At 65.3% G+C, this 54836-nt stretch carries 59 protein-coding genes (2 of these 59 running past the window's edge); 26 read left to right on the top strand and 33 right to left on the bottom strand.

The window, feature by feature from the left end:
• Positions 1-914 carry the final stretch of an aminopeptidase N gene (gene pepN, locus V8J55_RS01010; RefSeq protein ID WP_336443987.1) on the top strand. The gene continues 1678 nt to the left of window position 1, outside the view, so 914 of the gene's 2592 nt are visible here — the last part of the coding sequence; the start codon falls outside the window, past its left edge; it ends in the stop codon at positions 912-914.
• Position 915: 1 nt separating this feature from the next.
• On the opposite strand, the gene V8J55_RS01005 is transcribed toward pepN, so the two are convergent.
• The 5 genes from V8J55_RS01005 to V8J55_RS00985 form a co-directional block, all read right to left on the bottom strand.
• Positions 916-1236, bottom strand: a complete 321-nt coding sequence (locus V8J55_RS01005) for a DMT family transporter (RefSeq protein ID WP_037512937.1) — start codon at positions 1234-1236, stop codon at positions 916-918.
• A 135-nt stretch (positions 1237-1371) separates the two neighbouring features.
• Positions 1372-1971 carry an ABC-type transport auxiliary lipoprotein family protein gene (locus V8J55_RS01000; protein WP_336443986.1) on the bottom strand — a complete coding sequence of 200 codons (600 nt, stop codon included), beginning with the start codon at positions 1969-1971 and terminating at the stop codon, positions 1372-1374.
• An 8-nt stretch (positions 1972-1979) separates the two neighbouring features.
• Positions 1980-2921, bottom strand: a complete 942-nt coding sequence (locus V8J55_RS00995) for an MlaD family protein (RefSeq protein WP_037512940.1) — start codon at positions 2919-2921, stop codon at positions 1980-1982.
• A 9-nt stretch (positions 2922-2930) separates the two neighbouring features.
• Positions 2931-3785, bottom strand: coding sequence for an ABC transporter ATP-binding protein (locus V8J55_RS00990; protein WP_336443985.1), 855 nt, complete (start codon positions 3783-3785; stop codon positions 2931-2933).
• Positions 3785-4891 carry an ABC transporter permease gene (locus V8J55_RS00985; RefSeq protein ID WP_336445683.1) on the bottom strand — a complete coding sequence of 369 codons (1107 nt, stop codon included), beginning with the start codon at positions 4889-4891 and terminating at the stop codon, positions 3785-3787. The genes V8J55_RS00990 and V8J55_RS00985 overlap by 1 nt, the downstream gene beginning before the upstream one ends.
• A 100-nt stretch (positions 4892-4991) precedes the next feature.
• On the opposite strand from V8J55_RS00985, the gene V8J55_RS00980 reads away from it, so the two are divergent.
• Positions 4992-5711, top strand: a complete 720-nt coding sequence (locus V8J55_RS00980; RefSeq protein WP_336443984.1) for an HAD family hydrolase — start codon at positions 4992-4994, stop codon at positions 5709-5711.
• A 98-nt stretch (positions 5712-5809) separates the two neighbouring features.
• On the opposite strand, the gene V8J55_RS00975 is transcribed toward V8J55_RS00980, so the two are convergent.
• The 6 genes from V8J55_RS00975 to lgt form a co-directional block, all read right to left on the bottom strand.
• Entirely contained in the window at positions 5810-7102 is a 1293-nt protein-coding gene (locus tag V8J55_RS00975) for a cystathionine gamma-synthase family protein (protein ID WP_336443983.1), read from the bottom strand.
• Positions 7103-7172: 70 nt separating this feature from the next.
• The gene (locus tag V8J55_RS00970; RefSeq protein ID WP_336443982.1) at positions 7173-8579 is read right to left on the bottom strand and encodes an SLC13 family permease; all 1407 of its coding nucleotides are present in this window, start codon (positions 8577-8579) and stop codon (positions 7173-7175) included.
• A 7-nt stretch (positions 8580-8586) separates the two neighbouring features.
• Positions 8587-9354 carry a peptidoglycan editing factor PgeF gene (gene pgeF / locus V8J55_RS00965; RefSeq protein ID WP_336443981.1) on the bottom strand — a complete coding sequence of 256 codons (768 nt, stop codon included), beginning with the start codon at positions 9352-9354 and terminating at the stop codon, positions 8587-8589.
• A complete protein-coding gene (locus V8J55_RS00960) occupies positions 9351-9869 on the bottom strand; it encodes a GNAT family N-acetyltransferase (RefSeq protein ID WP_336443980.1) in 519 nt (172 codons plus the stop codon). Before V8J55_RS00960 ends, pgeF begins: the two co-directional genes overlap by 4 nt.
• Complete coding sequence (locus V8J55_RS00955) at positions 9866-10873, bottom strand: class I SAM-dependent methyltransferase (protein WP_443030805.1); 1008 nt, start codon at positions 10871-10873, stop codon at positions 9866-9868. Before V8J55_RS00955 ends, V8J55_RS00960 begins: the two co-directional genes overlap by 4 nt.
• 52 nt (positions 10874-10925) lie before the next feature.
• On the bottom strand, positions 10926-11801 hold the full coding sequence (gene lgt / locus V8J55_RS00950) for a prolipoprotein diacylglyceryl transferase (RefSeq protein WP_336443978.1): 876 nt from the start codon (positions 11799-11801) through the stop codon (positions 10926-10928).
• 77 nt (positions 11802-11878) lie between these two features.
• Here lgt and V8J55_RS00945 point away from each other — a divergent pair, with 77 nt between their 5' ends.
• From V8J55_RS00945 to V8J55_RS00925, 5 genes are all read left to right on the top strand, one after another.
• Entirely contained in the window at positions 11879-13585 is a 1707-nt protein-coding gene (locus V8J55_RS00945) for a class I adenylate-forming enzyme family protein (protein WP_336443977.1), read from the top strand.
• A 30-nt stretch (positions 13586-13615) separates the two neighbouring features.
• Complete coding sequence (locus V8J55_RS00940; RefSeq protein WP_336443976.1) at positions 13616-14467, top strand: cytochrome b/b6 domain-containing protein; 852 nt, start codon at positions 13616-13618, stop codon at positions 14465-14467.
• Positions 14464-15243, top strand: a complete 780-nt coding sequence (locus V8J55_RS00935; RefSeq protein ID WP_336443975.1) for a molybdopterin-dependent oxidoreductase — start codon at positions 14464-14466, stop codon at positions 15241-15243. Before V8J55_RS00940 ends, V8J55_RS00935 begins: the two co-directional genes overlap by 4 nt.
• A gap of 42 nt (positions 15244-15285) precedes the next feature.
• Entirely contained in the window at positions 15286-16533 is a 1248-nt protein-coding gene (locus V8J55_RS00930) for a cyclopropane-fatty-acyl-phospholipid synthase family protein (protein ID WP_336443974.1), read from the top strand.
• Between the two features lie 74 nt (positions 16534-16607).
• Positions 16608-17219 (top strand): hypothetical protein, encoded by a 612-nt coding sequence (locus V8J55_RS00925; protein WP_336443973.1) that lies wholly within the window; start codon positions 16608-16610, stop codon positions 17217-17219.
• 6 nt (positions 17220-17225) lie between these two features.
• Here the strand turns inward: V8J55_RS00925 and V8J55_RS00920 are convergent, their stop codons facing one another.
• Positions 17226-17663: a DUF1801 domain-containing protein gene (locus tag V8J55_RS00920; protein ID WP_336443972.1), complete on the bottom strand. Its 438-nt coding sequence runs from the start codon at positions 17661-17663 to the stop codon at positions 17226-17228.
• A gap of 189 nt (positions 17664-17852) precedes the next feature.
• Between V8J55_RS00920 and V8J55_RS00915 the strand changes: the two genes are divergently transcribed.
• A complete protein-coding gene (locus tag V8J55_RS00915; RefSeq protein ID WP_037512981.1) occupies positions 17853-18260 on the top strand; it encodes a DoxX family protein in 408 nt (135 codons plus the stop codon).
• A 20-nt stretch (positions 18261-18280) separates the two neighbouring features.
• Here V8J55_RS00915 and V8J55_RS00910 read toward each other — a convergent pair whose 3' ends face one another.
• The gene (locus V8J55_RS00910; RefSeq protein ID WP_336443971.1) at positions 18281-19246 is read right to left on the bottom strand and encodes a helix-turn-helix transcriptional regulator; all 966 of its coding nucleotides are present in this window, start codon (positions 19244-19246) and stop codon (positions 18281-18283) included.
• A gap of 133 nt (positions 19247-19379) precedes the next feature.
• On the opposite strand from V8J55_RS00910, the gene V8J55_RS00905 reads away from it, so the two are divergent.
• The 5 genes from V8J55_RS00905 (at position 19380) to V8J55_RS00885 (ending at position 24676) form a co-directional block, all read left to right on the top strand.
• Positions 19380-19880, top strand: a complete 501-nt coding sequence (locus V8J55_RS00905) for a hypothetical protein (RefSeq protein ID WP_336443970.1) — start codon at positions 19380-19382, stop codon at positions 19878-19880.
• A 195-nt stretch (positions 19881-20075) separates the two neighbouring features.
• Positions 20076-21293, top strand: coding sequence for an argininosuccinate synthase (locus V8J55_RS00900; protein WP_336443969.1), 1218 nt, complete (start codon positions 20076-20078; stop codon positions 21291-21293).
• 112 nt (positions 21294-21405) lie between these two features.
• On the top strand, positions 21406-22413 hold the full coding sequence (locus V8J55_RS00895) for a threonine aldolase family protein (protein ID WP_336443968.1): 1008 nt from the start codon (positions 21406-21408) through the stop codon (positions 22411-22413).
• Positions 22414-22463: 50 nt separating this feature from the next.
• Positions 22464-23372, top strand: a complete 909-nt coding sequence (locus tag V8J55_RS00890) for a DMT family transporter (protein WP_336445682.1) — start codon at positions 22464-22466, stop codon at positions 23370-23372.
• A gap of 35 nt (positions 23373-23407) precedes the next feature.
• On the top strand, positions 23408-24676 hold the full coding sequence (locus tag V8J55_RS00885) for an alpha/beta hydrolase family protein (RefSeq protein WP_336443967.1): 1269 nt from the start codon (positions 23408-23410) through the stop codon (positions 24674-24676).
• Between the two features lie 123 nt (positions 24677-24799).
• Here the strand turns inward: V8J55_RS00885 and murA are convergent, their stop codons facing one another.
• Complete coding sequence (gene murA, locus V8J55_RS00880) at positions 24800-26086, bottom strand: UDP-N-acetylglucosamine 1-carboxyvinyltransferase (protein WP_336443966.1); 1287 nt, start codon at positions 26084-26086, stop codon at positions 24800-24802.
• A 43-nt stretch (positions 26087-26129) separates the two neighbouring features.
• A complete protein-coding gene (locus V8J55_RS00875) occupies positions 26130-26591 on the bottom strand; it encodes a hypothetical protein (protein WP_037512997.1) in 462 nt (153 codons plus the stop codon).
• A gap of 211 nt (positions 26592-26802) precedes the next feature.
• On the opposite strand from V8J55_RS00875, the gene V8J55_RS00870 reads away from it, so the two are divergent.
• Positions 26803-27798 carry a DUF3011 domain-containing protein gene (locus V8J55_RS00870; RefSeq protein WP_336443965.1) on the top strand — a complete coding sequence of 332 codons (996 nt, stop codon included), beginning with the start codon at positions 26803-26805 and terminating at the stop codon, positions 27796-27798.
• 81 nt (positions 27799-27879) lie between these two features.
• Positions 27880-28800, top strand: coding sequence for a DMT family transporter (locus tag V8J55_RS00865; RefSeq protein WP_336443964.1), 921 nt, complete (start codon positions 27880-27882; stop codon positions 28798-28800).
• Here V8J55_RS00865 and V8J55_RS00860 read toward each other — a convergent pair.
• The gene (locus tag V8J55_RS00860; RefSeq protein ID WP_336443963.1) at positions 28797-29399 is read right to left on the bottom strand and encodes a 2-hydroxychromene-2-carboxylate isomerase; all 603 of its coding nucleotides are present in this window, start codon (positions 29397-29399) and stop codon (positions 28797-28799) included. The genes V8J55_RS00865 and V8J55_RS00860 overlap by 4 nt on opposite strands.
• The gene (locus V8J55_RS00855) at positions 29393-30124 is read right to left on the bottom strand and encodes an SDR family oxidoreductase (RefSeq protein WP_336443962.1); all 732 of its coding nucleotides are present in this window, start codon (positions 30122-30124) and stop codon (positions 29393-29395) included. The genes V8J55_RS00860 and V8J55_RS00855 overlap by 7 nt, the downstream gene beginning before the upstream one ends.
• Before the next feature lie 162 nt (positions 30125-30286).
• Here V8J55_RS00855 and V8J55_RS00850 point away from each other — a divergent pair, with 162 nt between their 5' ends.
• On the top strand, positions 30287-30778 hold the full coding sequence (locus V8J55_RS00850; RefSeq protein WP_336443961.1) for a winged helix-turn-helix transcriptional regulator: 492 nt from the start codon (positions 30287-30289) through the stop codon (positions 30776-30778).
• A gap of 1 nt (position 30779) precedes the next feature.
• Here V8J55_RS00850 and clpS read toward each other — a convergent pair whose 3' ends face one another.
• From clpS to V8J55_RS00835, 3 genes are all read right to left on the bottom strand, one after another.
• The gene (clpS, locus tag V8J55_RS00845; RefSeq protein WP_413052757.1) at positions 30780-31142 is read right to left on the bottom strand and encodes an ATP-dependent Clp protease adapter ClpS; all 363 of its coding nucleotides are present in this window, start codon (positions 31140-31142) and stop codon (positions 30780-30782) included.
• Positions 31143-31343: 201 nt separating this feature from the next.
• The gene (locus tag V8J55_RS00840) at positions 31344-32081 is read right to left on the bottom strand and encodes a phasin family protein (protein WP_037513012.1); all 738 of its coding nucleotides are present in this window, start codon (positions 32079-32081) and stop codon (positions 31344-31346) included.
• Positions 32082-32204: 123 nt separating this feature from the next.
• The gene (locus V8J55_RS00835) at positions 32205-33983 is read right to left on the bottom strand and encodes a PHA/PHB synthase family protein (RefSeq protein ID WP_336443960.1); all 1779 of its coding nucleotides are present in this window, start codon (positions 33981-33983) and stop codon (positions 32205-32207) included.
• A gap of 114 nt (positions 33984-34097) precedes the next feature.
• Here V8J55_RS00835 and V8J55_RS00830 point away from each other — a divergent pair, with 114 nt between their 5' ends.
• The 3 genes from V8J55_RS00830 (at position 34098) to V8J55_RS00820 (ending at position 36635) form a co-directional block, all read left to right on the top strand.
• Positions 34098-35312: an LL-diaminopimelate aminotransferase gene (locus V8J55_RS00830; RefSeq protein ID WP_037513018.1), complete on the top strand. Its 1215-nt coding sequence runs from the start codon at positions 34098-34100 to the stop codon at positions 35310-35312.
• Positions 35309-35794: a DUF2721 domain-containing protein gene (locus V8J55_RS00825; RefSeq protein WP_336443959.1), complete on the top strand. Its 486-nt coding sequence runs from the start codon at positions 35309-35311 to the stop codon at positions 35792-35794. The genes V8J55_RS00830 and V8J55_RS00825 overlap by 4 nt, the downstream gene beginning before the upstream one ends.
• Before the next feature lie 85 nt (positions 35795-35879).
• Positions 35880-36635 (top strand): class I SAM-dependent methyltransferase, encoded by a 756-nt coding sequence (locus tag V8J55_RS00820; RefSeq protein WP_336443958.1) that lies wholly within the window; start codon positions 35880-35882, stop codon positions 36633-36635.
• A gap of 109 nt (positions 36636-36744) precedes the next feature.
• Here V8J55_RS00820 and V8J55_RS00815 read toward each other — a convergent pair whose 3' ends face one another.
• Complete coding sequence (locus V8J55_RS00815) at positions 36745-38337, bottom strand: amidase (protein WP_336443957.1); 1593 nt, start codon at positions 38335-38337, stop codon at positions 36745-36747.
• 111 nt (positions 38338-38448) lie between these two features.
• On the opposite strand from V8J55_RS00815, the gene V8J55_RS00810 reads away from it, so the two are divergent.
• Complete coding sequence (locus V8J55_RS00810; protein ID WP_052187334.1) at positions 38449-39762, top strand: spinster family MFS transporter; 1314 nt, start codon at positions 38449-38451, stop codon at positions 39760-39762.
• Here V8J55_RS00810 and V8J55_RS00805 read toward each other — a convergent pair.
• The 3 genes from V8J55_RS00805 to V8J55_RS00795 are packed head-to-tail and all read right to left on the bottom strand — an operon-like array spanning position 39759 to position 40929.
• On the bottom strand, positions 39759-40349 hold the full coding sequence (locus V8J55_RS00805; protein WP_336443955.1) for an NADPH-dependent FMN reductase: 591 nt from the start codon (positions 40347-40349) through the stop codon (positions 39759-39761). The two genes, V8J55_RS00810 and V8J55_RS00805, sit on opposite strands and share 4 nt — an antisense overlap.
• A gap of 10 nt (positions 40350-40359) precedes the next feature.
• A complete protein-coding gene (locus V8J55_RS00800) occupies positions 40360-40467 on the bottom strand; it encodes a L,D-transpeptidase family protein (protein ID WP_443030778.1) in 108 nt (35 codons plus the stop codon).
• A 3-nt stretch (positions 40468-40470) separates the two neighbouring features.
• The gene (locus V8J55_RS00795) at positions 40471-40929 is read right to left on the bottom strand and encodes an Lrp/AsnC family transcriptional regulator (RefSeq protein WP_336443954.1); all 459 of its coding nucleotides are present in this window, start codon (positions 40927-40929) and stop codon (positions 40471-40473) included.
• Positions 40930-41046: 117 nt separating this feature from the next.
• Here V8J55_RS00795 and V8J55_RS00790 point away from each other — a divergent pair, with 117 nt between their 5' ends.
• Entirely contained in the window at positions 41047-42267 is a 1221-nt protein-coding gene (locus V8J55_RS00790; RefSeq protein ID WP_336443953.1) for a methionine gamma-lyase, read from the top strand.
• Between the two features lie 26 nt (positions 42268-42293).
• On the opposite strand, the gene V8J55_RS00785 is transcribed toward V8J55_RS00790, so the two are convergent.
• Positions 42294-43583 carry an adenylosuccinate synthase gene (locus V8J55_RS00785; RefSeq protein WP_336443952.1) on the bottom strand — a complete coding sequence of 430 codons (1290 nt, stop codon included), beginning with the start codon at positions 43581-43583 and terminating at the stop codon, positions 42294-42296.
• A 133-nt stretch (positions 43584-43716) separates the two neighbouring features.
• On the opposite strand from V8J55_RS00785, the gene V8J55_RS00780 reads away from it, so the two are divergent.
• On the top strand, positions 43717-44094 hold the full coding sequence (locus V8J55_RS00780) for a DOPA 4,5-dioxygenase family protein (protein WP_137893041.1): 378 nt from the start codon (positions 43717-43719) through the stop codon (positions 44092-44094).
• On the opposite strand, the gene V8J55_RS00775 is transcribed toward V8J55_RS00780, so the two are convergent.
• The 3 genes from V8J55_RS00775 to V8J55_RS00765 all read right to left on the bottom strand — a co-directional run bounded on the left by V8J55_RS00775 (position 44091) and on the right by V8J55_RS00765 (position 48171).
• Positions 44091-45203, bottom strand: a complete 1113-nt coding sequence (locus V8J55_RS00775; RefSeq protein ID WP_336443951.1) for an ATP phosphoribosyltransferase regulatory subunit — start codon at positions 45201-45203, stop codon at positions 44091-44093. The two genes, V8J55_RS00780 and V8J55_RS00775, sit on opposite strands and share 4 nt — an antisense overlap.
• A gap of 148 nt (positions 45204-45351) precedes the next feature.
• On the bottom strand, positions 45352-46938 hold the full coding sequence (gene serA / locus V8J55_RS00770; RefSeq protein ID WP_336443950.1) for a phosphoglycerate dehydrogenase: 1587 nt from the start codon (positions 46936-46938) through the stop codon (positions 45352-45354).
• Positions 46939-47043: 105 nt separating this feature from the next.
• Positions 47044-48171 carry a phosphoserine transaminase gene (locus V8J55_RS00765; protein WP_336443949.1) on the bottom strand — a complete coding sequence of 376 codons (1128 nt, stop codon included), beginning with the start codon at positions 48169-48171 and terminating at the stop codon, positions 47044-47046.
• A gap of 172 nt (positions 48172-48343) precedes the next feature.
• Between V8J55_RS00765 and V8J55_RS00760 the strand changes: the two genes are divergently transcribed.
• Positions 48344-49045, top strand: a complete 702-nt coding sequence (locus tag V8J55_RS00760; protein ID WP_336443948.1) for an extensin family protein — start codon at positions 48344-48346, stop codon at positions 49043-49045.
• A gap of 38 nt (positions 49046-49083) precedes the next feature.
• Complete coding sequence (locus V8J55_RS00755; RefSeq protein WP_336443947.1) at positions 49084-49959, top strand: LOG family protein; 876 nt, start codon at positions 49084-49086, stop codon at positions 49957-49959.
• Between the two features lie 85 nt (positions 49960-50044).
• Here the strand turns inward: V8J55_RS00755 and V8J55_RS00750 are convergent, their stop codons facing one another.
• Positions 50045-50479 carry a c-type cytochrome gene (locus tag V8J55_RS00750; protein WP_336443946.1) on the bottom strand — a complete coding sequence of 145 codons (435 nt, stop codon included), beginning with the start codon at positions 50477-50479 and terminating at the stop codon, positions 50045-50047.
• On the bottom strand, positions 50479-51132 hold the full coding sequence (locus tag V8J55_RS00745; protein ID WP_336443945.1) for a c-type cytochrome: 654 nt from the start codon (positions 51130-51132) through the stop codon (positions 50479-50481). Before V8J55_RS00745 ends, V8J55_RS00750 begins: the two co-directional genes overlap by 1 nt.
• A 181-nt stretch (positions 51133-51313) precedes the next feature.
• Here V8J55_RS00745 and V8J55_RS00740 point away from each other — a divergent pair, with 181 nt between their 5' ends.
• Entirely contained in the window at positions 51314-52207 is an 894-nt protein-coding gene (locus V8J55_RS00740) for a prephenate dehydratase (RefSeq protein WP_336443944.1), read from the top strand.
• Positions 52208-52216: 9 nt separating this feature from the next.
• Here the strand turns inward: V8J55_RS00740 and V8J55_RS00735 are convergent, their stop codons facing one another.
• Entirely contained in the window at positions 52217-52891 is a 675-nt protein-coding gene (locus tag V8J55_RS00735) for a CDP-alcohol phosphatidyltransferase family protein (protein ID WP_336443943.1), read from the bottom strand.
• 271 nt (positions 52892-53162) lie between these two features.
• Between V8J55_RS00735 and V8J55_RS00730 the strand changes: the two genes are divergently transcribed.
• Positions 53163-53789, top strand: coding sequence for a DUF805 domain-containing protein (locus V8J55_RS00730; protein ID WP_336443942.1), 627 nt, complete (start codon positions 53163-53165; stop codon positions 53787-53789).
• Positions 53790-53813: 24 nt separating this feature from the next.
• On the opposite strand, the gene V8J55_RS00725 is transcribed toward V8J55_RS00730, so the two are convergent.
• Both V8J55_RS00725 and polA read right to left on the bottom strand, forming a co-directional pair.
• On the bottom strand, positions 53814-54317 hold the full coding sequence (locus V8J55_RS00725) for a hypothetical protein (protein ID WP_336443941.1): 504 nt from the start codon (positions 54315-54317) through the stop codon (positions 53814-53816).
• Positions 54314-54836, bottom strand: partial view of a DNA polymerase I gene (polA, locus tag V8J55_RS00720; RefSeq protein ID WP_336443940.1) — the 3' end only. It continues 2288 nt past the right edge of the window; 523 of the gene's 2811 nt are visible here — the last part of the coding sequence; its start codon lies off the right edge, out of view; it ends in the stop codon at positions 54314-54316. The genes V8J55_RS00725 and polA overlap by 4 nt, the downstream gene beginning before the upstream one ends.

Here is a 54836-nt window from a genome sequence, read left to right as displayed (position 1 = left end):
TCGCGCGTTATGAAGCGTTGCAGCAGCTGATGCTCGATACGCTCGTCGCCGCGGTATCGGGCAAGACGGGCGATACTCGGGCGGTGATCGACGCGGTCGGCCAGACGCTCGCCGGCGCGGCAAACGACCCCGCCTTCGTCGCCGAAGCGGTGCTGCTGCCGAGCGAAGCCTTTATCGGCGACCAAATGGTCACCGTCGACCCCGATGCGATCCGCCGCGAGCGGCTCGCCTTGCAGGCAGCGATCGGCACCGCGCTCGAAACGAAATGGCGCGCGATCCTTGCCGGCAGCGCCCCGCCCGCGACCGACCTGTCGAGCAAGGCCAAGGGCGGCCGCCGCCTGCGCGGCGTCGCGCTCGCCTATCTCGCCGCGACGGGGGCGGGCGATGCCCCGGCGCTCGCGTTCGGCATCTTCTCCGACGCCGACGGCATGACCGAGCGGCAGGCGGCGCTCGCGACGCTCGCGCATGGCGACAGCGACGAGCGCGTGGCGGCGCTCGACATCTTCTATCAGCGCTATCGCGACAATCCGCTCGTGCTCGACAAATGGTTCCAGGTGCAGGCGTGGTCGATGCGCGCGGACACCGTCGATGCGGTGAAGGCGCTGGCGCAGCACCCTGACTTCACGCTCGCCAACCCCAACCGCGTGCGCTCGCTCTACGGCGCGCTGACGGGCAATCAGGCGGCGTTCCATCAGGCCGACGGGGCGGGGTACAGGCTGATCGCCGACCTCGTCATCGCGCTCGATCCGAAGAACCCGCAGACCGCGGCCAAGATGATCCCGCCGCTCGGCCGCTGGAAACGCTTCGACGAGGGGCGACAGGCACTGATGAAGGCGGAGCTCGAGCGTATCCTCGCGCAGCCCGGCCTGTCGCGCGACGTCACCGAGCAGGCTTCGAAAAGCCTGCTCGGCTAGATCAGGTCGTCGAAAACAGCTTGGTCCCGGCGACGCCGATGACGATCAGCGCCATGAAGCCGATCTGGACCGCGTTCACCTTCTCGCCGAACCAGAAAATGCCGCCGATGATGACGCCGACGGCGCCGAGGCCGGTCCAGATCGCATAGGCGGTCCCGGCCGAGATCCCGCGCATCGCGAACGCCAGCAGCGCCATGTTCAAAAAGCTGAGCGAGACCGGAACGACCGATGCCTGCCAGGTCCCGAGCGTCGCGGCCCATTTCAGGCTGAGCGCCCAGATGATTTCGGTAACAACGGCGATCGCGAGGATGACCCACGCCATGGCATAGTCCTTTCAAGTCGGCGGGCTCGAAAGGAAAGGGCGCAGCCGGAAACCCGGAAGAGGCTGCGCAGGAACAGGTGATGTGATGCGGCGCCCTCTAGGCGCAGCGGCACGAAATGGCAATGGGGAGGGGGACTAGCCGACCAGCCAGCCCGTGACCTCGACCGCGACCTTGTTCGCGGCGCGGGTCAGCGCCTCGCCGACGGGTTTGGCTTCGACCTTGCCGCCGATCGCCTCGCGCGCTTCGAAGCGGCGCTGCGTCACCGTCTTGCCGCCTGCCGACACCAGCATCGCCTGATAGACCACGACGACCTCGTTGGTGGCGGCGTCGACGCCGAATTCCATCAGCTGCCCCGCAAGCTGCTCGCCCGGCGCGGTCAGATATTGCCCTTCGTCGAGCACGACGCGCGTCGTGCGCGCCGACACGGTTTCGGAGACGAGCCGCTGGAACAGGCGCGACGGTGCCTCGACCCATTGCGCGTCCTTGACATAGGCGACGCTCGATCCGTCCTGCTGCACCGGGATGCGCGTCGTGCGCAGCTTTTGCGGGGCGGTCGGGATCAGGATCGTCAGCGTCGCGGCTTCGGTCGCGGTGCGCGCACCGCCGGCGGCGGGCGCGGCGTCGGCGTCGAGCGTCAGCAGGAAGGGCGGGGTCTTGCCGCCGAGCCCGATGCAGCCCGAGAGCGTCACAGCCGCGATGACGGCAACCAGCGGGGCGCGGAATCTTCGCATCATGGGCATCCTCATTTCTTGTAGTCGGGCAGCTGGCTGCCGCCGAGAACCGCGCCCGCGCCCTGCTGGTCGAGCTTGTCGGTCAGGCTGGACAGCGAGGCGGAGGTGCGGCGCAGATCGCGGATCAGCGCATTGGCTTCGGGAATCGTCGTTTCGCTGAATGTCTTGAGCCCGGGCCGCGCATCGGCGATCGCCCCTTCCAGCGTCGCCATCGATGCGTTGGCCGATTTCAGCGTGTCGCGCAGGTTCGCCATCGCCGGATCGACGTTGCGGTCGATCGTTCCTTGCGCCGATGCGGCCAGATTGCCGATCTGTTCGGCGGCCACGCCCGTCTGCTGGATCGCGATCCGCGTGTCGGCGAGCGCACGTTCGATCGCCGGGCCGTTGCGCGCGAGGATCGCGGTCGATGCCTCGACATTGTTGAGGATGCCGCGAAGGCTCGCCTGATTCTCGTCGTCGGCGAGTTCGGCCAGCCGCTCGGTCAGCGTCGACAGGCGCTGGAGCAATTGCGGCGCGGTGTTAAGCAGTTCGCCGAGGCCCCCGACGCGCGTCGGGATCACGGGCTTGCCCGCGGGGCCCTTGTCGGTGATCGGCGGCGCGCCCTTGACCGCGCCATCGAGCGAGATTTGCGACACGCCGGTAAAGCCGACGCCCTCGAGCGCGGCGGTCGTGCCTTGCAGCACGGGGACCCCCTCGTTCACTTCGATCCGGACGCGGACGAATTGCGGGTCCTCCGGCCACAGCGCGATTTCGCGGACCTGGCCTGCGGGAACGCCGGAGAATTGCACCGCGGCGCCTTTGTTCAAGCCGTCGACCGACTGTTTGAAGAATATATCATATTCGCGCTTGTCGCCGCCGCTGTCGTTCGCCAGCCAGACCACGAAAAAGGCGAGCGCCGCAGTAAAGAAGAGGACAAAAGCGCCGACGAGGACGTTGTTTGAGCGTGTTTCCATCAGCTGTTCCTATCGCCGCTTCGCGGTTTGGTTCCCGCTTGCCGCTGCACGGCCGCGTGGCCCGTTGAAATAATCCTGTATCCACGGATGCTCGGTGGCAAGCAGTTCCGGGATGGTGCCGACCGCGATCACCTTCTTCTCCGCCAATACCGCGACGCGGTCGCAGGTTGCATAAAGCGTGTCGAGGTCGTGGGTGATCAGGAAGACGGTCAGGCCCATCGTGTCGGCAAGCCCGCGCAGCAGTTCGTCGAACTTCGCGGCGCCGATCGGGTCGAGCCCCGCGGTCGGTTCGTCGAGAAAGAGCAGCGCCGGGTCGAGCGCGAGCGCGCGGGCAAGCCCGGCGCGCTTGACCATCCCGCCCGACAGTTCGGCCGGAAATTTGGGGCCGGCATCGGGGGGCAGGCCCACCATCGCGACCTTGTACGCGGCGATCTCGTCGAGCAGCCTTTGGTCGAGCCGCGGATAATATTCGCGCAGCGGAACCTGGATATTCTCGGCGACGCTCAGCGTCGAAAAGAGTGCGCCGCCCTGGAACATCACGCCCCAGCGTCGGCGCAAGTCGCGCGATTCCTCTTCATTGGCGATCGTGTCGAGTGTCTTGCCATAGACTTCGATCTCGCCCGCGGCCGGCGTCTGGAGGCCGATGATCGAACGCATCAGCACCGATTTGCCGGTGCCCGATCCGCCGACGACGCCGAGGATTTCGCCCGAGCGGACGGTGAGGTCGAGATCCTCATGGATCACCGCGTCGCCGAACTGGTTGCGGAGACCGCGAATGCAGATCGCCTCGTCGAACTTTTCGGGCCGCACCGCGTCGGCGGCGGCAAGCTCTTCCTTGATTTCCTGTTCGATCTCTTCGCTCATCAATTCCATCCCAGCGAAGAGAAGAAGACGGCGAACATCGCGTCCAGGACGATGACGAGGAAGATCGCGGCGACCACCGCCGATGTCGTGCGCTGGCCGACCTCCTCGGCATTCTGGCGCACCTGCATGCCTTCGTAACAGCCGGTGACGCCGATCAATATGCCGAACACCGGCGCCTTGATCAGCATGATGTAAAAATCGGTCATCGGAATGATTTCGCGCAGCCGCTGGATATAGGTGAGCGGCGGGATGTCGAGCCCGATCCAGACAAAGGCGCCGCCGCCCGCGATCGCGCACAGGCTGGCGTAGAAACCGAGCAGCGGCATGGTGATCGTCGACGCGGCGACGCGCGGCAGCACGATCGCTTCCATCGGCGACACCCCGATCGTGCGCATCGCGTCGATCTCTTCGGTCAGCTTCATCGTGCCGATCTGTGCTGCGAAGGCCGAGCCCGAGCGGCCCGCGACCATGATCGCGGTCATCAGCAGGCCAAGTTCGCGGATCGAGGCGCGGCCGACGAGGTTGATCGTGAACACCTCCAGCCCGAATTGTTCGAGCTGCACCGCGCCCTGCTGCGCGATGACGATCCCGATCAGGAAGCTCATCAGGCCAATGATGGGGAGGGCGTCGACACCCACGGCCTGAAAACGCATCACGACCGCATTCCAGCGGAGGCGGCGGCGCGCGCGAATCTGGATGCCCAGCGCGATGATCATCGCGCCGAAAAAACCAACGATACCCAGAAGTTCGTGCCAGATCGCAACGCTGGCGTTGCCGACCTGTTCGAGCATCCGCGCCCAGCCCGGGCGGCGATCGCGGTGGACGCGATATTCGCTCTTGTCGCTGGCGAGTGCCTCGAGCAGGCGCTGCGCTTCTTCGCTCGCGCCGACGACTTTCGAACCATGTTCCTTGGCGGTGCGCGTCACGATCCAGGCGCCGACGGTGTCGATGCGTTCGAGTGCCGAGAGATCAAGGGTCGCGATCGGACCCAGCGCATCGAGACGCGCGGGAACGTCACCCAGACGCGCGAGCGTCAGACGGCCGGTGAAGCGAACTTCGGCACCCTCGGCACCGTCGCTATGTTCGAAATCCGCCCTGGCAACCATCGTGCCGGACATTGTCTTATTTGCCCCACGACGGCAAGTGAATCCATGGTTTAGCTTGCCGGGTCTTGGCCGCCATGCCGGGTCACATTATGGGAGGGGGATGGAAGACCCGCTCGCCACGCCGATCCCCGATTATGCGCACCGCGTCGCGATGTACGACATGGACCGGACGATAACGCGTTCAGGGACTTACAGCGGTTTCCTCATGCATGTTGCGCAGCGGCGCCAGCAATGGCGGCTCTTGCTGTTGCCGCTGGTGGGACTTGCAGGGGCGGCCTATTCGCTGCGCCTGATCGACCGCTCGCGGCTGAAGGCGATCAACCTCAGGCTGCTTGTCGGCAAGCGCTTTCGTCGCACCGAAATCGCGCCGCTCGCCGAAAGCTATGCCGACAAGGTCGTCGCGCGCGGACTGCATCCTGCCGCGCTCGAGCAGATCGCCGCCGACCGCGAGGCGGGATATCGGCTGCTCCTCGCGACGGCGTCGTTCCACCTTTATGTCGATGCGATCGCGCGGCGGCTCGGGATCGACGATGTGCTCGCGACACAGCTCGACGAGCCCGATGGCGCCGACCATATCCACGCGCGGCTAGCCGGCGACAATTGCTATGGCGAGGCGAAGTTCGCGCGGATCGACGGCTGGATGGCCGCCAATGACATCACCCGCGACCGGGCGCATATCCGCGCTTATTCGGATCATGTCTCCGATCATCCGATGCTGCATTTTGCCGACGAGGCGGTGGCGACGACGCCGTCGCGCAAGCTGAAATTGCTCGCCCCGCAAATGGGCTGGCAGGTCGTCGACTGGCGTGCCCGGCGCTGACGAAAAACAGGACCGTGTCCCGGTCGGTTCGAAATGGCGCCGGCAGGTGATGGGCCCCCGCCTTCGCGGGGGCGCACAAGTTGTTTAACGGCGATAGTTCAAACCGCGTCCAATGCCTGCGCGAAGTCGGCGATCAGGTCGTCGGGATCTTCGATGCCGATCGACACGCGCACCAGATTGTCGGTGATGCCGAGCGCCTTCTTGCGCTCGTCGGGAACCGACAGATGCGTCATCGCGGCGGGATGGCTGGCGAGCGTCTCGGTGCCCCCGAGGCTGACCGCGAGCTTGGCGATCTTCAGCGCGTCGAGAAAACGGAAGCTCTCGGCCTCGCCGCCCTTGATGAACAGCGAGAAGGTCGACCCGGCGCCGGTGCAATGGCGGTCGAAGATGTCCTTCTGGCGCGCGTCCTGAATGAAGCCGAGATAGCCGAGCCCGTCGACCTTCGGATGATCGCGCAAGAAAGTGCAGACCTTCAGCGCATTCTCGCCCGCGCGGCTCATGCGCAGTTCGAGCGTTTCGAGGCTGCGCAGCAGCATCCACGCGGTGTTGGGGTCGCAGATCGTGCCGATCGTGTTGCGCATCGGGCGGATGATGTTGAGCAGGCGCTGGTCGCCCGACACCCCGCCCGCGACGAGGTCCGAATGGCCGCCGGCATATTTGGTGAGGCTGTAGACGACGAGTTCGGCGCCCTGGCGGATCGGCTTTTGCCACAGCGGGCCGAGGAAGGTGTTGTCGATCGCGATCGGCGGCTGCTGTTCGCCGGGGAAAGCGGCGTCGCGTGCGGCGCGCACCGCCTCGACATCGACGAGCGCGTTGGTCGGGTTCGCGGGGCTTTCGAGATAGACGAGCGCGACCTTGCCGCCCTTTTCAGTGGCGAGCGTCTGGGCGCGGGCGAGAATGGCGTCGATTTCCTCGCGCGTCGCGCCGGCGGGGAAATCGACGAAGCTGACCCCGAAGCGCGACAGGATGCGCGCGATCAGCGTTTCGGTCGCGGCGTAGAGCGGACCCGAGTGGACGATCACGTCATTCTGGCCGACGAGCGCGAGGAGCAGGGTCGCGATCGCCGACATGCCGCTCGAAAAGACGAGGCTGTCGTCGGCGCCGTCCCAGACCGCGAGGCGGTCCTCGAGGATTTCCTGGTTCGGGCCGTTGAAGCGCGAATAGACGAGGCCGTCGGCAGGTCCCTCGCGCTTGCCGGTGATATGCTCGAAGAAGCGCTTGCCCGCCGCCGCGCTTTCGAAGGCGAAGGTCGAGGTCAGGAAGATCGGCGGCTTCAGCGAGCCTTCGGAAAGCACGGGATCATAGCCGAGTCCCATCATCAGCGTGGCGGGGCTGAGGTCGCGATCGCCGATTTTCTTGGTGTTGTTCTTGGGTTTGCCGCGCATGGCCATGAGGATGCTCCTTGAGATGTTGGAGCGCTGTATAGCACGCAGGTTTCGTTCGAAACTATATTACGCGGGATCATCCGATCATCGCGATGGACCAGATCACCCCGATCAGCAGCGGAACGCCGATAATGTCGAGCGCGAACCCCGCCTTCAATATGCGCGGCAGCGCGATATGGCCCGTCGCCCACGCAAGCGCATTCGGACCGGTTCCCGACGGCAGCATGAAGCCCCAGCTCGCCGCCATCGCAACGGGAAGCGCAAGCAGGACCGGATCGACGCCGGTCGCCGCGATCAGCGCCGCGAGCACGGGCATGATCCCGCTCGCGGTCGCGACGTTGCTCGCGAACTCGGTGATCAGGATGGTGAGCGCGACGATGGTGGCGGCGAGGACGATCGTCGGCACGCTGCCGAGCGGTGCGAGCACCGCGCCGAGCCAGGCGGCGAGCCCGCTTGCGGTAATCGCGGCGGCGAGCGCGAGGCCGCCGCCGAACATCATAATGACGCCCCATGGCGCGCGGTCGGCTTCCTTCCAGAGCAGCAGCGGCCGCCCGGTGCCGTCGGGCAGGATGAAGAGCAACAGGCTGCCCGCAACGGCGATCGTGCCGTCGGTCAGCGCGCCCTTCGGCAGCATCGGTTCGAGCCAGGGCTGCGCGATCCACGCGACGAGCACGACTAGGAAGATCGGGACGACGCGGCGCTCGGCGGTCGACCAGATCGCCTGATTGCCGAGCGCGGCGGCGGCGGCCGTGCCGTCGAAGGGATGATCGGCAAGCCGCTGAACGCGCGCGAGAATTCCCATCGCGATCGGGGTCGACAGCAAGACGATGGGGACACCGTAGATCGCCCAGTCGAGAAAGGAGATGCGAAGTCCCAGCGCTTTTTCGATGAGTCCCGCTGCGATGGCGTTGGTCGGGCTGCCGACGAGTGTGCCGAGCCCGCCGATCGAGGCGGCAAAGGCGATGCCCATCATCACCGCGCCTGCGAAACCGCCGGTCTCGCCTTCCTGCACGCCGCCCGCACGCACGACGGCGAGCGCGATCGGGATCATAATCAGCGCGGTCGAGGTGTTCGAAATGAACATGCTGAGCAGCGCGGTCGCCGTCATAAAGGCAAAGAGCAGGCCGGTCGCGGTCGGCGCGGCACGTTTCAGAAGCGCGAGTGCGAGCCGCCGGTGCAGCCCGACGCGCTCGATCGCGAGCGCCAGAAAGGCGCCGCCGAGGATCAGGAACAGGATCGGCGAATAATATTCCTTCGCAATCGCATTCGCATCCATCACGCCAAAGGCGGGCACGGTGAGGAAGGGCATGAGTGCGGTGACGGTGAGCGGCAGCGCCTCGGTCATCCACCAGATCGCCATCAGCACGGTCAGCGCGGCGACGCGCCAGGCGGTGGTCTCCATCCCGGCGGGTGCCGGAGCCAAGAGCATGATGCAAAAGACGACGAGCCCGCCGATCAACCCCAACCAGCGCGTGCGCGTCATCGGCCCCTTATCCTCCCGCCAGTCCGATCACCGACAATTGCCTGCCATAGGTGTTTTCCCCTTTATGGCACGCGCGGCGATAGCTGAAATAATCGTCCGCCTCGGCATAGGTGTCCTGTCCGCCGATGGCAATTCGCGTCACGCCCGCCGCGGCGAGCCGCGCCGCGACATAGGCGGCGATGTCGAACATCGCATGGCCGGGCTTGCCAGCTGCGAAAAAGCGCTCGTTTGCGGGATCGTCGGCCACAAAGCGCTGCACGAAATTCTCGTCGACCTCATAGGAGGCGCGCGCGATGCAGGGGCCGATCGCGACCGCGATATTGGCACGGCTGGCGCCGAGGCTTTCCATCGCGTCCAGCGTCGCGTCGGTAATCCCGGCGAGTGCGCCCTTCCAGCCCGCATGCGCCGCGCCGACGACTCCGGCCTCGCGGTCGGCGAACAGCACCGGGACGCAGTCGGCGGTCAATATGCCGAGCAAGATACCGGGCGTCCGCGTCGCGAGCGCATCGGCCTCGGGCCGCGCGGCGAGGTCGGTGTCGGCATCGACGATCACGCAGCGATTGCCATGCACCTGGTAGAGCCCGGTCAGTACGGCGCCGGGAAGGGTCGCTGCCGCCACGCGCAGCCGGTTCTCGGCGATCAGCGCCGGATCGTCCCTCGAACCGAGGCCGCAGTTGAGCGAGGCGAGCTCGCCCGCCGACACGCCGCCACGCCGGCCGAAAAAGCCGTGCGCGACGCCCGCCAGCGTTGCCGCGCTTGCAAAGGGCGCGCTCACAGGTCGAGCCGGAAGATGCGGTCCTCGTCGATATGGTTGCCGACGCGGAAGGCGTTGCGGCCGACATCGACAAAGCCATAGCGGCGGTAAAAGGCCTGTGCGCGGGGGTTTTCGGTAAAGACCGAAAGGTAGAGGATCGACGCGCGTTCGCGCGCCCATGCGATACCCCAGTCGGTCAGCGCCGCGGCGATGCCTGTGCCCTTCGCGGCCTCCCCGACATAAAGCTGGTGGAGTTCGGTTGCGTCTTCGAGCGGCTGGCCTTCGGGCAGGTCGAAATCGATCGGCCCCATCTTGATGAAGCCCGTGATCGCGCCGGCGTCGTCGTGGGCGAGGGCGATCGCCCAGGCGGGGTCGGCGATTTGTGCGCGGAGGCGCTCGGGGGGATTCCAGCCGGCGAGGAAGGCCGCGAGGTCGGCGGGGTCGTAGATATGCCCGAACGTGTGGGTGAAGGAATTGCTCGCGAACAGGGTCAGTTCGCCGACATCTTCGTCGCGCGCGAGAGTGATGGTGGTCATGCTGCTGCCTTTGCCCCGAAACCTTCGGGTCGCGGCCAGCCGGGGGCGGAGGCAGCCATGACCTTGAACAATTCGCCCATCGCTTGCGGCGCGACAAGCCGGTCGCGCTGGCCCGCGATTTCGCTGGCGCGGGCGGGTGCGGCATTTGCCAGTGCTGTCGCCCGCGCGTCGATGCCGAGTGCCTGAAGCCATGCGCCCTGGCCGACCGGGCCGGCGATACCGACGCCGGCGCGCCTGGCTGCATCGGAAAGCGCGGTGAAGTCGACATGCGTCGTGAGGTCGGCCTCGCCCGGATCGGCGAAGGGATCGGTGAATTGATGCGCCTTCACCGCCTGCAGCGTGTCGCCCGCCGCGGGTCCCTGATAGCCATAGTCGATCACCAGCATCGCGCCGCCCTGCCGCGCGAGGCGGAAAGCGCAGCGCTGCATGACCGCCGCCGACACGGGCGCGGTCTCGACGATGCTTCCCACGCGGCCGGCCCGCAGCATCGCGGGGACGCTGTCGTCGGCAGGAACATCGCCCGGCATCGCGACCAGCTTTCCGTCGCTGCGTTCGACCATCCGCTCGCGCCAGCCGTCGATGGTGCGGATATATTGATGCACCGGCAGGGCGTCGAAAAATTCATTGGCGATGATGATCGCGGCGCCATCGTCGGGCAGGTCGTCGATATCGTCATGATGGATCGCGGCGGGCAGGCGCGCCAGCTGCGCCGCGCGGAGCGTCGGGCTCGTCTCGACCAGATGGACGCCCTGCGGCGTGCAGCCGAAGCGCGCCATCGCGCGCAGCGCGTCGGCAGCGAGCGTGCCGCGGCCGGGACCGAGCTCGATATAGCGAAACGCCGGGCTGCCCGCGCGCGACCACAGATCGGCGATCCAGACGCCGACCATCTCGCCGAACATCTGGCTGATTTCGGGCGCGGTGGTGAAATCGCCCGCGGCGCCGAGCGGGTCGCGGGTCGCATAATAATGGCTGTTCGCCGCGGCGATGAAATCGGCGACGGTCATCGGCCGTGCCGCCGCGATCTGGCTTATCAGCGCTTCGGGAGTCGGTGGTCCGTCACGCAACGCTGTCGAGTCCGGCGACCGGTTCGACCCGCTGGCGGCGGCCCTTCGCGGTGGCGACGAGCCAGAAACCGATCAGCAGCATCGGCACGGTCAGCGTCTGCCCCATCGTGAGCCCCCACGACAGCGTGCCGAGCTGAACGTCGGGCTCGCGCACGAACTCGACCGCAAAGCGGCTGAGGCCATAGATGATCGCCGCCATGCCGAACAGGAAGCCGGGCTTGTAGCGCGCATCGGTGCGCCAGAAGAAGAAGGCGAGGACCGCCATCATCAGCAGGCCTTCGAGGCCCGCTTCGTAAAGCTGGCTCGGGTGGCGCGGGTCCATCGTGCCGCTGCCCGGAAAGATGATCGCCCAGGGCACCGTCGTCGCGCGGCCCCACAGCTCGCCGTTCACGAAATTGGCGAGGCGGCCGAAGAAAAGCCCGAACGGGACGACGCACGCGACATAATCGCAGAAGCGCAGGAAACTGAGCTTTTCCTTGCGCGTCACATACCAGATCGCGATCAGCACGCCGATCACGCCGCCGTGGAGCGACATGCCGCCGTCCCATAGCTTGAAGATCTCGAGCGGCTTTTCGAGATAATTGCCGAGGTTGTAGAAGAGCACATAGCCGAGCCGGCCGCCGAGGATGATCCCGAGCATCGCATAGAAGATCATGTCGTCGGCGTGGCGCCGCGCCATCGGGGCGCCGGGCTGTGCGATCAGCTTCAAAAGATACCAGTAGCCGACGAAAATCCCGGCGAGATAGGCGAGGGCGTACCAGCGGATCGGCAGGCCGAAGACGCTGAACGCGATCTCGGAGTTTTCACCCATCAGATCGTGGAAGTTCACATATTGCGTTGCTTCGGCTAAGGTTGCAAAAAGAAACATATCGTCGCGCTGTCCTTCCCCAGGAGAGGCCTCCCCATAAGGGGTTAGGCGAGCGAGACCAAGAGGAGAGATAGAAGATGCCATCTGCGCTCGATTTGCGCCTGGAAGCCGCCTATAATCTGATCACCGGTCCGGGCGGACCGATCCAGCTCGGGACCGTCGAACGCTTCGGCCACCAGCTTCCCTTCATCTCCAACGCGCCGACCAATCTAGCCGACTATGTTGCATTTTTTGCCGCGCAGCATGGCGACGCGACCTTCCTCGTCGAAGGCGACGAGCGGCTGTCGTTCAAACAGGTTTATATGGCGGCGCGGCAGGTCGCGGCGGGGCTGGTCGAAGGCCATGGCGTCCAGCGCGGCGACCGCGTCGGGCTCGCGATGCGCAACGCCAATGCGTGGTGTGTTTCCTATATCGGCATTTTGATGGCGGGTGGCTGCGCGACCTTGCTCAACGGCTGGTGGCAGGGCGGCGAGCTTGCGGCGGGCATCCTCGACAGCGAAGCGAAGCTCGTCATCGCCGACGTCCAGCGCGCGGCGCGGCTCGAAGGAATCGAGCATGGCGCGAAGATCGTCACGCTCGACATCACCCAGCCGATCGATCAGGCGATCGCGCCGATCACCGGCGCGGGCGGCAGCGCGGCGACCGTGCTGCCAACGCTGACCGGGCAGGATCTGGCGACGATCCTCTTCACCTCGGGCTCGACGGGCCAGTCGAAGGGGGCCTATTCGCGCCACGAAGCCATATGTCAGGCGATCTTCAACTATGTCACGCAGACCGCGAGCATCGTCCATCTGCTGACCGAAGACGGGCAAATGTCGGACATCCAGCCGGCGACCTTGATCTGCACCCCGCTGTTCCACGTCACCGCCGAAGTCCCGGTCTTCCTGCAAAGCTTCGCATTGGGGCGCAAACTGGTGCTGATGCCCAAGTGGAACGCCGACGAGGCGATGCGCCTGATCCAGGACGAGCAATGCAATTATTTCGTCGGCGTCCCGCTGATGAGCTATGAAATCCTCGTCAGTCCGAACCGCAAGAATTACGACCTGTCGACGTGTAAGAGCTACGCCGGCGGCGGCGCGCCGCGCCCGCCCGAACATGTCCGCCGCCTTGCGGCCGAAATGGGCGAGGCGAAGCCGTTGCTCGGTTATGGCCTCACCGAAACCAACGCGGTCGGTTGCGGCATCATCAACGAAAATTACGTCGCCAAGCCGATGTCGACCGGCCCCGCGTCGAAGCCGCTCGTCGACCTCGCGATCCTCGACGACAATGGCGAGCCGGTCGCTGAGGGCGGCGTCGGCGAAGTCTGCATCCGTTCGGTGTGCAATTTCGAAGGCTATTGGAACAATGAGGCGGCAACGAAGGCGGCCTTCTTCGACAATGGTTATTTTCGGTCGGGCGACCTCGGCTATCTCGACGAGGACGGCTATCTGTTCATCGTCGATCGCAAGAAGGACATCATCATCCGCGGCGGCGAAAATATCAGCTGCCAGGAAGTCGAGGCCGCGATTTACGAACATGCCGAGGTTAATGAATGCGCGGTGTTCGGCCTTCCCGACGAGCGTCTCGGCGAGTGCGTCGGCGCGGTCGTGTGGATGAAGCCCGGCAGCAGCGTGACGGCGGAAGAGCTGGTTGCGTTCCTCAGCGCGCGGCTCGCGCCGTACAAGGTGCCGTGCCAGATCTGGATGTCGAACGACGCGCTGCCCAAGCTCGGCAGCGAAAAGATCGACAAGGTCAGCTTGCGGAGCCAGTATCGCGAGGAATATGCCGCGAAGGTGGTCGCGTAACCGGAAACAGCAAAGGAGCGAACCGGGATCATGGCCGAGGCTGAAAATCCCGTCGCTCCCCTCAAGCCCGCGCCGCCGGTGCGCGTCTATCGCCACCGGCTGCCGGCGCGCATCTGGCACTGGGTGAATGCCGTCACTCTGCTCATCCTGTTGATGAGCGGGCTGATGATCTTCAACGCGCATCCGCGGCTCTATTGGGGCGAATATGGTGCGAATTTCGACCGCGCCTGGCTGGTGATCGGTTCGACACCGGACAGCGGCTATTTGCGCATAGGCGATTATCGGATCGATACGACGGGCGTGCTCGGCCGCTGGACCGATGCAAAGGGTGCCGAAAAGACGTGGGCCTTTCCCGGCTGGGCGACGATCCCAACGAGCTACAGCCTTGCGGACGGGCGGCGCTGGCACCTGCTGTTTGCGTGGGTGCTCTCGATCGGGCTGACGCTCTATATGCTCTGGACGCTGGTCGGCGGACATTTGCGCAAGGATCTGCACATCCGCCGCGCCGAATGGTCGCCCCGGCATATCTGGCACGATGCGAAGGAGCATGCGCGGCTGCGCTTTCCGCGTGGGCAAGCGGCGGCGTGTTACGGCATCCTGCAGAAGTTGAGCTATATCGGGGTGATATTCATCCTGCTGCCGCTGATGATCGCAACCGGCCTCACCATGTCGCCCGGGATGAACGCTGCGTGGCCATGGTTGCTCGATGTCTTCGGCGGGCGGCAGTCGGCGCGCTCGATCCATTTCGTCGCCGCCTGGGCGCTCGTCCTCTTCTTCCTCGTCCATATCGCGATGGTGCTGCTCGCGGGGCCGGTCAACGAGCTACGCTCGATGGTCACCGGATGGTTCCGCCTGCCGCCCGAGCGGGAGGAACGCGCGTGAGCGAAATCATCCTGCCGCGCCGTCAACTCATTGCGCGCGCCGGCGGGCTCGTCGCGGCAGCGGGTGCGTTGCCGCTGCTTTCGGGCTGCGATGCGATCAACGACGCGCCCGCGGTGCGCAAGATCTTGTCGATGGGCGAGGAGATGAACCGCGCCAGCCAGCGCGCGCTGATCGACCGCAATGCGCTCGCGCGCGAGTTCGGCCGCGCCGACCTGTCGCCCTATTTTCGGCCCAACGGCACGCGCCTGCCCGCGGGGGCCGCCTATGCCGTGCACGCCGCGAGCGGCTTTGCCGACTGGCGCGTCAAGGTGACCGGGCTCGTCGCGCGGCCGCTGTCTTTGTCGCTGGCTGACATTCGCGCGATGCCGCAGCGCACGCAGATCACGCGCCACGACTGCGTCGAAGGGTGGAGCGCGATCGGGCAATGGACCGGCCCGCAACTGCGCGATATCCTCGCCGCTGCCGGCGTGAAGGACCGCGCGCGCTATATCGTCTTTCGCTGCGCCGACCGGCTCGGCGATACGCTCTATTATGAAAGCTGCGACATGGTCGATGCGCTGCACCCGCAGACGATCATGGCGTGGGCACTCAACGGCGCGGTGGTGCCGATCGCGAACGGCGCGCCGCTGCGCCTGCGCATCGAGCGCCAGCTCGGCTACAAGCACGCCAAATATGTGAATGCGATCGAGGCGGTCGCCAGCCTCGATCAGATCGGCGCGGGCAAGGGCGGTTATTGGGAAGACCGGATCGATTATGAATGGTATGCTGGAATCTGACGGCAACCATTTGACGCGACGAAGGTTTTTGGCGTTGCAGATATGTCGATCCTAGCTCCATTTCTTTCCCGCGTGGTGCGTCAGGGGCGGCTGACCGTTATTGCACCCGATGGCGCCGAGGAACATTTCGGCACGCCAGCCCCCGGATTTCCCGAGCTCACCCTTCGTTTCGCGAGCCGCGCCGGGATGCGCCGCATCATCCTCGACCCGCGGCTTGGCGCGGCCGAAGCCTTCATGGACGGCGACATGCGGATCGAGGGCGGCGACATCATGGACCTGATCGGCCTGATCCGCATGAACACGCCATGGGATCGCGGCGCGGCGCTCAAGGACAAGACGTGGCTCGGTCGACGCGCCGAATGGGTGAAGACGCGGATCGGTTCGATCAACCGCCAGCGCCGGTCGCGCGCCAACGTCAAGCACCACTACGACATTGGCAACGACCTCTATCGCCTCTTCCTCGACGACGACATGCAATATAGCTGCGCTTACTGGCCGCGGCCGGACATGACACTGGAGGAAGCGCAGGCTGCGAAAAAGGCGCATATCGCCGCCAAGCTCGCGCTTAAACCCGGCCAGCGCGTGCTCGACATCGGTTGCGGCTGGGGCGGGATGGCGATCACGCTGGCGAAGCTTGAGGCGGTCGAAGTGCTCGGTATCACCTTATCGGAGCAGCAACTTACGCTGGCCCGCCAGCGCGCCGAGGCGGCGGGGGTCGCCGACCGCGTCACATTCGAGCTGATCGACTATCGCGACCTTGCCGCGCGCGAGGCGGGGCGGTTCGACCGCATCGTTTCGGTCGGGATGTTCGAACATGTTGGCGCGCCGAATTTCGAGCGCTTCTTTCGCGCCGCCGCCAACCTGATGACCGCCGACGGGGTGATGCTGCTCCACACGATCGGGCGTTTCGGCAGGCCGGGGTCGACCGACGCCTTCACGCGCAAATATATCTTTCCCGGCGGCTATATCCCCGCGCTCAGCGAGACGCTGGCGGCGAGCGAGAAGAGCCGGCTGATCGCCACCGATATCGAGACGCTGCGGCTGCATTACGCGCTCACGCTGCGCCAATGGTATGCGCGCACGCTCGCGCACGAGGCCGAAATCACCGCCATGATGGGGACACGTTTCTTTCGCATGTGGACCTTCTACCTAGCGGGCGCGACGTCGGCCTTCGAAAGCGGCGGGATGGGCAATTACCAGATCCAGTTCGCGCGCAGCCGCCACGCGCTGCCCTTGACGCGCGATTATATCGCGGCGGCCGAGGAGGATTTTGGCGCACGCTGGGTGTGACATCAAACACAGTCGCCGCCGTCATAATCCCCCATGGGACCGGCCCGAAGGAGGGCGGAATGGCTGACGAAGACATGGGCGCCGGGCGTGACCGGATTGGGGTTCACCGGATCAGGAATTGTTGGGCGCTGCGCCGCGAAGGTCTGAAAGGCTTGTGGGTCGACGCGGAAGTCGCAGCGGGCGGCTCGCCGGCGCTGGTCCTGACCGGTTCGCGGCGCGGGCGCGCCGAAATTCCGCTCACCGATATTCGTCGACTCCGTGCGAGTCTCGACGAAGGCAAATTCCGCTGGCGCGATTCCTTTCGCTGCCTGATCTGGTGCGACGACGGGCGAAAGTTCGTGCTGGTCCCGAAATCCCTCGGGAACGTCGGCTATCGCGATCTCATCCTCGAAATCGCGCGAGGGATGAAGCGCGTCGGGCGGTTCGACCGGGTCGAGCGCGGGCAGCAAGTTTGGGAAGCCGTCCTATATTCGGTGTTCATGGTCGCGATGGCCCTGCTGATCGGCTACGCCGCTTACGACTCGCTGAAGATTTACGGCTCGACGAGGACGAGTGATATCGTCTTTGCCTGCATCACCGGGGGCTTCAGCCTATTGCTGCTTGTCGGTAGCGTCGCGATATGGGGAGACAAGAAGCGGCCTCGCCCAGTTCGCAGCTTCAAGGATTTGCGGGGCGTGCTGCCCTGATCGCCGTCAATCCGGATATCTTTCGTTCATCACGTCCCAGCTCAGCACGACGAGCTTTTCGAGAACCGCCAGGTCGACGTCGGCGAGCTTGTTGACGTAAAGACACGATTTGCCGTTCTTATATTTGCCGAGCTTGGCGAGCAGCGCGTCGGCCTCGGGTTGGCGATCGCTATAATGGCCCATCAGATAGAGCGTCATCGCCGCCTTGCGCGGGCTGAAGCCGGCGCGGCACATCGTCCCCGAACGGCCGCTGTCGTATAGATAGTCATAGCTGCCATAGCCGATGATCGACGGCCCCCACATTTTCGGATCGAGCCCCGTGACACGCCGGTGCATCGCATCGATCACCTCGGCCTCCTCGCGGCGCCGTGTATCGGGGACGGTCGCGATGAAATCGGCGACGGTCACGTCGGTGGCTTTGGTCTTGATCTCGGCTTTGCCCATGATCTCTCTCCCCGGCACGAGAATAGCGGTTTGGACAGGGAATTCCAATCAGTGGCACCGTGCGGGCTCTGTCGCGATACGGATTGCGGCGGCAATTTACTTGATTCAAAAAACCGTTATCACGTTCGCGCGTGGCGGCTCGCCATCTGATTTCACCCCATATCGCACAAGTTCGTCAGGAGAAGGTGGATGGCTCGCTTCCCGAATCTGAAGAAACTGGACAAGTTCGAGAATATATTCTTGCTCGGCTTTCGGCTGCTTGTCGGAATTTTTTTGATCTATGGAACGTGGGATAATATCTCCAGTGCCGCGCGGATGGCGGAGTTCGCAGCGTTTCTGAAATCGCACGGGTTCATGTTCCCGAAAATCATGGCACCCCTGTCGGTCTGGGCCCAATTTCTTTGCGGCGTGGCATTTTGTGCGGGCGTTCTTGTGCGTTGGGCGGGCCTTGTCTGTGCATTCAACTTCCTGGTCGCGATTGTCATGGTGGATGCTGCGGGAGGGATCCGGGCGAGCTTCCCGAGCGCGATGCTGATCGCCTTCGGGCTTTACATTGCGGCGCGCGGCGCGGGTTCGCTGGCGTTGCAGCGCAGCTAGGCCACTAACAGAAACGCCGATCAGCGGTGCCGCGCCGCGATCTGTTCGGCGAGTGCCGCAATACGGCGGCGGAAGCTCTCCGGCGCCGCCACCTCGACCTCGGCGCCGAGCGCGAGCATGTCGCGTGCGCCATGGTCGCTGTCCTCGACCTGCATCGTCATTTCGCGCCAGCCATCGGCGGCGGGTATGCCCGCACCCGCACCCGCGACCGCTTCGGCGCCGCGCGGCGACTGCGCGGCGAGCCGTTTGCAGCCGTCGGGCGAGGCACGGAGGGTCGCGGTCGTTCCGAACAGCTCGGCCTCGAACCGCGCCTGTTCAGCCTGCCACCAGCTTGCGAGATGGAAATCGGCGGGGCGCTCGAAGGGCGTGTCGCCCGCCACCAGGTCCTCGATATTCGCGATCCGGAAGATGCGGATCTTCCCGCCGCCGCGCGCTGCGAGATACCAGATGCCGGCTTTCAGCACGAGGCCGAGCGGATCGACCGTCCAGTCGCGCACGCCCTGCCAGCTTTCGTAGCGCATCGACAAACGCCGCTCGTCGAGTACCGCGCGCGCGATCGCGGGAAGGTGCGGCAAGGCTTCGCCGCTGCGATACCAGTCGACCGCGTCGAGGTGGAACCGCGCCGCCATCCGGTCGGCAAGCGCGCCGCCGCCGCCCGGGAGCGCGATGAGCAATTTGTTGCGCGCGGCGCTGGCTGCGGCGCCGATCCCCAGCTCCGCCGCCGGGCCGGGCAGGCCGATCATCGCCATCGCCTCGGCCTCGCCGGCCGACAGCCCGGTGAGGCGCGTGCGATAGCCGCCCAGCAGCTCGAACCCGCCGCCGGGTCCGCGATCGCCATAGACGGGCACCCCCGCCGCGGAGAGCGCGTCGATATCCCGGTAGATCGTACGTTCGGACACTTCGAACTCGGCGGCGAGATCGGCCGCGGTCAGCCGCCCGCGCAATTGCAGCAGCATCAGGATCGAAAGGAGGCGGCTCGCGCGCATTTTTTCGCTGTAGCAGAAAATAACTGACAGAAAATGTCAGGATAGGGTGCGTAGGGCAAATGCGTCACGAAGGGAGCAAGCCATGACCCACATCGAACGACGCACCATCATCGCCCTTTCCGCAGGAGCCCTTATGTCCACTATCGTCCCCGCCGTCGTTTCCGCCGCGATCAACCCCGCGCCCGTCGGCAAACCCGGCGATTTCGATTTCCTCACCGGCGAATGGCGCATCCACAACAAATTCCGCGAAGGCGAAAAGTGGATCGAATTTCCCGCCGAAGCGACCGTCGTCGGCATCCTCGGCGGCATCGCGAGCATCGAGGAACTGCGCATCCCGGCGCGCGGCTTTTCGGGCATGGGGCTCCGCCTGCTCGACGTCGAAAAGAAGATCTGGTCCGATCATTTCGTCAACGCCAAGTCGGGCGTCGTCGCGGTGCCGGGCGAGCTCGGCGTATTCGAGGAGGGCGTCGGAACCTTCCTGTCCGAAAGCGAGGGCGAAAAGGGGGCCGAACTCTATCGCGGCGTGTGGGACCGGATCACGCCGAAAAGCTGTCGCTGGTTCCAGGGCACTTCGCGCGACGGCGGCAAGACGTGGGACGACAACTGGTTCATGGACTGGACGCGGATTTCCTAGGTCGCCGTGCCCCCGTGTAGGCAGGGGCCCGTCTCCTATCGGTGGGGCCTCGGATCGGCGGTGATGTCGGCCGATAGCTTCGGTGATGGGCCCCTGCCTGCGCAGGGGCACAATGCGTGTTGGACAACATACATTGCGTGATCATGGCAGGACTGCTAGCCGCGCCCGCGTCTTTCCCTCGCCAAAGGTGCCATCATGTCCGAGTCCTTCAAGCGCGTCGTCCTCGCCTATTCGGGCGGCCTCGATACCAGCGTCATCCTGAAGTGGCTGCAGGTCACCTATGGCTGCGAGGTCGTGACCTTCACCGCCGACCTCGGGCAGGGCGAAGAGATCGAGCCGGCGCGCGCCAAGGCCGAGCTGATGGGCGTGAAGCCCGAGCATATCTATATCGACGATGTGCGCGAAGAATTCGTCCGCGACTTCGTCTTCCCGATGATGCGCGCCAACGCGCGCTACGAGGGCGATTACCTCCTCGGCACCTCGATCGCGCGCCCGCTGATTTCGAAGCGTCTCATCGAGATCGCCAAGGAAACCGGCGCCGACGCGGTTGCGCACGGTGCGACGGGCAAGGGCAATGATCAGGTCCGCTTCGAGCTGTCGGCCTATGCGCTCAACCCCGACATCAAGGTGATCGCGCCGTGGCGCGAATGGGATCTGACGAGCCGCACCGCGCTGATCGACTTCGCCGAAAAGAACCAGATTCCGGTGCCGAAGGACAAGCGCGGCGAAAGCCCGTTCTCGACCGACGCTAACCTCCTCCACACCTCGTCGGAGGGCAAGGTGCTCGAGGATCCGTGGGAAGAGACCCCCGACTATGTCTATTCGCGCACGGTGAACCCCGAGGATGCGCCCGACACTCCCGAATATATCACGATCGATTTCGAGCGCGGCGACGGCGTCGCGCTGAACGGGCAGGCGATGTCGCCCGCGACCTTGCTCGCGGCATTGAACGACCTCGGCCGCAAGCATGGCATCGGCCGCCTCGACCTCGTCGAGAACCGCTTCGTCGGCATGAAGTCGCGCGGCATGTACGAGACGCCGGGCGGCGAAATCTATGCGCGTGCGCACCGCGGCATCGAAAGCATCACGCTCGACCGCGGCGCGGCGCACCTCAAGGACGAGCTGATGCCGAAATATGCCGAGCTCATCTACAACGGCTTTTGGTTCGCGCCCGAGCGCGAGATGCTGCAGGCGGCGATCGACCACAGCCAGGCGACCGTCACCGGCACCGTCCGTCTCAAGCTCTACAAGGGCAACGCCAGCGTCGTCGGCCGCAAGTCGCCGTTCAGCCTCTACAGCGAACGCCATGTGACCTTCGAGGACGATGCCGGCGCCTATGACCAGAAGGATGCGGCGGGCTTCATCAAGTTGAATGCGCTGCGCCTCAGGCTGCTCGCCAAGCGCGACCACTGAGACGGCCAGCCTCGGAGAGCAAGCAATTTTCGTCCCGATCTGTCCACAGGGAAAGCCAATTTTATTGGGGGAGTAGCATGGTGCAGCGACCAGCGTCCGGGTTCAATTCGTAATGGCGACCCGATTTTTCTCCGACAATGCCGCGACGGTCCATCCCGCGGTAATGGACGCGCTGGTGGCGGCCAACCAGGTCGATACGGCCTATGACGGCGATGCGCTCAGCCAATCGCTCGATGCAACGTTTTCGGAACTTTTCGAAACGGATTGTGAGGTTGTCTGGATCGCGACGGGCACGGCGGCGAACAGCATCATCCTTGGCCATTTCGTGCGGCCATGGCAGGGAATCCTCTGTTACGAGGAAGCGCATATCGAGGTCGACGAATGCGGGGCGCCGACCTTTTATTCGGGCGGTGCCAAGCTGATGCCGCTGCCCGGGCGCGGCGCGAAGATCGAGACCGAAGCGCTGAGGACGCGCATCGCCGGCATCCGGCGCGACGTGCATCAGGTCCAGCCGGCCGCGGTCAGTATCACCAATGCCACCGAATATGGCCTCGCCTGGCGCCCAGAGGAAATCGGCGAGATCAGCGAGATCGCGAAGGGCGCGGGCATGAAGCTCCATATGGATGGCGCGCGTTTTGCCAACGCCGTCGCTTTCCTCGGCTGTGCGCCTGCCGATGTGACGTGGCGCGCCGGGGTCGATGCGCTGTCGTTCGGTTTCACCAAAAATGGTGCGATGATGGCCGAGGCGATCGTCTTTTTCGGCGGCAGCGGCGGGGCCGGGGTGCGCGAACTCAAGAAGCGCGGCGGCCATTTGCTCAGCAAGGGGCGATTCGTCGCGGCGCAGATCCGCGCGATGCTGAGCGATGACCTGTGGCTCGCCAATGCACGCGCCGCGAACGCGGGCGCGGCGAAGCTCGCGGCGGCGTGCGGCGGGCGCTTGATGCACCCGGTCGAGGCGAACGAGCTGTTCGTGCGCCTGACCGCCGAGGAAGCCGCGAAGCTGCGCGGCGCCGGGTTCGATTTCTACGACTGGGGCGAAGGCGCGGCGCGCCTCGTCGTCAGCTGGGATCAGGACGCCGAGGCAGTCGCGCCGCTGGCGGCCGCGATCGGCTCGCTGTGAGTAGCGAGCAGCCACCGACGCTGCTCAGCCCTCGCGTCCTGCTGCCTTTCATGCTGGTGACTTTGATCTGGGGATCGACCTGGATCGTCATCACCGGGCAACTCGGCGTGGTTCCGCCCAGCTGGTCGGTGACCTATCGCTTTGCGGTCGCGGCGATCGCGATGTTCGCCTTTGCCGCGATCCGCCGCGAGGCGCTTCTGCTCGCGCCGCGCGCGATGCTCTTTGCGGTGGTGCTCGGCATCGCGCAGTTCGCCTTCAACTTCAACTTCGTCTACCGCGCCGAGCAGCACATCACCTCGGGCCTTGTCGCGGTGCTGTTCGCGCTGCTGATCGTGCCGAATACGCTGCTCGGCCGCGCGTTCCTAAAAACGCCGCTCGAGGGGCGCTTTCTCGCGGGGGCGGGGATTGCGATCGTCGGCGTCGGGCTGATGATCCTTCACGAATATCGTGCTGCCGCGGTCGGCGCGGGCGAGGTGTTGCTTGGCACCGCGCTGACCCTCGCCGGGGTGATGAGCGCGTCGACCGCCAACGTCATGCAGGGAACGCGCATCGCGCGCGCGCAGTCGATGGTCGTGATGATCGCGTGGGCAATGCTCTTCGGCGCGCTCGCCGACGGCAGCTATGCGTGGATCACCACCGGCCCGCCGGTGATCGAGCCCACCGCGACCTACATCGGCGGCGTCCTCTATCTCGGGGTGATCGCCAGCGCGGTGACCTTCCCGCTCTATTTCAATATCATCCGCGCGGTTGGGCCGGGACAGGCGGCGTGGTCGAGCGTGCTGATTCCGATTATCGCGATGGGCTTTTCGACGGCGTTCGAGGATTATCGCTGGGCAACCTTGTCGATCGCGGGCGGAGTCGTCGCGCTGATCGGGCTGGTGATTGCGGTCGCGAAGCGGCCCGAACGGCCGTCGGTCAGCGGCAATATGGTTTCGGTTCCGGTCGAGCCCGAGAGCTAGTTGTCATTGCTGTATTGTTTCAGTAGGACGCTCCTATGAAACATCTCATCGGCACGCTTCTTCTTCTCGCGACCCTTCCGGCGGCACCCGCCTTTGCGCAGACCGCCTGCGCGCCCGGCACCTATGCAGCCCCCGACGGCGATTTCGTCGTGCTGGTGAAATCGCCCGCGGTGGCGGCGCCCGGGCTGCGCTATATGTTTCGCGACGGCCGCCGCGGCGCGACCACCGATGCCGGCGTGTCGCTCACCTGCGGAAATGGCGACGTCGCCATCGGTGGCAAGCGCTGGACACCCATCGCCTTTCGCGAAACCCCCGCGACCTTCGACAGCGTCGGCACGAAGATGACCGGTGTGCTGATCGAACCGCCGGGTAACGACGCCAGGCGGCCGCTCGTCGTCATGGTGCATGGGTCCGAACGCACTTCGCCGATCGGCGGCATCTATGGCTATGCGATGGCGGCGCAGGGGATTTCGGTCTTCGTCTACGACAAGCGCGGCACCGGCGGGTCCGAGGGCGAATATACGCAGAATTTCGAGCTGCTCGCCGAGGATGCGGCGAACGCGCTGGGGCAGGCGCGCGGCATGGCAGCGGGGCGTTATGGCCGCGCGGGCTTCTTCGGCGGCAGCCAGGGCGGCTGGGTCGCCCCGCTCACCGCGACGCGGACGAACGCCGATTTCGTTGCGATCGGTTTCGGCCTCGTCGCCTCACCGATCGAGGAAGACCGCGAGCAGATGGTGTCGGAAGTGCGTGCGGCGGGGCTGGGCCGGGACGCCGAGGCGCTCGTCGGGCGGCTGTCGAACGCGACGGGCAAGCTGCTGCTGTCGGGCTTCGCCGAAGGCTACACCGAGCTTGACGCGGTGCGCGCCGAGATGACGGGCCAGCCGTGGGCGGCGAAGATCGCGGGCGAACATAGCGGCGCGATCGCGCGGATGTCCAACGACGAGCTGCGCCGGGTCGGGCGCGCGCGTTTCGACAATCTCGAACTCATCTGGAATTATGACGCATTTGCGGCGCTGAAGAAACTCGGCGCACCGCTGCTCTGGGTGCTCGCGGGCGAAGATCGCGAGGCGCCGATCGAAACGACGCGCGGCGCGCTGCTAGGGCTCGCGAAGGCCGGCAAGCCGGTCGACGTCTATCTCTTTCCGCAGACCGACCACGGCATGTGGGAATATACCACCGACGCCAACGGCGAACGCCAGATCACGCGCATCACCGACGGTTATCTGAAATTGCTCGCCGACTGGATCAAGCGCGACGTGCGCGGCGCATATGGCCGCGGCGCGCGCCTGACGCCTAATCCTTAGGCGCAATCTGCAATCCTCAGCGTGTCCCCGCGAAGGCGGGGACCCATCACCTGCCGGTGCAAGATCGAACCGACCGGAGATGGGCCCCCGCCTTCGCGGGGGCACACAATTCTTAGATCAAATTTAACCCGCGCTGATCCGCTCGATATCGGCGCCAACCGCCTGCAATTTCTCCTCGAGCCGCTCATAACCGCGGTCGAGGTGGTAGACGCGGTTGACCTCGGTCGTGCCCTGCGCAGCGAGACCGGCGATGATCAGGCTCATCGAGGCGCGCAGGTCGGTCGCCATCACCGGCGCGCCGACCAGCTGATCGACCCCGCGCACCACGGCGCTGCGGCCGCGCACGTCGATGTCGCAGCCCATGCGGGCGAGTTCGGGGACGTGCATATAGCGGTTTTCAAAGATCGTTTCGGTGAATAGCGAGGCGCCCTTGCCGAGCGTCGCCATCGCCATGAACTGCGCCTGCATGTCGGTCGCGAAGCCCGGATAGGGCGCGGTCGACAGCGTGACGGGTTCGGCGCGGCCCGACATGGCGACGCGGATGCCGCCTTTGGTTTCCTCGACCGTCGCGCCCGCCTGGCGGAGCGCCGCGAGCGTCGCTTCCATCTCGTCGGCCTTTGCGCCGACCAGTTCGACATCGCCCTCGGTGATCACCGCGGCGCAGGCATAGCTGCCCGCCTCGATACGGTCGGCCATGACGCGATAGGTCGCGCCGTGGAGACGGTCGACGCCTTCGATCGTCAGCGTTTCGGTGCCGATGCCATCGATATGCGCGCCCATCGCGACGAGGCAGTTGCACAGGTCGACGATCTCGGGCTCGCGCGCGGCGTTTTCTAGGACGCAGGTGCCCTTGGCGAGCACCGCGGCCATCAGCGCATTTTCGGTCGCGCCGACCGACACGACGGGGAAGGTGAATTTGCCGCCCGGCAGACGTCCGCCGCCCGGCGCGCTCGCCTTCACATAGCCCGAGGCGAGTTCGATCTCGGCGCCAAAGGCTTCGAGCGCTTTCAGGTGGAGGTCGATCGGGCGGTTGCCGATCGCGCAGCCGCCCGGCAGCGACACCGTCGCCTCGCCCGCGCGCGCGAGCAGCGGGCCGAGCACGAGGATCGACGCGCGCATCTTGCGCACGATATCGTAGGGCGCGACCGTCGAGGTCAGCGTCGTCGTGCGCGCGGTCATCACGCGGCCGAAATCCTCGGGGCGCGATCCCTCGATCGTCGTCGAGCAGCCGAGCTGGTTGAGCAAGTGCCCGAAGCCGTCGACGTCGGCGAGCCGCGGCAGGTTGCGCAGCGTCAGCGGCTCGTCGGTGAGCAGCGCGCAAGGCAGCAAGGTGAGCGCCGCATTCTTGGCGCCGGAGATGGGGATACGGCCCTTGAGTCGCTGGCCGCCGCGAATGACGATCTGATCCATCGGCTGTCTTTAGCGCATGCGCGATGCCGCGCAAGCCGACTAGCTATGTGGGATGATGGTTCCCGTCGCCATCGAACTGAGCCTTTGCCTCACGTTCGCCCTTGCCCATGAAGATATAGCCGACAACGCCGAGAATGAGCAGCAATATGCCGAGCACCGGGACGTAGCCGTCGACCGCGATCCGCAAGGTCATCCACACGACGGAAATGACGCCGGTCAGCAGGAAAAGCTTCTGGTTGTTCGTCGCGAAACCATAAGTAGCGCGGCCGTCGGGCGTCCGGACGCCGTGAACGCCCTTCTGATCGAATGCATTGTAGAGATAGAAGCGGCCGCGCGTGCCGGGCGTCAGTTCGTCGGCGACATTCTGTTTGACGACGGCATTGCGGAGGGTGCGCGTCGGCCCGCTGTCGGGCTGAAAGGTGATGGCGCGAAAGACGGACAGGCCGCCGCGTGCACGCCGCAGCTCGGCGGATTCGACGCGTCCGTCGATGATCGATGTAGTCATGTGTCGGCTCTCCCTGTTGCGGTGGCGCGACCCGGGGCGAAAGCTAATCGAACAAAGGCGGCAAGGAAAGCCCGATGATTGGTTAAGTCATCCTGTTCGCCGCGCGCTTTCTTCATGGCGTTGGTGCCAGAAATGTGAAACCATGGCGGCTTAGGCGAAATGCGTAAGGGCTGCGTTTTACGGAAAAGCAATTGTCAAAAAGGGGAAAGACATGCGGAATCCTGTCGTCGCGATCATCACCTCGCTTTCACTGGTCGGAACGCAGCTGACGCTTCCCGTCGCCGCGCAGACCCGGCCCTGGCCGCCCACCGGCGGGCCGCAGATCCAGCCGCCCCGACCCGACCCCGGTTATGGTTATGCCGGAACGATCCGCTGCGAATCGCGCGGCAATCGCGAACAGCGCTGCTATGTGCGGACGGACAATCGTGTCGAAATCCAGCGCATCCTCGGCGGCGATTGCGCGCGCGGGCGCGGCTGGGGCTATGGCAGCGACCATATCTGGGTGACCGGCGGCTGCCGCGCCGAATTCGGCTATGGCTATGCGAATGATGGTGGCTACCCGACCCCGCTGCCGCAGCCGGTCGACGATTATGCGGGCATAATGAACTGCGAATCTTGGAATCGCAATTATCAGCAGTGCAATGTCCGGACGAATGACCGCGTCGAACTCACGCGCAGGCTCGGCGGCAAGTGCAACGCAGGGCGGCAATGGGGTTACACCAGCGATTATATCTGGGTCGACAAGGGGTGCCGCGCCGAATTCGGCTATGGCTACCGGAATGTGCGGCCGCCCGAAAAAGACAAGGACAAAGGGCCGAGCACCGGGCTGATCATAGGCGGCATCGTGGTTGCGGGCGGGCTGCTCGCCCTGCTCGCGAGCAAGAAAAAGAAGAAACCCGACGGCACGACCGAAGAAAGCGCGACGACGCATCCGCCGCAGGGGCCCGCGACGCTGAGCGCGAACCTCAGCGGCCTGCCGAGCGCGGCGCGGCCGTCGGTGCAGAATTGCATGACCGATGCGGCGCGGCAGATCGGTATCACCGGCGGGACGCGGCTGTCCTATGACAAGCTGGTGTCGCTCGAACAGGGCAATGGCGGCTGGCGCATTCGTGCGACGATGACCGCGACCTATCCCGACGGCGCAAAGCAGGTCGAGATGTATTGCCGCGCGACGCCCAGCGAGATCATCCAGCTCGACTTTACCTGAGGTCGGGCTAATCCCGGTCCGTCATCCCCGCCTGCGCCGGGATGACGGACGGTCTGGGACGCAGCGGGAGCCGGAATCATCATGCGAAACGCCGGCCCGGCTGCGGCGCTCTGGTCGCGGGCCTATCTGCTGCTGACGCTCACCGCGCTTTTCTGGGCGGGCAATTCGATCGTCGGGCGCGCCGCGCGCGACCTCGTGCCGCCGGCGGCGCTGTCCTTCTGGCGCTGGACCATCGCGCTCGCACTGCTGCTCCCGCTGGCCTGGCCGCACCTCCGGCGCGACTGGCCGGCACTGCGGACAAGCTGGCCGATCGTCATGATCTTGGGCGCGCTGGCGATCGGCGCGTTCAACATCCTGCTCTACACCGGCCTGCAAAGCACCACCGCGCTCAATTCGATGCTGATTCAGTCGGCGCAGCCGGCGCTGATCCTGATCATCGGGGCGCTGGTGATGGGCGACGGTACGAGCTTGCGCCAGGTCGCGGGCGTGCCGATCTCGCTCGCGGGCGTGCTTATCATCATCGGCCGCGGCGATCCCGGGATAGTGTGGGCGATGCGGTTCAATATCGGCGATGCGATCATCGGCGTCGCGGTAATCTTGTGGGCGCTCTATTCGGTGCTGCTCCGCCGGCGGCCGCCGGTCCATCCGCTCAGCTTTCTGGCGGCCTCGATCATGGTCGGCATCGTCGTCATCGTGCCGGTCTATGCGCTCGAACTTGCGTCGGGCCGACTGATCGTCCCGGTGGCTGGGAGCGCGCTGGCGATCGCCTATGTCTCGGTTTTTCCATCCTTCCTCGCCTATCTCTTCTTCAATCGCGGGGTCGAACTGATCGGCTCGGCGGCGACGGGGCAGTATATGAATGTGATGCCGCTAATGGGTGCGGGGTTGGCGATGCTGTTCCTTGGCGAAATGCTGCACCTGTTCCACATCATCGGGCTGGCGCTGATCGTCGCCGGCATATTGGTCGCCGGGCGACCGTCACAGCCCGCAGCGCAGGCTTAAGCGAGCGCTTCCTCGACCTGCGCGAGCCGGTCCTTGCCGAAGAAGATTTCGCCGCCGACGAAGAAGGTCGGAATGCCGAACACACCGCGTGCGACCGCTGCGTCGGTGTTCTGGACCAGCTTCGCCTTGATCTCGGGCTCCTGCGTTCGCGCGAGCATCGCGGGGCCGTCGAAGCCGTTCGCCGAAAGGAATGCCGCGATGACCTCGGGGTCGTCCATTTTCAGCCCTTCCTCCCACATCGCCCGGTTCACCGCGTCGACATAGTCGTCGAGCGTGCCCTCATCCTCGGCGACGATCGCATCGCGCATGATCGTTAGCGTGTTGACGGGGAAGTGGGGGTTGATGCGGAATTTCGTGAGGCCGTGCCTATCGATGAAGCGTCGCATTTCGAGGTTTTCATAGGCGAGCTTCGCAGGCGCGTCGGCATATTGCACCATCGGCGCCTTGTTGCCCGTCGCCTTGAAGATGCCGCCGAGCAGGCAGGGCGTGATGACCAGGTCGGCGCCGGTGCGGTCGAGCAGTTCGGGCAGCGCCTTCATGCAAAGATAGGCATTGGGGCTGCCGAAATCGAAAATGAGTTCGAGCGATTTGGTCACCATTTTTCTCCCCAGGGACGGAGGTCGAGTTCGTGCGTCCACGCGCTTTTCGGCTGCTTGTGGAGCACCACATAATTGGCGGCGATCGCGGCCGGATTGAGGATCAGGTCCTGCGCCTTGGCATTGTCGAAATCGGGATGGCGGCCCTTGATGAAATCGGTGTCGATCGCGCCGTCGATGATTGTGTGCGCGACGTGGATGCCCTGCGGCCCCAGCTCGCGCGCCATCGACTGGGCGAGCATACGCAGCGCGCCTTTGGCACCCGAGAAAGCGGAAAAGCCCGATCCGCCGCGCAGGCTCGCGGTCGCGCCGGTGAAGATGATCGTGCCGCGGCCGCGCGGCGCCATGTGTTTCGCGGCTTCGCGTCCCATCAGGAAACCGCCGAGGCACGCCATTTCCCAGACCTTGGTGTAAACGCGCACCGTCGTTTCGGTGATCGGAAAGTTCACATTGGCGCCGATGTTGAACACCGCGACCTCGACCGGGCCGACCTCGGCCTCGACCTGATCGAACAGCGCGATCATGTCATCCTCGTTGCGGGCATCGGCGGGGAAGGCGCGCGCCTGATACCCTTCGTCGCGGATCGACTGCGCGAGCGCTTCGAGCTGGTCGGCGTTGCGTGTCCGGCGGTTGACGCAGGCGGTGAGCCCCTCGGCGGCAAAGGCGCGGGCGATGGCGCCGCCGGTGGCGTCTCCGGCTCCGATAATGACAGCTGCGGGGTTGGGCATGAGCGACTCTCCTCTTGCAACCGATAGTAACTATGATAATCATAGTGACAAGAGATTTTTCTTTCCCTCGTCATTCCCGCGAACGCGGGAACCCAGTTTGGGCAAGCAAGGGTGCCACTGGGTCCCCGCTTTCGCGGGGATGACGAAAACAGGAAGGGGCGCATGCCCAAACGCGCGGATCTGTCGGACACATTCTGCCCCGTCGGCCGCTCCGCCGAGCTGCTCGGCGACCGCGCGGTGTTGCTGATCCTGCGCGAATTGCTCTTCGGACGGCGGCGCTTCGAACTGATCGCGGCGAACACGGGGCTGGGGCCGCAACTCGTCTCCGCGCGGCTCAAGATGCTGGTTGCCGAGGAGATTGCCGAACGCCGTGCTTACAGCGACCGCCCGTTACGCCACGATTATTGGCTGACCGACAAGGGCAAGGCGCTGTTCGATGTGCTGTACGCGATGCGCAACTGGTCCGAACGCTGGGCCTATGCGCCGGGCGAAACGGGCGACGGGCCCGCGATCCGCTATGTCCATCGGGCGTGCGGCGCCGATGTCGGGACGGCGAAAATCTGTCCGGGGTGCGGCGCGGAGCTAGGCTATGGCGATTTGAAAGGCGAACCGTCGCCGGCGCTCAGGGCCGAGCAGGTCTCGCGAACGAGTTAGATCAGGCTTTTTCCAGCGTGCATTGCAGCGGGTGCTGGTTCTGCCGGGCGGCGTCCATCACCTGGTTCACCTTGGTCTCGGCGACTTCATAGCTGAACACACCGCACACGCCGACGCCCTGCTGGTGAACGTGCAGCATCACCTGCGTCGCCTGTTCGATGTCCATGTTGAAGAAGCGCTGGAGCACCATCACGACGAATTCCATCGGCGTGTAATCGTCGTTGAGCAGCAGCACCTTGTACATCGAGGGCTTTTTGGCCTTCGCGCGTGTACGCGTCGCGATGCCGACGCCGGGGGTGCCGGGCGAGCCATCGTCCTTGTCCGCCATGGCGCGGACAGGCTGGGTGGTCGAAACGGGAAACATCATGGGCAGGAATATCGCAAGCCGCGGGCGAAGCGCAAGAGGCGCGGTCGCGGATTTTAACCTCTTGTTCGCCAGCCGGATCGGGTGGCCGCAAACAAGAACCGCCCGCTTCCCGGGGGAAGCGAGCGGCCTTGGGGTGTCGGCGCAGGCGGGGAGGGGAGGGGGAGGGTGCCCGCGCCAACAATAAGAAGGTGAAAGCCCTTAGGCGGCCTTCATCTTCGAAGTGATGACCGAAACGCGGTTCGAGATCGGCGCGAAGCTGTCGTTCGTCAGCTTGACGACGAGTTCGCTGGTCTTCGAGGTCTGCGCAACAGCGGCGTCGAACGCCTTCTTGCTGTTTTCGGCATAGAGCTTGAAGAAGTCGGCCGGGGTCTTGACGGCGGTGTAGCCCTTCAGCGCGGCGGTCGTGTCTTCAAAGCTCTTGCGAGCATAGGTCACGCCTTCCTGGCCGAGCGTTTCGATGCCCTTGGCAGCGATCTTGCCGGCTTCGACAAGCGCTTCGACGTTCGCCTTGTTGAATTCGACGGCGTCTTCAGCAAGCTTGCTGGTCTTGCTCATCGCTTCCTTGGCCTTCTCGTTGAAGTCGGCGGTCAGGGCTTCGGCGCGGGTCTTCGCTTCGTCGGCGAACTTCTTGACGGTGTCGTTCATGGTCTTGAATCCTTTGGTGGCGGCAGCGACCGGCTTCGGCGCGACCTTGGTCTGGGGTGCAATGGTCTTCGCAGCCGTCTTGGGAGCGGCCTTCTTTGCTGCCGGCTTTGCGGCTTTCTTTTGGACCGGCTTGGCCTTCGCCTTGACGATCTTGGTCTTCACGGGCGTCGCGGTCTTTTCGGCTGCCGGAGCAGCAACAACCGGGGCCGCCGGAGTCGCCACCGGCTTGGCGGGGGTTTCCAGCGTCGCGGCTTCGAAAGCCTTTTCGGCACTATCCATCTTGGTAGCCATCGGGACAACTCCTTTATGTTGCACTGCACAATATAGGAGGCGATCGGCGATTTCAAGAGAATTTTTGTGCGGTGCACAAAAATAGTTCGAGCGCCGGCCCGAAGGCAATATATTCGCGGGATATTACCGCTGTTTGACGTAGCGGCCGGGGGCGTCCTCAATGGCCTTTTTGGCGCCCTTTCCGGGGATGCGCGCGCCCTTCGCCGGGATTTTTTCGCTATCCCGCTGCGCAATCCAGTCGATCCAGTGCGGCCACCAGCTGCCCTTGGTCTCGCTCGCGCTCGCGACAAAATCGTCGAGCGTCGCGGCGCTGCTGTCGCCGGTCCAATATTGATATTTGCCCGCGGCAGGCGGATTGACCACTCCTGCGATATGGCCCGAGCCCGCGAGCAGGAAGGTCTTGGGGCCCGACAGATGGTCCATCAGCCGCCAGACGCTGGCGAGCGGCGCGATATGATCCTCGCGCCCTGCCTGGATATAGGCGGGGGTTTCGATCTTCCTGAGGTCGATGGGGGTGCCCATCACCGACAGGCTGTTCGGGATCACCATGCGATTGTCGCGGTAGAGGTCGACCAGATATTGCCGGTGCCACTTCGCGGGCAGGTTCGTCGTGTCGCCGTTCCAATAGAGGAGGTCGAAGGGCGGATAGTCGTTGCCGAGCAGGTAATTGCTGACGACATAATTCCAGATCAGGTCGCGTCCGCGCAACGAGTTGAAGGTCGCGGCCATATAGCGCCCGTCGAGGAAGCCCGGCGCCGAGAGCTGCTGGAGCAGCGCGAGATAGCTGTCGTCGACGAACATCTTGAGGTCGCCGGCCTGCTCGAAATCGACCTGCGCGGTGAAGAAGGTCACCGACTGGACCTTTTCGGCTTCGCCGCGCGCCGACAGCATCGCGAGCGTCGCGGCCAATGTCGTACCCGCAACGCAATAGCCGATCGTGTGGACCGCGGGAACATCGAGCGCGTCGCGCACCGTGTCGATCGCATCGACCTGCGCCGCGACATAATCGTCCCAGACGATCTCGCTCATCGACGCGTCGGCCGATTTCCACGACACGACGAACACCGACAATCCCTGTTCGACCGCCCAGGCGACGAAGCTTTTCGCAGGGTTGAGGTCGAGGATATAGAAGCGGTTGATCCACGGCGGGAAGATGAGGAGCGGGACGGCGAGAACCTCCTTCGTCGTCGGGGTGTACTGGATCAACTGGTAGAGGTCGGTCTCGTGGATCACCTTGCCCGGCGTCGTCGCGATATTGACCCCGACCTCGAACGCGTCGGGATCGACATGGCTCAATTGCCCGCGCGACAGGTCGTTGAGCATGTGGCGGAGCCCCTTGAGCAGGCTTTCGCCGCGCGTTTCGACCGCGCGTTTGATCACCTCGGGATTGGTGAGCGCGAGGTTTGTCGGCGCCATCGCATCGGCCATCGCCTTCGCCGCGAACTCCATCTTCGCGCGCGCCGCGGGGTCAAGCCCCTCGAACTGGCGCGTTGTCGCGAGCATCTGTTCGGCGAGCAGGCCATAGGTCTGGCGGATCATCGCGAACACCGGATTGGCGGTCCATTCGGCATCGGTGAAGCGGCGATCCTTCGCGCCCTCGGCCGGCGCGTCGGGCGCGATCGGCTGGCCGATGCTCGCGAGCGAGGTCCAGAAGGCGACGCCCTGATCCCACATCTTCGACGATTGTTCGGTCCACAGCTTCGTTGCGGGATTGTCGAGCCATTTGGCGGGGTCGAACAGCGCCGCGGCACTCGCATTGCCGTCGTTCGCCTGACCCAGCGCATATTCGAGCATCATCTGCTGCGCGCGGCCGATCACGCTCGCCCAATGCTGCATGTCGTCGGCGGATGGCATGAAGGGATTCGGCGTTTCGATCGTGTCGTCCTTGCCCGTGTCGCTCATGCTCGTTCCTGCTGGTCAGTGCGGATATTATGCCTATAACAAGCCGCGATGCGGCTGGCGAGATTGCCGCGCGCGTCAACCACACCTAATGCAAAGGAGTTGTTCTAGTTTCCCATGTCCGAAGATGAATTCTATCGCATCAAGCGCCTGCCGCCCTATGTCATCGCTGAAGTCAATGCGATGCGTGCGGCCGCCCGCGCCGCGGGAGAAGACATCATCGACCTGGGGATGGGCAACCCCGACCTGCCGCCGCCCGCGCATGTGATCGAGAAGCTCTGCGAAGTCGCGATGAAGCCCGACGCGCACGGCTATTCGCAGTCGAAGGGCATTCCGGGGCTGCGCCGCGCGCAGGCCAATTATTACGCGCGCCGCTTCAATGTCGAACTCGACCCCGAAACCGAGGTCGTGGTGACGATGGGGTCGAAGGAAGGGCTCGCGAGCCTCGCAACCGCGATCACCGGTCCCGGCGACGTCGTGCTCGCGCCGAACCCGAGCTACCCGATCCACACCTTTGGTTTCATCATCGCGGGCGCGACGATCCGCAGCGTCCCGACGACGCCTGACGAGAATTACTGGCGCGCGCTCGACCGTGCGATGGCGTTCACCGTGCCGCGGCCGTCGATCCTCGTGGTCAACTATCCGTCGAACCCGACCGCCGAAGCGGTGGACCTCGCTTTCTATGAGCGCCTCGTCGCCTGGGCGAAGGAGAATAAGGTCTGGGTTCTCAGCGATCTCGCCTATTCGGAACTTTATTACGACGGCAATCCGACGCCCTCGATCCTGCAGGTGCCGGGCGCGAAGGATGTCGCGATCGAATTCACCTCGATGTCGAAAACCTATTCGATGGCGGGCTGGCGCATGGGTTTCGCGGTCGGCAACAAGCGCCTGATCGCCGCGATGACACGGGTCAAATCCTACCTCGACTATGGCGCGTTCACGCCGATTCAGGCGGCCGCCTGCGCGGCGCTCAACGGCCCGCAGGATATCGTCGCGAAGAACCGCGAGCTTTATCAGAAGCGCCGCGACGTGATGGTCGAAAGCTTCGGCCGCGCCGGTTGGGACATCCCGAGCCCGAAGGCGTCGATGTTCGCCTGGGCACCGCTTCCCCCGGCGCTCAAGGAAATGGGCAGCCTCGAATTTTCGAAGCAACTCCTCACCCACGCCAAGGTCGCGGTCGCGCCGGGCGTCGGTTATGGCGAAGATGGCGAAGGCTATGTCCGCATCGCGATGGTCGAGAATGAACAGCGCATCCGCCAGGCGGCACGCAACGTCCGCAAATTCCTCGCGATGCACGGTGTGAACACGCCCTCGGTTGCCGCCGGGGGATGACGGGACTCGACGCGGGCGCGATTGCGCAGACGATCCAGCTGTCGGTCACGCCAGTATTCCTGCTGGTGGCGACCGGCAGCCTGCTCAACGTCATCGCGGGCCGCCTCGCGCGCGTCGTCGACCGGTCGCGTAACCTGATGGAGCGCTGGTCCGAGACGGAGGGCGTCGAACATGAGCGCATCGTCGCCGAGCTGCGCATCGCCGACCGAAGGATGGGGATCATCAACAATTCGATCCTCTCCGCGGTGGCGTGCGGGATCGTCGTCTGCCTGCTCGTCGCGCTGCTGTTCACCCAGGCCTTTACCGGCATCAACCTCGGCGTCGCGGCGTCATGGGCCTTTGCCGTCGCGATGCTGTTGCTGCTCGTCTCGCTGATCCTCTTCCTCGTCGAGGTGCGGCTCGCCGTGCGCGCGATCCATGTGCCGATGGAATTGCTCGAGTTCGAGGAAATGGGCTGGAAGCGGCGCCGCGACCGGCGCTGATCGCCACGCGGCGACCGCTGGTCGAACTGTGCTCGCCATCGCCCCGGACCGCCGCCACACCCGGCCGAAACAGGGGAGAGACATCATGCGCAAATATCGACTTTTGACGCCATTGTTCGGGGCGGCGATGCTGGTCGCCGCGCCGGCCGCTGCCGCGGCGCCCGACAAGGCGGTCGCCGCCGCCGTCGCCGACAAGAGCCGCCTCGCCGACAATCGCAAGCTAGACGAGGGCCGCCACCCCGCCGACGTGCTCGCCTTTGCGCAGGTCAAGCGGGGTTCGACCGTCGCCGATCTGCTCGCGGGCAACGGCTACTACAGCGAAATGCTCGCCGATCTCGTGGGCCCCAAGGGCACGGTGATCCCGATGAACCCGCCGCGATTCCACAAGGCGGAGACCTGGGCGACGATCACCAAGGCCTATCCGAACATGGCCCCGATGGTGCGGCCGGTGAACAATATCGTGCTGGCGCCGAAGAGTGTCGACATGATCTTCACCCACCTCGTCTATCACGACCTCTATTGGCAGAGCGAAAAGTTCGAATTCCCGCGCGTCGATGTCGATGCGATGCTGGCGAACTGGTTCAGCGCGGTGCGTCCTGGCGGGTCGGTGATCGTCGTCGACCATGCCGGCCCCGCGGGTGATACGCGCGAGCTTGTCGAGAAACTGCACCGGATCGATCCCGCGAAAGTGCGCGCCGACATGGAGCGTGTGGGCTTCGTCTTCGACGGCGACAGCGACGCGCTGCGCATAAAGGAAGACGATCACAGCAAGAATGTGTTCGATCCCGCGATCCGCGGCAAGACCGACCGTTTCATGATGCGGTTCAAGAAGCCGGTCTAAAGCCGACCGACATTTTCGTCATTCCCGCGAAAGCGGGAACCCAGTTGCGCCGTCTGTTCGCTGGGTTCCCGCTTTCGCGGGAATGACGAAGTTTGGGTGTTTGCACGAACTAGGGCGTCACGCTCGCCCGATAAGTCGGCGCCACGCGCTTCCGGCTCGCCTGCTCATAGGCATAGCCTGCGGCCAATATGTCGGCGTCGCTCCATTTGGCGCCGATGAACGAGAGGCCGATCGGCAGTCCTTCGACCGCGCCCATTGGCACCGTCAGGTGCGGATAGCCGGCGACCGCGGGAAGCTGGCTGGTGCCGGGACTCTTGTAGCTGTCGCCGTTGACCAGGTCGCTGACCCATGCAGGGCCGTTGGTGACCCCGATGAGCAGGTCGACATCATGGGTTTTCAGTAACCGGTCGATACCCTCGGGCCCCGCGAGCCGCGCAGCTTTTTCGCGCGCGGCGAGATAGGCGGGGCTGTCGAGCCCGCCCTTGCTTTCAGCCATCTCGAACAGCGACTGATCGAACCATTTTTTCTCCTCGGGATTCGCCTTGTTGAAGGCGATGAGGTCGGCAAGCGACTTCGTCGCGTTGGCGTCCGGCAGGCTGCCCAGATAGGTTGCCATGCCGGCTTTGAGTTCGGTGAGCAATATCTCGAATTCGGCGGCGCCAAGCCCCTCATTGCCTTTCCGGCTGTCGGCGATCTCGACCAGTGTCGCGCCGAGGCTCTCCATCTGCTTGAGCGCCGCGTCGAACAGCGCGACGACATCGGTCCGGTCGCCGACGCGGTCGCGCATCACGCCGATGCGCTTTCCCTTGAGTGCGCCAGGCGACAGCGCGGCGACATAGTCGGTCTTGCGCGCATCGGCCTCGATGGTTGCGGGGTCGGCAGAGTCGCTGCCCGCGATCACGCTCATCACCGCCGCGGCATCGCGCACCGTTAGCGTCATCGGTCCCGCGGTGTCCTGGCTGTGGCTGATCGGGACGATATGCGTGCGGCTGATGAGGCCGACGCTGGGCTTGAAGCCGACGATGCCGTTGACCCCGGCGGGGCAGGTGATCGATCCGTCGGTTTCGGTGCCGATCGCGAGCGGCGCGAGGCTGGCCGCGACCGCGGCGGCGCTGCCCGACGACGAGCCGCAGCTGTTGCGATCGAGCGCATGCGGATTCTTTGTGAGGCCGCCGACTGCGCTCCACCCGCTCGTCGAATTGTCCGACCGGATGTTCGCCCATTCGCTGAGGTTCGTCTTGCCGAGGATGATCGCGCCCGCATCGCGCAGCCGCGCGACGATCGGCGCATCGCGGTTCGTCACATTGTCCTTGAGCGCGAGCGAGCCCGCGGTCGTGGGAAGCGGCCCCGCGGCCTCGATATTGTCCTTGAGCAGGATGGGTATGCCATGGAGCGGGCCGCGCGCCTTGCCCGCGATGCGCTCGTCATAGAGCCGCTTCCCCTCGGCATTGAGGTCGGTTTGCGGCATCGTCGCGATGACGGCTTCGAGCTTGGGCCCGTGATCGTCGATCCGTCCGATCCGGTCGAGATAGACGAGCGCGGTCAGCCCTTCGTAAATCCGCCCGCTCTCCATTTCGGCGCGCAGCGTCGCGGCGTCCTTGCCTTCGACCTCGGGAAGCGGCGGCGGCATCGCGGAGACCGGTGAGGCGGCGGGAGCGATTGCGAGAAGGGTGGCGGCGCCGAGCAGCGAAAATTTTTGCATGGGCTGCAGGCTGGCAGCCGTAGCGGCAATTGCAAGCGGGCAATTTCGGTTCGCCCCAACGGCGTTGACACCACTCCCCCCGGTCTGCTCCCTTGGCGGCGGGAGATATAAATGACCGATAAAGCTGCCTCGTCGCAGGGCATCGCCTCACCGGCCACCGGCGTTTCCGCAGAGACGCGGACGATGCTGTGGATCCTGCTGATCGTCTATATCTTCAACTTCCTCGACCGGCAGATCGTCAATATCCTCGCCGAACCGATCAAGGCCGACCTCGGCTTGTCCGACACGCAGCTCGGCCTGCTCGCCGGCCCAGCCTTCGCGGTCTTCTATGCGCTGCTCGGCATCCCGATCGCGCGTTACGCCGACAAGCAGGGGACGAACCGGGTACGGCTGATCTCGCTCTCGCTCGCCGTCTGGTCGGCGATGACCGCGATATGCGGGCTGGCGCAGAATTTCGTGCAATTGCTCCTCGCGCGCATCGGCGTCGGGGTCGGCGAGGCGGGGTGCACCCCCGCGGCGCATTCGCTGATTTCGGACAGCGTCGCGCCCGAAAAGCGGTCGTCGGCGATCGCTTTCTATGGCCTCGGTGTGCCGATCGGGTCGCTGCTTGGGCTGATCATCGGCGGGATCGTCAACGATCTTTATGGCTGGCGCATCGCGCTGATGCTCGTTGGCGCGCCCGGCTTGCTGCTTGCGCTCGTCGTCTTGTTCGTGATGCGCGAACCGAGGCACAGCCGGACCGCTGAAGCCGCGGCAGCTGCGGCCGCAACGGTGCCGCTCTCGACCGGCGAGGCGCTGCGCGAGATATTCGCCTCGCGCGCCTTCGTCTATATTTTGATCGCTGCATCGGTCACCGCCTTTCTCGGTTATGGCAAGGGGCTGTGGACGATCAGCTTCTTCATCCGCAGCCACGGCCTGTCGACGACCGAAGCGGGGCTGTCGATGGCGGTCGTGCTCGGACTGGCGGGTGCGGTCGGGACCTGGCTCGGCGGCAAGCTCGCCGACAAGTTCGGCGCGCGCGACAAGCGGCACATCCTGACCTTTCCCGCCTATGGCATGGCGGTCGCGGCGCCGGTGCTGTTTCTCGGCTATTTCATGGAGGATTGGCGGATCGCGGTCGCGCTGCTCGTCCTGCCGACGATGCTCAACGCCGCCTATTACGGCCCCGCCTATGGCTGCGTACAGGGGCTGGTCCAGCCGCGCGCGCGCGCCGTCGCGGCGTCGATCATGCTGTTCGGCCAGAATCTGATCGGGCTCGGGCTCGGGCCGTTCCTGTTCGGCGTGTTGTCCGACGCGCTTCAGCCGGTGGCGGGGCAGGAAAGCGTCCGCTGGGTGCTTTACGGCGCGGCGTGGCTCGGGCTGATCCCGGCCTTCTTCTTCTGGCGCGCGAGTCTGCGGCTGAAGACCGAGCTCAAGTCGGGTTAGAAGGGCGCGCCGGCCTTGGTGCGTTGCGCCTTGGCCGCATCGACCCACCAGCAGAGGTCGTCGGCAAAACGCGGGAAGGCCTTGGCGAGCCGCCCGCCGTCTTCGCCCGCAGGCTGGCCATCGGCGTCGAAAGCCCCACCGATGCGCGCCAGGCCAAGCGGCGTCGAGGTGACGACCATTCCCATCGCGCCAAGCGTGGTGCGCCAGGCGGTCGCCGACCGGACACCGGCAAATGGTCCCGCCGAATAGGAGGCGATCGCGGCCGGGCGCCATGCGAAGCCGGTCAGATAATGGTCGACGAGATTCTTGAGCCCCGGCTGGAGCCCGCCATTATATTCGCCCGTGACGAAGACATAGCCGTCGGCGGCGGCGATTTTCGCGGCGAGTTCGGCCATCGCCGCCGGTGCCTCGCCCGCGGCATAATCGCTGAAGCGCTGGTCGAGCATCGGCAGGTCGACCGCCTTGGCGTCGATCAGTTCGGCGCTGTCACCGCGCGCGTTCAGCGCCTCGACCATCCAGCGCGCGAGCTTAATGCCCTGCCGGTCGCGGCGATAGCTGCCGTAGAAAACGAGGATATGGCGGGGCATGGCGGGTTCCTTAGGGTCGGATGGTGATCGGGATGCCGTCGGGGACGATGTTCCAGAGCTGCTTTATCTCGGCGTTCGACAAGGCGATACAGCCGTCGGTCCAATCGCGCGATGGCAAAGGTCAGATAGGTAACGGCAGGATTCGGCTTTGCTTCACGACGCCATAGGCGAGGCTGGTGTCGATCGATGCGATGCCTTCGATGGCGTGCAGCCGCTCGCGAACGAAATGCTCATAGCCGTCGAGGTCAGCGGCGACGACACGCAACAGATAATCGATCTCGCCGGTCATCAGGAAACAGTCGAGAATGTCGTCGATCGTTGCGATGGCCACTTCGAACGCGCGGACCGTTGCCTGATCATGCTTGCTGAGCTTGATGCCGACGAAAACCGTGATCGGATAGCCCATCGCGCGTTGATCGACGAGCGCGGCGTAGCCCGTGATCACGCCCTTCGCCTCCAGCAGGCGGACGCGGCGGAGGCACGGCGAGGGCGACAGATTGACCGCGGCAGCGAGATCCTGATTGCTCAAGCGGCCATCGGCCATCAATGCGCGAATAATCTGGTGATCTTTGCGGTCCATTGGCGAATCCTTGGCAGATAATTCCAATATTGATGGATATGGTGGCATATATAGGCAGCACCTGCCAGCGTCCATTTGCTAGGAACGCGGGAACAAATCGCTGCAGGAGCCCGCCCCATGTCGTCCTTTCCGCATTCCGCATTTTCCACGCGCGCCATCCATGCGGGTTATGATGCGGCACAGCATGACGGTGCGCTGGTGCCGCCGCTGCACCTGTCATCGACCTTCGTGTTCGAGACCGCTGAAGCGGGCGCGGAGCTCTTTGCCGGGGCACGCGAGGGCTATTTCTACAGCCGGATTGCCAACCCCACAGTCGACCTGCTGGAAAGGCGGCTTGCTACGCTGGAGGGCGCCGAGGCGGCGGTGGCGACCGCTTCGGGGATGGGCGCCATCGCCGCGGTATTCTGGTCTTTCCTGAAACCCGGCGACGAAGTGATCGTCGACAAGACGCTCTATGGCTGCACCTTTGCCTTCATGCGTCACGGTCTTGCCCGCTTCGGGGTCACCGTCACGCATGTCGACCTGACCGATCCGGGCAACCTGGTCGCTGCGATCGGCGATGCGACGAAAATCGTCTATTTCGAAACACCCGCCAATCCCAATATGCGCCTCGTCGACATCGCCGCCATCGCGGCGATCGCGCGCGAGCACGACGCGCGCACGGTGGTCGACAATACCTATGCGACGCCGGTGCTGACGCAGCCGATCACGCTGGGCGCCGACATTGTTGTTCATTCGGCTACCAAATATCTTGGCGGGCATGGCGATCTGGTCGGGGGTATCGCGCTCGGCACTCAGGCTGACATGCAGATGGTGCGGCTCGTCGGCGTCAAGGACATGACGGGCGCGGTTATGGCGCCGTTCAATGCGATGCTGGTGTTGCGCGGGCTGAAGACGCTCAAGCTGCGCATGGCCGAACATTGCCGTTCCGCGCTGTCGGTCGCGGCGATGCTCGATGCGCATCCCGCAGTGACGACGGTTCATTATCCGGGGCTAGCAGACTTTGCGCAGCATGATCTGGCCCGGCGCCAGATGCCGGGGTTCGGCGGCATGATCGCCTTCGAACTGAAGGGCGGCCACGCGGCCGGTGTGGCGATGATGAACCGCCTGGCGCTGGTCCAGCGTGCGGTGTCGCTGGGCGATGCCGAAAGCCTGATCCAGCATCCCGCGAGCATGACGCATTCGACCTACACGCCCGAGGAACGCCGCGAGCACGGTATCTCGGACGGGCTCGTGCGCCTGTCGGTCGGACTGGAAGAGGTCGAGGACATCATCGCCGACCTCATACAGGCACTCGACCAGACGGCGCTGGTTGCGGAGGAAGCGGCCGACGCCTGACGCGCGGCGGCCGCCCGCGTTCCGGCTCAGTCGCTGAAAGGATCGCGGATCAGGATCGTGTCTTCGCGTTCAGGGCTGGTCGACACGAGCGCGATCGGGGTTTCGATCAGTTCCTGCACGCGCTGGATATATTTGATCGCCTGCGCGGGCAGGTCGGCATAGCTGCGCGCACCCGCGGTCGATTCGTGCCAGCCGTCCATTTCCTCGTAGATTGGCTCGACCTCGGCCTGATCGGCCGCGTGCGCGGGGAAATAGTCGAGAATCTTGCCGCGGAGGCGATAGCCGGTGCAGATGCGGATGGTGTCGAAACCGTCGAGCACGTCGAGCTTGGTAAGCGCGATGCCGGTGACGCCCGAAACCGCGCAGCTCTGCCGCACGAGCACGGCGTCGAACCAGCCGCAACGGCGCTTGCGCCCCGTGACGGTGCCGAATTCATGCCCGCGCTCGCCGAGCTTCTGGCCGATTTCGTCTTCGAGCTCGGTCGGGAAAGGGCCGCTGCCGACGCGCGTCGTATAGGCCTTGGCGATGCCGAGCACGAAGCCGACCGCCGACGGGCCGAGGCCCGAACCGCTCGCGGCGGTGCCGCTGACGGTGTTCGAGCTGGTGACGAAGGGATAGGTGCCGTGGTCGATGTCGAGCAGCACGCCCTGCGCGCCCTCGAACAGGATGCGCGCGCCGGCCTTGCGGACCTTTTTCAGGCGCTTCCAGACGGGCTGCGCATATTCGAGGACATAGCCGGCGATTTCGCGGAGGTCGGCAATCAGGCGTTCACGGTCGATCGGCGGCTCGCCGAAACCGGCGCGCAGCGCGTCGTGGTGCGCGGTCAGGCGGTCGAGCTGGGGTTCCAGCTTGTCGAGGTGCGCGAGGTCGCAGACGCGGATCGCGCGGCGGCCGACCTTGTCTTCATAGGCGGGGCCGATGCCGCGCCCGGTGGTGCCGATCTTGCCCGCGCCCGCGGCGGTTTCGCGCAGCGCGTCGAGGTCGCGGTGGAACGGCAGGATCAGCGCGCAATTGTCGGCGATCGCGAAATTCTCGGGGTTGATGGCAACGCCCTGACCGCGCAGCTTGGTGATCTCGTCGCGCAGCGCCCACGGATCGAGGACGACGCCATTGCCGATGATCGACAGCGTGCCGGTGACGATCCCCGAGGGGAGCAGCGACAGCTTGTAGACCTGTTCGCCCACGACGAGCGTATGGCCGGCATTATGACCGCCCTGGAAGCGGACCACGGCGTCGGCGCGGCTGGCGAGCCAGTCGACGATCTTGCCCTTGCCCTCGTCGCCCCATTGCGACCCGATGACGGTAACATTTGCCATGACAATGTCCTGCTGTGCGGGGCCATCCTGACCCGGCGCGGCCTTAGCGGATTTGGCCGGAGAGGCAAGGGCAGTGGCACGGTTGCGTCCTTCTTTTTGGCGGAGTAGCGAGGCGGAAAGAAGGATGCCCGCGATGATCGAACCCGACGCCCCCTATCATGCCCATATCTATTTCGACGATGCCGAGCGTGCAGCCGCCACCGAACTGCGCGACGGGTTCAGCCACGACGCAGCGATTCTGTTCGTCGGCGATATGACTGACGGCGCCGCGGGGCCGCACCCGATCGCGCAATATGAGGTGCATTTTTTGGGTGCAGCGGTTCCGGCGGTCGTCGCGACGATCGAGGCGACGGGGCTGCGCGCGCTGGTGCATCCGCTGACCGACGACGACCTTGCCGATCATACGACACTGGCGCACTGGATCGGCGAGCCCGTTGAACTCGACGTGACTGTGCTCGATCCGCCCGGCGTCAATCAGGGCATCCCGCGCTTTGGGGTGTCGGATTTTTAGGCTTCGACCGGCCCGTCGGGACCGAGAATAAACCCGCAGCCGAGCGCGCGCGCACTGTCGCTGTCGGACAGTGCCGCGACCGTCTGCCAATCGTCGGCGCGCAGGCTCGCGGCCAGTGCAGGATCGTGGCCGAGCGGCAGGAAGATGCGGCGGTCGGCATCGTCCTCGGCGCCAAGGCCCGCGTCGATCAGCGGATCGGGATAGAGCGAGAAGCCCACGGCGGATTCTTCCTGTTCGCCGACCGGGATCGAATAGCCGCCACCGCGGCCCACCGCGTCGCCCTGTCCGGGGACGAATATCTGAAAGCCGAACCAGCTTTGATAGGCGAAGCCATGACGCTCGGTCGGGTCGAGGGTCAGTGTCACGCGGTCGCGGATTGGCGCGGCGATCGCTTCGAGCGCGTCGATGCGCGCGGTAAGAACGCCGGATGTGTCGAATGCGCGCAGGTCGGCGATCGCCCGGTCAAAGGGGCCGGTCGCGCGGAGCAGCGGCAGATAGGCCTCGGCGCCCAGCCGCGTCAGCGCGCCGGCATCCTTGGCGTCGAGTTCGTCGCGCAGCTGCTGGATATCGGCATCGATGGGCAGCGGCCCGCCCGCGAGCAGGTCGACGACGTCGGGCAGGGTGAAATCGATCGTGACCGGGCCGATCCCCGCGGCCTCGAGCGCGTCGATCGCGACGCTGACGATCTCGCGCGCTGCGGCGACGCTGTCGCTGCCGATCAGCTCGGCGCCGACCTGCAGCATCTCACGCGCGGGACGGAGCTGGCTCGCGCGCAGCTTGACCACTTGCCCGGCGTAACAGAGGCGGAGCGGGCGCGGCGCCTTGGCGAGCAGCGAGGTGGCGATGCGGCCAACCTGCCGCGTGATGTCAGGGCGCAGCGCGAGCGTGCGCTGCGATACCGGATCGGTGAAGCGGAGCAGGTCGCGGGTGGTGCGGTCGTCGTCACCGCCGAGCGTCTCGCGGAACTCGGCGAGAGGCGGCGACACGCGGCCATAGCCATGCGCGCGCATCGCATCGACGAGCGCACGTGTGACGCGCGACGTGGCCTCCGCCTGTCGGGGGAGGCGATCGCGCAGCCCTTCGGGCAGCAGGGCAGGGGCCTTGGTCATGCGTGCGGCCTTAGAAGCCTAGAGGCGAGCGATCAATCAAATCTCCCCTCCCGCTTGTGGGAGGGGCCGGGGGAGGGCCTGTTTCGGTCAGGACTGCGCTGACATGCCCTCCCCTAACCCCTCCCGCAAGCGGGAGGGGGATTTAAGGTCAGAACTTCAAACCCTTCACCGTCTTCACGCCGGGCAGCTGGCAAAGCTGCCACAGCAGCGGCTCGGGCATCGGCGAATCGAGCGACAGCAGCAGCACCGCTTCGCCCCCCGCGGCGCGGCGGCCGAGGTGGAAAGTGCCGATGTTGAGCCCCGCCTCGCCAAGCGCGGTGCCAATGCGGCCGATGAAGCCCGGCGCGTCCTCGTTGACGATATAGAGCATATGACCGTCGAGGTCGGCCTCGACCTTGATCCCGAACATTTCGACGAGGCGCGGGTCGCCGTTGCTGAACAAAGTGCCCGCGACCGAGCGGTCGCCTTGTTCGGTGGCGACGGTGACGCGGACGAGTGTGTGGTAATCGCCGTCGCGGTCGTGGCGCACTTCGCGCACGTCGAGCCCGCGCTCGCGCGCGAGGTGCGGCGCGTTGACCATGTTCACGCTGTCCGAATAACGGCGCATCAGGCCGGTGAGCACCGCGGCAGTGATCGGCTTGAGATTGAGTTCGGCGGCCGCGCCCTCGACCTCGACCGAGATCGTCGTGAGGTTGTCGTGCGCAAGCTGGCCGACAAGGCTGCCGAGCTTTTCGGCGAGGCTCATATAGGGGCGCAGCTTCGGCGCTTCTTCGGCCGACAGGCTGGGGACGTTGAGTGCGTTGGTGATGCCGCCGGTGAGCAGATAATCCGACAGTTGCTCGGCCACTTGAATGGCGACATTGACCTGCGCTTCGTCGGTCGACGCGCCGAGGTGCGGCGTGCAGATGAAGTTCGGCGCGCCGAACAGCGGATGGTCGGCGGCCGGCGGTTCGGTCTGGAACACGTCGAGCGCCGCGCCTGCGACATGGCCGGATTCCAGCGCATCCTTGAGCGCCGCTTCATCGATCAGCCCGCCGCGCGCGCAGTTGATGATGCGCACGCCCTTCTTCGCCTTGGCGATATTCTCGGCCGACAGGATGTTGCGCGTCTGGTCGGTCAGCGGCGTGTGCAGCGTGATGAAATCGGCCTTGGCGAGCAAGGTATCGAGATCGGCCTTTTCGACGCCGAGCTCGATCGCACGCTCGGGGGTCAGGAAGGGATCGAAGGCGACGACCTTCATGCGCAGGCCCAATGCGCGCTCGGCGACGATGCTGCCGATGTTGCCGCAACCGATCAGGCCGAGCGTCTTCGATGTGAGCTCGACGCCCATGAAGTCATTCTTCGGCCATTTGCCGGCCTGCGTCCCAGCGTTGGCTTCGGGAATCTGGCGCGCGAGCGCGAACATCATCGCGATCGCATGTTCGGCGGTGGTGATGCTGTTGCCGAAGGGGGTGTTCATCACGATGACGCCCTTCTTCGACGCCTCGGGGATGTCGACATTGTCGACGCCGATGCCGGCGCGGCCGACGACCTTGAGGTTCGTCGCGGCGGCGAGGACGTCGGCGGTGACCTTGGTGGCCGAACGGATCGCGAGGCCGTCATAGTCGCCAATCATCGCGATCAGCTCGTCCTTCGTCTTGCCGGTGATGACATCGACATCGATGCCGCGTTCCTTGAAGATCGCGGCGGCTTTGGGGTCCATTTTGTCGGAAATGAGAACTTTGGGAGCGGTCATGTCTATGATCCTTTAGCCTCGTCATTCCCGCGAAAGCGGGAACCCAGTGTGGGGTCAGCCCACGCACGCTCTGGGTCCCCGCTTTCGCGGGGATGACGAAAAATGTTACGCGGAGAGGGTTTCGTAGGCCCAGTCGAGCCACGGGCCGAGCGCTTCGATGTCGGCGGTGTCGACGGTCGCGCCGCACCAGATGCGAAGGCCCGGAGGCGCATCGCGATAGCCCGCGATGTCATAGGCCGCGCCTTCGGCGTCGAGCAGCGCCGCGAACTTCTTGATGAAGCCCTCGTCGGCGCCCGCGACCGACAGGCAGACCGAGGTCTTCGAGCGGCTGGCGGGATCGGCGGCGAGATGGCTCAGCCACGCGCGTTCTTCGACGATCTTGTCGAGCGCCGCGGCATTCGCGTCGCTGCGCGCCTTCAGGCCGTCGAGGCCGCCGAGCGATTTCGCCCATTCGAGCGCGAAGATCGCATCCTCGACGGCGAGCATCGACGGGGTGTTGATCGTCTCGCCCTTGAACACGCCTTCGGTCAGCGCGCCCTTCGAGACGAGGCGGAACACCTTCGGCAGCGGCCAGGCGGGGGTGTAATTTTCGAGGCGTTCGACGGCGCGCGGGCCGAGGATTAGCACGCCATGGCCGCCTTCGCCGCCGAGCACTTTCTGCCAGCTGAAGGTCGCGACGTCGATCTTGTCCCACGGCAGGTCGTAAGCGAACACCGCGCTGGTCGCGTCGGCGAAGCTCAGGCCCTCGCGGTCGGCGGCGATCCAGTCGCCGTTCGGGACGCGGACGCCGCTGGTGGTGCCGTTCCAGGTGAACAGCACGTCGTTCGACCAGTCGACCTGGCCGAGGTCGGGAAGCTGGCCGTAGTCGGCGCGGATGATGGTCGGATCGAGCTTGAGCTGCTTCGCGGCGTCGGTGACCCAGCCCTCACCGAAGCTCTCCCAAGCGAGCGTCGTCACGGGGCGAGCGCCGAGCATCGTCCACATCGCCATCTCGAAGGCGCCGGTGTCGCTGCCCGGAACGATGCCGATGCGGTGCGTGTCGGGGAGCTGCAGCATCTCGCGCATCAGGTCGATGCAGTACTGCAGGCGCGTCTTGCCGATCTTCGCACGATGCGAGCGGCCGAGCGATTCGGTGCTGAGTTTTTCGGGGGACCAGACCGGCGGCTTGGCGCAGGGTCCGGAAGAAAAATAGGGGCGCGCAGGGCGCAATTCAGGCGTCGTCACTTCAGTCATTTCAGTCTCTCCTTGCAGAGAGCTCGCGCGGCGTTGGGACCGCGTGGCCCGGCGCCGCCTTTAGGGTCGCTCGCGCAACTGTCAAACAAATTGCACGGACCGCGCGAAATTTTCGACGAGTGGAGGAAAAGGTATACAGCTTGTTAACCATTTCGTCGGTAATTTGACGGCCATGCCGATCCCGAACTTCTTGAAGCCCCGGATCCTGATCGCCGCCAGTGCGGCGTTGGCACTGTCCGCCTGTTTCGGCGCGCCCGACGTGATGAAGAATGGCGGCGGCAAACAATCGACGACGACCAAGCCGACCCGCCCGCAACCCGTCGGCACCCCTTCCTTCACCAGCGCTGAAGCACAGCAATGCGCGTTCGACCTGAAGCAGGCGGGTGTGCGATTCACCCCACTCCCGAACCAGGATCATGGCGGTGGCTGCACCTCGATCGATTCGGTGAAGCTGCTCGATATCGGCACGCCGGTGTCGGGGCTCGGCGCGATGACCTGTCCGCTCGCGAAAAATTTCGCCGCATGGGTGCAATATGCGGTGAAACCCGCGGCGCGGAAATATCTGGGGCAGGAGGTCGTGAAGATCGAGACCTTCGGCACCTACAGCTGCCGCAACATCTATGGCGGCCGCTCGGGCCGGATGTCGCAGCACGCCTTTTCGAATGCGATCGACGTCTCGGGCTTCCTGCTCGCCGACGGCCGGCGCGTCATGCTCGACGGCGGATGGACCGGCGACAAATCGTCGCAGGATTTCCTCCGCGCGCTACACAAATCGGGCTGCCGGCGCTTCGGCACCGTGCTCGGCCCCGATTACAACGCGGCGCATTATAATCATTTCCACTTCGACATGAGCGGCAACGGCTACTGCCGCTAAGCTTGGCAAAGTCGCGTGGAGCGGCTAGCCGTCCGCTAATGGCAGAAGACAAACAACCCCATCGCTCGCGTTTCCACAAAGCCAAGGACGACGCGCAATTCGCCAAACAGGCGGTATCGACCCCGCAGACGCAAAGCCCGGCCTATCGGCTGGCGTTCCAGGACACCGAGTTCCTGCTGCGCGAAGACCTGCGTCCCGTGCGCTTCCAGCTCGAACTGCTCAAACCCGAACTGATGCTCGACGAAGCGAAGATCGAGTCGATGCTCGTCGTCTATGGCTCGGCGCGCATCCCGTCGCCCGAGACCGCGCAGGCGGTGCTCGACGCGGCGCGCACGCCCGAGGAGCAGCGGATCGCCGAGCGGCTTGCCGCCAAGGCCAAATATTATGAGGAAGCGCGGGGGCTCGCGCGGATCGCGAGCCAGGTGCCGCCCGACGAAAATGGCTGCCGCAACTTCGTCGTCTGTTCGGGCGGCGGACCGTCGATCATGGAGGCCGCGAATCGCGGCGCCGACGACGTGGGCAAGGAATCGGTCGGGCTCAACATCGTGCTGCCTCACGAGCAGGCGCCGAACCGCTATGTCACCCCCGACCTCAGCTTCCAGTTCCACTATTTCGCGCTGCGCAAGATGCACTTCCTGCTTCGCGCGCGCGCCGTCTGTGTGTTCCCGGGCGGCTTCGGGACGTTCGACGAGACGTTCGAGCTGCTCACGCTGATCCAGACCGGCAAGATCAAGCCGATCCCGATCGTGCTGTTCAGCGAGGAGTTCTGGACCCGCGTCGTCAATTTCGACGCGCTGGTCGAGGAAGGCGTGATCAGCCAGCGCGACCTGTCGCTGTTCCACTTCGTCGAAACCGCCGAAGAGGCGTGGCAGATCATCCAGGATTTCTACGGCAACGTTCGGGATCCGAACTGACCGGTTTGCGTCGCCCCTGCGAAGGCGGAGCCGCTGGCAGCCTCGCGCTGGTCGATAGCGGCCCCTGCTTCGCAGGGGCGACGCGTCACTTCGACTGTTCTTCCAGATACAGGATCAGCGCCTTGCGGTCCGCGGCGTCGATCACGCCGGCGAACGCCATGCGGGTGCCCGGAACATCCTTCATCGGTGCCTTGAGATAGGCGTCGAGCGCGGCCTCGTCCCAGACGCCGCCCTTCGCCTTCATCGCGCCTGAATAGGAAAAATCGGGCTTCGACGCGACCGCGGCGCCGACGACACCGTGCAGGTTGGGGCCGATGCCGTTGCTGCCGCCCTTGTCGACCGTGTGGCACGCGACGCAGCGCCGGAAGACCTGCTCCCCCATCGCGGCGGTCGGTGCGACCGCGGGTGTCGGCGCTTCGACGCCGGGCTCGCCCGTCGCCGGCGCCTCGGCCGGCGTCTCACCCTTGCCGCAACCGGCGAGCGCCAGCGCGCCCGCCAGCAGGACGGGCGCGAGCCGCATCATTTCTTGGCTTCGGCCGGCGCGGGCGCAGCCGCGGCGTCAGCCGCCGGAGCAGCCGCGGCGCCTTCGGCTGCCGGTGCAGCGGCAGCGGTCTCGGCCGGCGCGGCGCCTTCCGCGGCTGCGGGCGCCGCTTCGGCGGCGGGCAGCGGCAGGTTCGAACCCTGGCTGTTCATATAGACGATCAGGTTCGCGCGATCTTCGGCGCTGCCGAGGCCGGCGAACGACATCTTCGTACCGGGTGCATATTTACGCGGGCTGGTCAGCCATGCGTTCATGCCCTCGAAATCCCAATTGCCCGCAACGCCCTTCAGCGCCGCCGAATAGGCGAAGCCCGGGACATGGCCATGCGCCTTGCCGAGCGCGCCGAAGAGATTCGGGCCGATGCCGTTGGCGCCGCCCGAATTGATCGTGTGGCACGCGGCGCATTTCGCGAACACCGCTTCACCCTTCGCCGGATCGGCGGCGGCGAGCAGGGTGGCGAGCGGCACGGCCGATTCGCCGCCACCGGCGCCGGCTTCGGCGTCTTCGATCGGATAACCGGGCTTTTCGGGATTGTGGCTGGCGAACAACATGCTGGACCCGATCGTCAGGCCCAGCGCGCAAATGCCGGCAAACAGCACCCAGCCGGCAATAGTATTGTTGCGATTGTCCATGCGTAGCAGCCCCGTTAGCTGACGCCCGCTTGCCGGGCGCATATTTGATTTGGACGCTCCCTTACTGGCGCTGGGACGGCGGCGCAAGGGGATGAAATCGGGCGAGGGAACAGCGCGAGCGCTGGTTGCACGCGAGAGGCGGGACGGCTATGCGCCGCGGCTCCAGCTTGGGAAGGCAATCATGGGCAGTTATTCGGCTTCGGCGCAGCATCTGGTCGACGAAATGCGGGGCGCGGCCCTCGCCGAGCCCGCGCGCGGGCTGGCGTTTCAGGGTGCGCCGGGCGCGAACAGCGACCTTGCCGCGCGCGAATATGATCCGAATTCGCTGCCGCTGCCCTGCTATGCGTTTCAGGATGCGATCGACGCGGTGCGCGACGGCCGCGTCGACCGCGCGATCATCCCGATCGAAAACAGCCTGCACGGCCGCGTTGCCGACATCCATTTCTTGCTCCCCGAATCCGGCCTGTCGATCATTGGCGAGCATTTCCTGCCGATCCGCTATGGCCTGATGAGCCGCGACCTCGGCCCCGTGACGCGCGCTATGAGCCATGAGCAGGCGCTCGGCCAGTGCCGCCACTGGCTGCGCACGAACAATATCGCGCCGGTTGCGCATAGCGACACCGCGGGCGCCGCGGCATGGGTCGCCGACAGCGACGAGGTCGGGCTTGCCGCGCTCGCGCCGCCGCACGCCGCCGAACTTTATGGGCTGACGCTCCACGGTACGGGGATGGAGGACGCCGATCATAATACGACGCGCTTCGTCATCCTTGCGCGCGAACCGCTGGCCGACGTGGCGGCGATCACCGGCCCGGTGATGACGACCTTCATGTTCGAGGTGAAGAATATTCCCGCCGCGCTCTACAAGGCACTCGGTGGCTTTGCGACCAATGGCGTCAACATGACCAAGCTCGAAAGCTATCAGACCGGCGACAGCTTCGCGGCGACGCAATTCTATTGCGATATCGTCGGCGCGCCGGGCGACGAACGGATCGATCGCGCGCTCGAGGAACTCGATTTCCAGACCAAGTCGCTGCGCCTGCTCGGCACCTACCCGCAGGCGCGGGCGCGCCGCTAAACCCTGCCGCTAGCCGCCGCGGCGGCGCAGCATCCGTGCCGTGGCCGACGTCTGGACGATGAACAACGTTACAAGGATGCTCGAGACGACCAGCGCGAACAGGTCGAAGGCCGAGAAATTGGTGCCGTGGATGTCGCCGCCGCCGATGATCGGCATCGAAATCGTCATCGCCATCAGCATCAGGCGCAGCTCGGTCGGGCCACCCGCCATATAGGACAGGCGGAATTCGCCGAGGATCTTGGCGGCGATGAAGGTGTGGATCGACAGCAGGAAATAGCCGATCACCGCCATTAGCGCGACGTCGAGCCGCATATAGGGGCTCATCCCGATCGCGCTGATCATTAGCAATGTCGCGAGCGCATCGACGCTGTGGTCGACGAAATAGCCATAGTTCGGCCGTTCGATACCGCGCCAGCGCGCGAGGCTGCCGTCGAGCGAATCGCCGAACCAGTTGACGATATAGCCGAGGAGCGACAGCCCGAGCCATTCGCTGTCAAACCAGCTGAGCACATAACCCGCAGCGACCAGAACCGCGCCGGCAAAGCCAAGCGTGGTGAGTTGGTCGGGCGTCACCCAACCGGGAAGGCGCGCGCATAACCAATTGAGAAGACGGCGTTCGCTGCGCGCGAGAATATTCTGCTGGATGCGGACCGGCGCCTTGGCGACGGGTTCGAACTTGCTCATGGGAACCCTTTGTTGCCGGCTGTCACAAAAGTGCCGGCCGGATGTCATCGCGGCGTCATAGAGGCAAAGTCGGGTTTGCGAAAGGGCGGGGCGGTCAGTGCGCCGCGTGCGTGCGACGATCAGTCCTGCCAGGGGCTGATCGTGCCGCGTCGAACGCGCGAAAGGCAAAACGGCGGCGGTGCCGGCGTTATCGCCAGATTGGGACGGTTCGGCAATTGGCACCTCGCGACCGCATTGATATGCTTGCACGATTGCCGGCGGGGCGGGGGGCATGGCTGAATTTTCGATCAGGCATATTGCGCGGCGCGGTTTCGGCGGCCTGTTTCAAGCGCATGGGCGCGATGGCCGAATGCAATTCTGGATATTCGCCGCGCTGATCTTTGGTCCGCTGATCGTCGTGCAATTTGCGACGCAGATTGCGCTGACCTTTCCGTCGCTCGATGACATAGCGGTTCCGCCGCCCGGCGAGGCGACGATGAATGTGAAGATTTTCGAAGCCCAGATGCGCGGGATGATCACTTCCGCTTATGTCAATATCGGCTTCTACCTGTTCGGTGCGCTGTTGCTGCTGACGGCGACGGTGCGGCGCCTGCACGATCGGGGACGTACGGGATGGTGGGCGTTGATCCTGCCGCTCGGCTTGTTTTCGACGGGGTTGGGACAGGCCGAGCGCGTGGCCGCCGCCGCCAAGCGCATGCCGGCCATGCTTGCGGAAATGGAACGGCATACCAGCCCGGACCCCGGCGCGATGTTCGAGTGGGCGGTCAAGGCGAATGTGCCGCCGGGCGGGCAGGATTGGCTGGCAGTCACCGGCGGCCTGCTGCTGCTCGGGCTTCTGATCGATCTCGCGCGAGCGGGCACGGCCGGACCCAATCGCTTCGGGTCCGCACCGGCGTAGGCGCCAAGGATCAAGGATGCGGCGTCAGTCCTGCCAAGGGCCGATTTCGCCGACCTCGCCGATGTTGCGGTAGCGCACGGCTTCGCCGATCCACGCAACCTCCCACATCGGCGCGGGGCGCGCCCATTCGCCGATCACGAACAGCGGCAGCTTGTTCGCGGCAACGAAAGCAAGGTCATCGGGAGTGGGGCCGGGGAGGGTCGTTTCGTACCGCTGGTGAATGCGGATGACCGCGAGCGTCGTCGCGGGCGGCGCCGGAAGCGACTGGCGCACGGGAAAGCCCATGCTCGCGGCGACGGCTGGATAGCCTTTGTCGTCGCGGGCGATCAGCAACACCTTGTCGGCGTTCGCATAGGGCCCGCCAACCGCGCGGCCGACGACCTTGCGCCCCGCAATCGCGGCGAATTCGCGCAGGTCGGTGTCGGCGACCGGCGATGGGCGCGCGGGCGCCGAAGCGACGGTGGCTTCGGGAGGCGCGGGGGCGGGATCGGCGGCGAGCGCCGCGACGAACAGCAGCGCGGCGATCAATGCGCTTCGCCCCAGCTCTTGCCGATGCCGACCTCGACCTCGAGCGGGACCGAGAGTTGGAGCGCCGGTTCGGCGGCGCCCGACATCACCGCGCGGATCACCGCGCCCGCGGCCTCGGCCTTGTCCTCGGGCGCCTCGAACACGAGTTCGTCGTGGACCTGCAGCAGCATACGGACGTCGGAGAGTCCGGCATCCTCGAGCGCTTTCGGCATCCGCGCCATCGCGCGCTTGATCAAATCGGCGCTCGTGCCCTGGATCGGCGCGTTGATCGCGGCGCGCTCGCTCCCCGCGCGCTCGTTCTGGTTCGCCGCCTTGATGCGCGGGAACCAGGTTTTCCGGCCGAACAAGGTCTCGGTATAGCCCTTGGCCCGGGCGTTCTCGAGCGTGTCGGTAATATAGTCCGAAATCCCCGGGAAGCGCTCGAAATAACGCGCGATCAGCGCCTGCGCCTCGTCGGGCGTGACCTCGAGCCGGCCCGCGAGGCCCCAGCGCGAAATGCCGTAGAGGATCGAGAAATTG

Source organism: Sphingopyxis sp. CCNWLW2, from assembly GCF_037095755.1.
Classification (GTDB): domain Bacteria; phylum Pseudomonadota; class Alphaproteobacteria; order Sphingomonadales; family Sphingomonadaceae; genus Sphingopyxis.
The sequence above is the reverse complement of the archived record's forward strand: the minus strand, read 5'-3'. Positions and strand labels throughout refer to the sequence as shown.

Coding starts and splice junctions, on each gene's coding strand:
- V8J55_RS01005 (WP_037512937.1), bottom strand. CDS start 1,236: ATGGCGTGGGTCATCCTCGCGATCGCCGTTGTTACCGAAATCATCTGG.
- V8J55_RS01000 (WP_336443986.1), bottom strand. CDS start 1,971: ATGATGCGAAGATTCCGCGCCCCGCTGGTTGCCGTCATCGCGGCTGTG.
- V8J55_RS00995 (WP_037512940.1), bottom strand. CDS start 2,921: ATGGAAACACGCTCAAACAACGTCCTCGTCGGCGCTTTTGTCCTCTTC.
- V8J55_RS00990 (WP_336443985.1), bottom strand. CDS start 3,785: ATGAGCGAAGAGATCGAACAGGAAATCAAGGAAGAGCTTGCCGCCGCC.
- V8J55_RS00985 (WP_336445683.1), bottom strand. CDS start 4,891: ATGGTTGCCAGGGCGGATTTCGAACATAGCGACGGTGCCGAGGGTGCC.
- V8J55_RS00980 (WP_336443984.1), top strand. CDS start 4,992: ATGGAAGACCCGCTCGCCACGCCGATCCCCGATTATGCGCACCGCGTC.
- V8J55_RS00975 (WP_336443983.1), bottom strand. CDS start 7,102: ATGGCCATGCGCGGCAAACCCAAGAACAACACCAAGAAAATCGGCGAT.
- V8J55_RS00970 (WP_336443982.1), bottom strand. CDS start 8,579: ATGACGCGCACGCGCTGGTTGGGGTTGATCGGCGGGCTCGTCGTCTTT.
- V8J55_RS00960 (WP_336443980.1), bottom strand. CDS start 9,869: ATGACCACCATCACTCTCGCGCGCGACGAAGATGTCGGCGAACTGACC.
- V8J55_RS00955 (WP_443030805.1), bottom strand. CDS start 10,873: ATGACCGTCGCCGATTTCATCGCCGCGGCGAACAGCCATTATTATGCG.
- lgt (WP_336443978.1), bottom strand. CDS start 11,801: ATGTTTCTTTTTGCAACCTTAGCCGAAGCAACGCAATATGTGAACTTC.
- V8J55_RS00945 (WP_336443977.1), top strand. CDS start 11,879: ATGCCATCTGCGCTCGATTTGCGCCTGGAAGCCGCCTATAATCTGATC.
- V8J55_RS00940 (WP_336443976.1), top strand. CDS start 13,616: ATGGCCGAGGCTGAAAATCCCGTCGCTCCCCTCAAGCCCGCGCCGCCG.
- V8J55_RS00930 (WP_336443974.1), top strand. CDS start 15,286: ATGTCGATCCTAGCTCCATTTCTTTCCCGCGTGGTGCGTCAGGGGCGG.
- V8J55_RS00925 (WP_336443973.1), top strand. CDS start 16,608: ATGGGCGCCGGGCGTGACCGGATTGGGGTTCACCGGATCAGGAATTGT.
- V8J55_RS00920 (WP_336443972.1), bottom strand. CDS start 17,663: ATGGGCAAAGCCGAGATCAAGACCAAAGCCACCGACGTGACCGTCGCC.
- V8J55_RS00915 (WP_037512981.1), top strand. CDS start 17,853: ATGGCTCGCTTCCCGAATCTGAAGAAACTGGACAAGTTCGAGAATATA.
- V8J55_RS00910 (WP_336443971.1), bottom strand. CDS start 19,246: ATGCGCGCGAGCCGCCTCCTTTCGATCCTGATGCTGCTGCAATTGCGC.
- V8J55_RS00905 (WP_336443970.1), top strand. CDS start 19,380: ATGTCCACTATCGTCCCCGCCGTCGTTTCCGCCGCGATCAACCCCGCG.
- V8J55_RS00900 (WP_336443969.1), top strand. CDS start 20,076: ATGTCCGAGTCCTTCAAGCGCGTCGTCCTCGCCTATTCGGGCGGCCTC.
- V8J55_RS00895 (WP_336443968.1), top strand. CDS start 21,406: ATGGCGACCCGATTTTTCTCCGACAATGCCGCGACGGTCCATCCCGCG.
- V8J55_RS00890 (WP_336445682.1), top strand. CDS start 22,464: ATGCTGGTGACTTTGATCTGGGGATCGACCTGGATCGTCATCACCGGG.
- V8J55_RS00885 (WP_336443967.1), top strand. CDS start 23,408: ATGAAACATCTCATCGGCACGCTTCTTCTTCTCGCGACCCTTCCGGCG.
- murA (WP_336443966.1), bottom strand. CDS start 26,086: ATGGATCAGATCGTCATTCGCGGCGGCCAGCGACTCAAGGGCCGTATC.
- V8J55_RS00875 (WP_037512997.1), bottom strand. CDS start 26,591: ATGACTACATCGATCATCGACGGACGCGTCGAATCCGCCGAGCTGCGG.
- V8J55_RS00870 (WP_336443965.1), top strand. CDS start 26,803: ATGCGGAATCCTGTCGTCGCGATCATCACCTCGCTTTCACTGGTCGGA.
- V8J55_RS00865 (WP_336443964.1), top strand. CDS start 27,880: ATGCGAAACGCCGGCCCGGCTGCGGCGCTCTGGTCGCGGGCCTATCTG.
- V8J55_RS00860 (WP_336443963.1), bottom strand. CDS start 29,399: ATGGTGACCAAATCGCTCGAACTCATTTTCGATTTCGGCAGCCCCAAT.
- V8J55_RS00855 (WP_336443962.1), bottom strand. CDS start 30,124: ATGCCCAACCCCGCAGCTGTCATTATCGGAGCCGGAGACGCCACCGGC.
- V8J55_RS00850 (WP_336443961.1), top strand. CDS start 30,287: ATGCCCAAACGCGCGGATCTGTCGGACACATTCTGCCCCGTCGGCCGC.
- clpS (WP_413052757.1), bottom strand. CDS start 31,142: ATGTTTCCCGTTTCGACCACCCAGCCTGTCCGCGCCATGGCGGACAAG.
- V8J55_RS00840 (WP_037513012.1), bottom strand. CDS start 32,081: ATGGCTACCAAGATGGATAGTGCCGAAAAGGCTTTCGAAGCCGCGACG.
- V8J55_RS00835 (WP_336443960.1), bottom strand. CDS start 33,983: ATGAGCGACACGGGCAAGGACGACACGATCGAAACGCCGAATCCCTTC.
- V8J55_RS00830 (WP_037513018.1), top strand. CDS start 34,098: ATGTCCGAAGATGAATTCTATCGCATCAAGCGCCTGCCGCCCTATGTC.
- V8J55_RS00825 (WP_336443959.1), top strand. CDS start 35,309: ATGACGGGACTCGACGCGGGCGCGATTGCGCAGACGATCCAGCTGTCG.
- V8J55_RS00820 (WP_336443958.1), top strand. CDS start 35,880: ATGCGCAAATATCGACTTTTGACGCCATTGTTCGGGGCGGCGATGCTG.
- V8J55_RS00815 (WP_336443957.1), bottom strand. CDS start 38,337: ATGCAAAAATTTTCGCTGCTCGGCGCCGCCACCCTTCTCGCAATCGCT.
- V8J55_RS00810 (WP_052187334.1), top strand. CDS start 38,449: ATGACCGATAAAGCTGCCTCGTCGCAGGGCATCGCCTCACCGGCCACC.
- V8J55_RS00805 (WP_336443955.1), bottom strand. CDS start 40,349: ATGCCCCGCCATATCCTCGTTTTCTACGGCAGCTATCGCCGCGACCGG.
- V8J55_RS00795 (WP_336443954.1), bottom strand. CDS start 40,929: ATGGACCGCAAAGATCACCAGATTATTCGCGCATTGATGGCCGATGGC.
- V8J55_RS00790 (WP_336443953.1), top strand. CDS start 41,047: ATGTCGTCCTTTCCGCATTCCGCATTTTCCACGCGCGCCATCCATGCG.
- V8J55_RS00785 (WP_336443952.1), bottom strand. CDS start 43,583: ATGGCAAATGTTACCGTCATCGGGTCGCAATGGGGCGACGAGGGCAAG.
- V8J55_RS00780 (WP_137893041.1), top strand. CDS start 43,717: ATGATCGAACCCGACGCCCCCTATCATGCCCATATCTATTTCGACGAT.
- V8J55_RS00775 (WP_336443951.1), bottom strand. CDS start 45,203: ATGACCAAGGCCCCTGCCCTGCTGCCCGAAGGGCTGCGCGATCGCCTC.
- serA (WP_336443950.1), bottom strand. CDS start 46,938: ATGACCGCTCCCAAAGTTCTCATTTCCGACAAAATGGACCCCAAAGCC.
- V8J55_RS00765 (WP_336443949.1), bottom strand. CDS start 48,171: ATGACTGAAGTGACGACGCCTGAATTGCGCCCTGCGCGCCCCTATTTT.
- V8J55_RS00760 (WP_336443948.1), top strand. CDS start 48,344: ATGCCGATCCCGAACTTCTTGAAGCCCCGGATCCTGATCGCCGCCAGT.
- V8J55_RS00755 (WP_336443947.1), top strand. CDS start 49,084: ATGGCAGAAGACAAACAACCCCATCGCTCGCGTTTCCACAAAGCCAAG.
- V8J55_RS00750 (WP_336443946.1), bottom strand. CDS start 50,479: ATGCGGCTCGCGCCCGTCCTGCTGGCGGGCGCGCTGGCGCTCGCCGGT.
- V8J55_RS00745 (WP_336443945.1), bottom strand. CDS start 51,132: ATGGACAATCGCAACAATACTATTGCCGGCTGGGTGCTGTTTGCCGGC.
- V8J55_RS00740 (WP_336443944.1), top strand. CDS start 51,314: ATGGGCAGTTATTCGGCTTCGGCGCAGCATCTGGTCGACGAAATGCGG.
- V8J55_RS00735 (WP_336443943.1), bottom strand. CDS start 52,891: ATGAGCAAGTTCGAACCCGTCGCCAAGGCGCCGGTCCGCATCCAGCAG.
- V8J55_RS00730 (WP_336443942.1), top strand. CDS start 53,163: ATGGCTGAATTTTCGATCAGGCATATTGCGCGGCGCGGTTTCGGCGGC.